At 71.9% G+C, this 54,842-nt stretch carries 51 protein-coding genes and 6 pseudogenes (1 of these 57 running past the window's edge); 24 read left to right on the top strand and 33 right to left on the bottom strand.

All coding sequences use genetic code 11. From position 1 onward, the window contains the following. Together ACZ38L_RS02230 and ACZ38L_RS02225 are read left to right on the top strand one after the other, a co-directional pair. A protein-coding gene (locus tag ACZ38L_RS02230; protein ID WP_465688376.1) for a hypothetical protein crosses the window boundary here: on the top strand, window positions 1-291 show its final stretch. It extends 765 nt beyond the left edge of the window; only the last 291 of its 1,056 coding nucleotides appear in the window; the start codon falls outside the window, past its left edge; it ends in the stop codon at window positions 289-291. A 37-nt stretch (window positions 292-328) separates the two neighbouring features. After that, a complete protein-coding gene (locus ACZ38L_RS02225; protein ID WP_465688374.1) occupies window positions 329-1,111 on the top strand; it encodes a hypothetical protein in 783 nt (260 codons plus the stop codon). On the opposite strand, the pseudogene ACZ38L_RS02220 reads toward ACZ38L_RS02225, so the two are convergent. The 5 genes and pseudogenes from ACZ38L_RS02220 to ACZ38L_RS02200 all read right to left on the bottom strand — a co-directional run. Further along, a pseudogene (locus ACZ38L_RS02220) lies at window positions 1,108-1,410 on the bottom strand (transposase); the annotation flags it as partial. The gene ACZ38L_RS02225 and the pseudogene ACZ38L_RS02220 sit on opposite strands and share 4 nt — an antisense overlap. A 36-nt stretch (window positions 1,411-1,446) precedes the next feature. After that, window positions 1,447-2,319, bottom strand: coding sequence for an LLM class F420-dependent oxidoreductase (locus ACZ38L_RS02215; protein ID WP_465688372.1), 873 nt, complete (start codon window positions 2,317-2,319; stop codon window positions 1,447-1,449). 85 nt (window positions 2,320-2,404) lie between these two features. Then, on the bottom strand, window positions 2,405-3,139 hold the full coding sequence (locus ACZ38L_RS02210) for a bestrophin-like domain (RefSeq protein WP_465688370.1): 735 nt from the start codon (window positions 3,137-3,139) through the stop codon (window positions 2,405-2,407). Then, window positions 3,136-3,405 carry a hypothetical protein gene (locus ACZ38L_RS02205; RefSeq protein ID WP_465688368.1) on the bottom strand — a complete coding sequence of 90 codons (270 nt, stop codon included), beginning with the start codon at window positions 3,403-3,405 and terminating at the stop codon, window positions 3,136-3,138. The genes ACZ38L_RS02210 and ACZ38L_RS02205 overlap by 4 nt, the downstream gene beginning before the upstream one ends. Before the next feature lie 330 nt (window positions 3,406-3,735). After that, a complete protein-coding gene (locus ACZ38L_RS02200; protein WP_465688367.1) occupies window positions 3,736-4,401 on the bottom strand; it encodes a TetR/AcrR family transcriptional regulator in 666 nt (221 codons plus the stop codon). 102 nt (window positions 4,402-4,503) lie between these two features. Between ACZ38L_RS02200 and ACZ38L_RS02195 the strand changes: the two are divergent. The 3 genes and pseudogenes from ACZ38L_RS02195 to ACZ38L_RS02185 form a co-directional block, all read left to right on the top strand. Beyond that, window positions 4,504-4,986 (top strand): annotated as a pseudogene (locus tag ACZ38L_RS02195) (AMP-binding protein); the annotation flags it as partial. A gap of 41 nt (window positions 4,987-5,027) precedes the next feature. After that, on the top strand, window positions 5,028-6,239 hold the full coding sequence (locus tag ACZ38L_RS02190; RefSeq protein ID WP_465688443.1) for a thioesterase domain-containing protein: 1,212 nt from the start codon (window positions 5,028-5,030) through the stop codon (window positions 6,237-6,239). Then, on the top strand, window positions 6,233-6,772 hold the full coding sequence (locus ACZ38L_RS02185) for an MFS transporter (RefSeq protein WP_465688366.1): 540 nt from the start codon (window positions 6,233-6,235) through the stop codon (window positions 6,770-6,772). Before ACZ38L_RS02190 ends, ACZ38L_RS02185 begins: the two co-directional genes overlap by 7 nt. Here the strand turns inward: ACZ38L_RS02185 and ACZ38L_RS02180 are convergent. Both ACZ38L_RS02180 and ACZ38L_RS02175 read right to left on the bottom strand, forming a co-directional pair. Next, window positions 6,705-6,920 (bottom strand): hypothetical protein, encoded by a 216-nt coding sequence (locus ACZ38L_RS02180; RefSeq protein WP_465688364.1) that lies wholly within the window; start codon window positions 6,918-6,920, stop codon window positions 6,705-6,707. The genes ACZ38L_RS02185 and ACZ38L_RS02180 overlap by 68 nt on opposite strands. 556 nt (window positions 6,921-7,476) lie before the next feature. After that, the gene (locus ACZ38L_RS02175) at window positions 7,477-8,976 is read right to left on the bottom strand and encodes an FAD-dependent monooxygenase (protein WP_465688362.1); all 1,500 of its coding nucleotides are present in this window, start codon (window positions 8,974-8,976) and stop codon (window positions 7,477-7,479) included. Between the two features lie 90 nt (window positions 8,977-9,066). Between ACZ38L_RS02175 and ACZ38L_RS02170 the strand changes: the two genes are divergently transcribed. Further along, entirely contained in the window at window positions 9,067-9,702 is a 636-nt protein-coding gene (locus ACZ38L_RS02170; protein WP_465688360.1) for a TetR/AcrR family transcriptional regulator, read from the top strand. A gap of 151 nt (window positions 9,703-9,853) precedes the next feature. Here the strand turns inward: ACZ38L_RS02170 and ACZ38L_RS02165 are convergent, their stop codons facing one another. Both ACZ38L_RS02165 and ACZ38L_RS02160 read right to left on the bottom strand, forming a co-directional pair. Further along, the gene (locus ACZ38L_RS02165; RefSeq protein ID WP_465688358.1) at window positions 9,854-10,705 is read right to left on the bottom strand and encodes an alpha/beta fold hydrolase; all 852 of its coding nucleotides are present in this window, start codon (window positions 10,703-10,705) and stop codon (window positions 9,854-9,856) included. A gap of 65 nt (window positions 10,706-10,770) precedes the next feature. Further along, window positions 10,771-11,478 (bottom strand): alpha/beta fold hydrolase, encoded by a 708-nt coding sequence (locus ACZ38L_RS02160; RefSeq protein WP_465688356.1) that lies wholly within the window; start codon window positions 11,476-11,478, stop codon window positions 10,771-10,773. 158 nt (window positions 11,479-11,636) lie between these two features. On the opposite strand from ACZ38L_RS02160, the gene ACZ38L_RS02155 reads away from it, so the two are divergent. Continuing rightward, entirely contained in the window at window positions 11,637-12,263 is a 627-nt protein-coding gene (locus ACZ38L_RS02155; RefSeq protein WP_465688354.1) for a CGNR zinc finger domain-containing protein, read from the top strand. A 261-nt stretch (window positions 12,264-12,524) separates the two neighbouring features. Here ACZ38L_RS02155 and ACZ38L_RS02150 read toward each other — a convergent pair whose 3' ends face one another. Next, complete coding sequence (locus ACZ38L_RS02150; protein ID WP_465688352.1) at window positions 12,525-13,310, bottom strand: SDR family NAD(P)-dependent oxidoreductase; 786 nt, start codon at window positions 13,308-13,310, stop codon at window positions 12,525-12,527. A 659-nt stretch (window positions 13,311-13,969) separates the two neighbouring features. Here ACZ38L_RS02150 and ACZ38L_RS02145 point away from each other — a divergent pair. Continuing rightward, the gene (locus ACZ38L_RS02145) at window positions 13,970-14,824 is read left to right on the top strand and encodes an alpha/beta fold hydrolase (RefSeq protein WP_465688350.1); all 855 of its coding nucleotides are present in this window, start codon (window positions 13,970-13,972) and stop codon (window positions 14,822-14,824) included. 212 nt (window positions 14,825-15,036) lie between these two features. Then, window positions 15,037-15,807 carry an SDR family oxidoreductase gene (locus ACZ38L_RS02140; RefSeq protein WP_465688348.1) on the top strand — a complete coding sequence of 257 codons (771 nt, stop codon included), beginning with the start codon at window positions 15,037-15,039 and terminating at the stop codon, window positions 15,805-15,807. Window positions 15,808-15,879: 72 nt separating this feature from the next. Here ACZ38L_RS02140 and ACZ38L_RS02135 read toward each other — a convergent pair whose 3' ends face one another. Beyond that, window positions 15,880-16,308 carry a serine hydrolase gene (locus ACZ38L_RS02135; RefSeq protein WP_465688346.1) on the bottom strand — a complete coding sequence of 143 codons (429 nt, stop codon included), beginning with the start codon at window positions 16,306-16,308 and terminating at the stop codon, window positions 15,880-15,882. A gap of 463 nt (window positions 16,309-16,771) precedes the next feature. Here ACZ38L_RS02135 and ACZ38L_RS02130 point away from each other — a divergent pair, with 463 nt between their 5' ends. Next, window positions 16,772-17,329 carry a DUF3291 domain-containing protein gene (locus ACZ38L_RS02130; protein ID WP_465688344.1) on the top strand — a complete coding sequence of 186 codons (558 nt, stop codon included), beginning with the start codon at window positions 16,772-16,774 and terminating at the stop codon, window positions 17,327-17,329. A 244-nt stretch (window positions 17,330-17,573) separates the two neighbouring features. Here ACZ38L_RS02130 and ACZ38L_RS02125 read toward each other — a convergent pair whose 3' ends face one another. After that, entirely contained in the window at window positions 17,574-18,575 is a 1,002-nt protein-coding gene (locus tag ACZ38L_RS02125) for a GlxA family transcriptional regulator (RefSeq protein ID WP_465688342.1), read from the bottom strand. 71 nt (window positions 18,576-18,646) lie between these two features. Here ACZ38L_RS02125 and ACZ38L_RS02120 point away from each other — a divergent pair, with 71 nt between their 5' ends. Together ACZ38L_RS02120 and ACZ38L_RS02115 are read left to right on the top strand one after the other, a co-directional pair. Next, on the top strand, window positions 18,647-19,321 hold the full coding sequence (locus ACZ38L_RS02120) for an HD domain-containing protein (RefSeq protein ID WP_465688340.1): 675 nt from the start codon (window positions 18,647-18,649) through the stop codon (window positions 19,319-19,321). Window positions 19,322-19,367: 46 nt separating this feature from the next. After that, the gene (locus ACZ38L_RS02115) at window positions 19,368-19,790 is read left to right on the top strand and encodes a Rid family hydrolase (RefSeq protein ID WP_344636724.1); all 423 of its coding nucleotides are present in this window, start codon (window positions 19,368-19,370) and stop codon (window positions 19,788-19,790) included. An 862-nt stretch (window positions 19,791-20,652) separates the two neighbouring features. Here ACZ38L_RS02115 and ACZ38L_RS02110 read toward each other — a convergent pair. Then, the gene (locus tag ACZ38L_RS02110) at window positions 20,653-21,378 is read right to left on the bottom strand and encodes a TetR/AcrR family transcriptional regulator (protein WP_465688338.1); all 726 of its coding nucleotides are present in this window, start codon (window positions 21,376-21,378) and stop codon (window positions 20,653-20,655) included. Window positions 21,379-21,473: 95 nt separating this feature from the next. On the opposite strand from ACZ38L_RS02110, the gene ACZ38L_RS02105 reads away from it, so the two are divergent. Then, window positions 21,474-22,598 carry an FAD-dependent oxidoreductase gene (locus ACZ38L_RS02105; RefSeq protein WP_465688336.1) on the top strand — a complete coding sequence of 375 codons (1,125 nt, stop codon included), beginning with the start codon at window positions 21,474-21,476 and terminating at the stop codon, window positions 22,596-22,598. Between the two features lie 31 nt (window positions 22,599-22,629). On the opposite strand, the pseudogene ACZ38L_RS02100 reads toward ACZ38L_RS02105, so the two are convergent. Next, window positions 22,630-22,972, bottom strand: a pseudogene (locus ACZ38L_RS02100) (transposase); the annotation flags it as partial. A gap of 535 nt (window positions 22,973-23,507) precedes the next feature. Here ACZ38L_RS02100 and ACZ38L_RS02095 point away from each other — a divergent pair. Further along, window positions 23,508-24,863, top strand: coding sequence for a GH1 family beta-glucosidase (locus ACZ38L_RS02095; protein WP_465688334.1), 1,356 nt, complete (start codon window positions 23,508-23,510; stop codon window positions 24,861-24,863). A 468-nt stretch (window positions 24,864-25,331) separates the two neighbouring features. On the opposite strand, the gene ACZ38L_RS02090 is transcribed toward ACZ38L_RS02095, so the two are convergent. Then, window positions 25,332-25,589 carry an FAD-binding protein gene (locus ACZ38L_RS02090; protein WP_465688332.1) on the bottom strand — a complete coding sequence of 86 codons (258 nt, stop codon included), beginning with the start codon at window positions 25,587-25,589 and terminating at the stop codon, window positions 25,332-25,334. A gap of 173 nt (window positions 25,590-25,762) precedes the next feature. Continuing rightward, window positions 25,763-25,918: pseudogene (locus ACZ38L_RS02085) on the bottom strand (nucleoside deaminase); the annotation flags it as partial. A gap of 111 nt (window positions 25,919-26,029) precedes the next feature. Here ACZ38L_RS02085 and ACZ38L_RS02080 point away from each other — a divergent pair. Further along, window positions 26,030-27,016 carry an antibiotic biosynthesis monooxygenase gene (locus ACZ38L_RS02080; RefSeq protein ID WP_465688330.1) on the top strand — a complete coding sequence of 329 codons (987 nt, stop codon included), beginning with the start codon at window positions 26,030-26,032 and terminating at the stop codon, window positions 27,014-27,016. A gap of 27 nt (window positions 27,017-27,043) precedes the next feature. Here the strand turns inward: ACZ38L_RS02080 and ACZ38L_RS02075 are convergent, their stop codons facing one another. Continuing rightward, a complete protein-coding gene (locus ACZ38L_RS02075) occupies window positions 27,044-28,267 on the bottom strand; it encodes a glycosyltransferase 87 family protein (RefSeq protein ID WP_465688328.1) in 1,224 nt (407 codons plus the stop codon). 194 nt (window positions 28,268-28,461) lie between these two features. On the opposite strand from ACZ38L_RS02075, the gene ACZ38L_RS02070 reads away from it, so the two are divergent. After that, window positions 28,462-29,079: a GNAT family N-acetyltransferase gene (locus tag ACZ38L_RS02070; RefSeq protein ID WP_465688326.1), complete on the top strand. Its 618-nt coding sequence runs from the start codon at window positions 28,462-28,464 to the stop codon at window positions 29,077-29,079. 42 nt (window positions 29,080-29,121) lie between these two features. Here the strand turns inward: ACZ38L_RS02070 and ACZ38L_RS02065 are convergent, their stop codons facing one another. The 11 genes and pseudogenes from ACZ38L_RS02065 to ACZ38L_RS02015 all read right to left on the bottom strand — a co-directional run bounded on the left by ACZ38L_RS02065 (window position 29,122) and on the right by ACZ38L_RS02015 (window position 44,851). Next, on the bottom strand, window positions 29,122-29,856 hold the full coding sequence (locus ACZ38L_RS02065; RefSeq protein WP_465688324.1) for a polyprenol monophosphomannose synthase: 735 nt from the start codon (window positions 29,854-29,856) through the stop codon (window positions 29,122-29,124). 181 nt (window positions 29,857-30,037) lie between these two features. Continuing rightward, window positions 30,038-30,585, bottom strand: a pseudogene (locus ACZ38L_RS02060) (response regulator); the annotation flags it as partial. Window positions 30,586-30,630: 45 nt separating this feature from the next. After that, window positions 30,631-31,080, bottom strand: coding sequence for a helix-turn-helix domain-containing protein (locus ACZ38L_RS02055; RefSeq protein ID WP_465688322.1), 450 nt, complete (start codon window positions 31,078-31,080; stop codon window positions 30,631-30,633). After that, window positions 31,077-39,293 carry a type I polyketide synthase gene (locus ACZ38L_RS02050; protein WP_465688320.1) on the bottom strand — a complete coding sequence of 2,739 codons (8,217 nt, stop codon included), beginning with the start codon at window positions 39,291-39,293 and terminating at the stop codon, window positions 31,077-31,079. Before ACZ38L_RS02050 ends, ACZ38L_RS02055 begins: the two co-directional genes overlap by 4 nt. Before the next feature lie 172 nt (window positions 39,294-39,465). Next, window positions 39,466-39,729, bottom strand: a complete 264-nt coding sequence (locus tag ACZ38L_RS02045; RefSeq protein WP_465688318.1) for a hypothetical protein — start codon at window positions 39,727-39,729, stop codon at window positions 39,466-39,468. A 161-nt stretch (window positions 39,730-39,890) separates the two neighbouring features. Further along, complete coding sequence (locus ACZ38L_RS02040; protein WP_465688316.1) at window positions 39,891-40,808, bottom strand: glutaminase; 918 nt, start codon at window positions 40,806-40,808, stop codon at window positions 39,891-39,893. A 151-nt stretch (window positions 40,809-40,959) separates the two neighbouring features. Continuing rightward, window positions 40,960-41,406 carry a cupin domain-containing protein gene (locus ACZ38L_RS02035; protein ID WP_465688314.1) on the bottom strand — a complete coding sequence of 149 codons (447 nt, stop codon included), beginning with the start codon at window positions 41,404-41,406 and terminating at the stop codon, window positions 40,960-40,962. Next, complete coding sequence (locus ACZ38L_RS02030) at window positions 41,396-42,526, bottom strand: MFS transporter (RefSeq protein ID WP_465688441.1); 1,131 nt, start codon at window positions 42,524-42,526, stop codon at window positions 41,396-41,398. Before ACZ38L_RS02030 ends, ACZ38L_RS02035 begins: the two co-directional genes overlap by 11 nt. Window positions 42,527-42,568: 42 nt before the next feature. Then, a complete protein-coding gene (locus ACZ38L_RS02025) occupies window positions 42,569-43,177 on the bottom strand; it encodes an ester cyclase (RefSeq protein ID WP_465688312.1) in 609 nt (202 codons plus the stop codon). A gap of 101 nt (window positions 43,178-43,278) precedes the next feature. Next, on the bottom strand, window positions 43,279-44,061 hold the full coding sequence (locus ACZ38L_RS02020) for an SDR family NAD(P)-dependent oxidoreductase (protein WP_465688310.1): 783 nt from the start codon (window positions 44,059-44,061) through the stop codon (window positions 43,279-43,281). A 49-nt stretch (window positions 44,062-44,110) separates the two neighbouring features. Continuing rightward, entirely contained in the window at window positions 44,111-44,851 is a 741-nt protein-coding gene (locus tag ACZ38L_RS02015; protein WP_465688308.1) for an SDR family oxidoreductase, read from the bottom strand. Between the two features lie 130 nt (window positions 44,852-44,981). Here ACZ38L_RS02015 and ACZ38L_RS02010 point away from each other — a divergent pair. Beyond that, window positions 44,982-45,068, top strand: a pseudogene (locus ACZ38L_RS02010) (LysR family transcriptional regulator); the annotation flags it as partial. Between the two features lie 95 nt (window positions 45,069-45,163). Further along, a complete protein-coding gene (locus ACZ38L_RS02005; protein ID WP_465688439.1) occupies window positions 45,164-45,847 on the top strand; it encodes a LysR substrate-binding domain-containing protein in 684 nt (227 codons plus the stop codon). Here the strand turns inward: ACZ38L_RS02005 and ACZ38L_RS02000 are convergent. Both ACZ38L_RS02000 and ACZ38L_RS01995 read right to left on the bottom strand, forming a co-directional pair. Next, window positions 45,842-47,098 (bottom strand): ATP-binding cassette domain-containing protein, encoded by a 1,257-nt coding sequence (locus ACZ38L_RS02000; protein WP_465688306.1) that lies wholly within the window; start codon window positions 47,096-47,098, stop codon window positions 45,842-45,844. The two genes, ACZ38L_RS02005 and ACZ38L_RS02000, sit on opposite strands and share 6 nt — an antisense overlap. A 190-nt stretch (window positions 47,099-47,288) precedes the next feature. Then, window positions 47,289-47,606, bottom strand: a complete 318-nt coding sequence (locus ACZ38L_RS01995) for a MazG-like family protein (RefSeq protein ID WP_465688304.1) — start codon at window positions 47,604-47,606, stop codon at window positions 47,289-47,291. A gap of 354 nt (window positions 47,607-47,960) precedes the next feature. Here ACZ38L_RS01995 and ACZ38L_RS01990 point away from each other — a divergent pair, with 354 nt between their 5' ends. Then, window positions 47,961-48,248 carry a CRISPR-associated endonuclease Cas2 gene (locus ACZ38L_RS01990; RefSeq protein ID WP_465688437.1) on the top strand — a complete coding sequence of 96 codons (288 nt, stop codon included), beginning with the start codon at window positions 47,961-47,963 and terminating at the stop codon, window positions 48,246-48,248. 152 nt (window positions 48,249-48,400) lie between these two features. Here the strand turns inward: ACZ38L_RS01990 and ACZ38L_RS01985 are convergent, their stop codons facing one another. Continuing rightward, window positions 48,401-49,435, bottom strand: coding sequence for a hypothetical protein (locus ACZ38L_RS01985; RefSeq protein ID WP_465688302.1), 1,035 nt, complete (start codon window positions 49,433-49,435; stop codon window positions 48,401-48,403). An 81-nt stretch (window positions 49,436-49,516) separates the two neighbouring features. On the opposite strand from ACZ38L_RS01985, the gene ACZ38L_RS01980 reads away from it, so the two are divergent. Beyond that, window positions 49,517-50,386, top strand: coding sequence for an amidohydrolase family protein (locus ACZ38L_RS01980; protein ID WP_465688300.1), 870 nt, complete (start codon window positions 49,517-49,519; stop codon window positions 50,384-50,386). 25 nt (window positions 50,387-50,411) lie between these two features. On the opposite strand, the gene ACZ38L_RS01975 is transcribed toward ACZ38L_RS01980, so the two are convergent. After that, window positions 50,412-50,726, bottom strand: coding sequence for an MTH1187 family thiamine-binding protein (locus tag ACZ38L_RS01975; protein ID WP_465688298.1), 315 nt, complete (start codon window positions 50,724-50,726; stop codon window positions 50,412-50,414). Window positions 50,727-50,841: 115 nt separating this feature from the next. Continuing rightward, window positions 50,842-51,471: a hypothetical protein gene (locus ACZ38L_RS01970; protein ID WP_465688296.1), complete on the bottom strand. Its 630-nt coding sequence runs from the start codon at window positions 51,469-51,471 to the stop codon at window positions 50,842-50,844. Window positions 51,472-51,669: 198 nt separating this feature from the next. Between ACZ38L_RS01970 and ACZ38L_RS01965 the strand changes: the two genes are divergently transcribed. From ACZ38L_RS01965 to ACZ38L_RS01950, 4 genes are all read left to right on the top strand, one after another. After that, window positions 51,670-52,176, top strand: coding sequence for an NUDIX domain-containing protein (locus ACZ38L_RS01965; RefSeq protein WP_465688294.1), 507 nt, complete (start codon window positions 51,670-51,672; stop codon window positions 52,174-52,176). A gap of 50 nt (window positions 52,177-52,226) precedes the next feature. Beyond that, window positions 52,227-53,012: a COG4705 family protein gene (locus ACZ38L_RS01960; RefSeq protein WP_465688292.1), complete on the top strand. Its 786-nt coding sequence runs from the start codon at window positions 52,227-52,229 to the stop codon at window positions 53,010-53,012. Between the two features lie 274 nt (window positions 53,013-53,286). After that, window positions 53,287-53,796 (top strand): universal stress protein, encoded by a 510-nt coding sequence (locus ACZ38L_RS01955; protein WP_396559717.1) that lies wholly within the window; start codon window positions 53,287-53,289, stop codon window positions 53,794-53,796. A 140-nt stretch (window positions 53,797-53,936) separates the two neighbouring features. Then, the gene (locus tag ACZ38L_RS01950; RefSeq protein ID WP_465688290.1) at window positions 53,937-54,689 is read left to right on the top strand and encodes a DUF4118 domain-containing protein; all 753 of its coding nucleotides are present in this window, start codon (window positions 53,937-53,939) and stop codon (window positions 54,687-54,689) included. The last annotated feature ends 153 nt before the right edge of the window (window positions 54,690-54,842 follow it).

The raw sequence follows: 54,842 nt of genomic DNA, 5'->3' as shown, positions 1-54,842 counted from the left end.
GACGAGCCCTCGCAGACCTGGCTGTACGGCGATCAGTGGTTGGCCGGCGACCTGGTCGGCGTGCCGGATCCGGCCGAGTGGGGCGGCGTGGAGCGGGAGGCCCGGCCCGAGGAGCCCACACTGCCCGAGGAGGAGGTGGCGCAGCTGGCCCGCGACCGGGAGACGGCGTTGCGGGCTGCCATCACGGACGTGCGGGTCGCAGGCATCGGGCCGGAGGTGGTCTCGGACGCCGAGATCGAGGCCCTCTTCGACCAGCGGGTACGCGCGGGCCTCGACGGCGAGGTGCAGTGATGCACGGGACACCGGTCACACAGCGGATTGAGGAGCGGTGCTGTACGGCAACACGGCAAGCAACTCGAGTACCAGCGACACCACCACGAACCTGGACGGAAACGACGGGACGCGGCAGCAGGAATCGCTGGCGTCGGCCCTGGCCCACATCCACCGGCAGGCGGATGCGCTGTCCACCAGCCTGGCCGGTGATCAGGAGAACGGCGGCAATCAGTCGGGGATCGGACCCTCCATCACGGCGTACACGCAGATAGCCGCGAGTTCGAGCCAGTCCACCACCAGCACCGGGCCGGTGGGGGTTTCCCCGAGCAGCGTGTCCGCGTCCGGGACGGGGCCGACTCACGTCACTGCCGTCTTCGAAGCAGTGGCGCCTGCCATGACCATTGGCGTCATCGTGAAGAACACCTTCCAAGGCCCCACCGTCGGCTGGGAGGTGAAGGAGTTCATCGACGTGGATGACGACACGGACTCGCGTATCTTCCAGTTGGATGAATCGCGGACCTCGGGATGGCTGTCAGCGGACCCTTCCCAGGGGGAACGCATTGACATGCATCTGCTCTCGACCTCGGCGATCAGGTTCGACCGGATGGAACGCGATGGAATCGAATACCGGTGCACATTCACGCAGATGTTCAAAAAGAGGCGCATTGGCGCTGCGGACTCTGAGCGTATCGGCAATTCTGGATTCACCATCAGTCACACCATCGTTCGGCGAGGCGATCACTGGGAATACCGCAGCCGCAAGCACGGCACCGATTTGGCGACTGTGACCGCGGGGAGTGGTGACGTGGACAGCGGCTGGAAGCGCGTTCCCGTCTAGTGTCCTGAATCAGGAATTTGCTTCAGATGTCCGGTGAGGCGTTCGAGGATCTCCTCTGTGGTCTTGGTCCATGCGTAGGGCTTGGGGTCGGTGTTCCATTCGGCGATCCAGTTCCGGATGTCGGCTTCGAGAGCCTGGACCGATCGGTGGACGCCTCGCCGTATCTGCTTGTTCGTCAGTTCGGCGAACCATCGCTCGACCAGGTTGAGCCAGGACGAGCCGGTCGGGGTGAAGTGCGGGTGGAGCCGGGGGTGAGCGACCAGCCAGGTCTTGATCGCCGGGGTCTTGTGGGTGGCGTGGTCAGACACTAGCGGTCAGCCGGCGGCTGCCCGGGCTCAGCCGATGGAGGCGAGCCGTGGGGCGATCCGTTCGGCGACCTGCTCGGTGAAGGCGACCGGATCACCGACCGGCGTGAACTGGAACTCGCTGATGCCGAGCCGGGCGAGCGCCTCGGCGTCGGCGAGGAAGCCGTCGACGTCGTCCAGGACGGTCCGGCCGGCCAGCATGGTCTTCTCGATGCCGTCGTAGTCCCGACCCACGTCGGCGCAGTGCGCGCGCAGCACGTCGAGCTTGTGCGCCGCCTCCTCGACGCTGCCGGCGAAGAGGTTGCAGGCGTCCGCGTACCGCGCGACCAGCAGCAGGGTCTTCTTCTCACCGCTGCCGCCGATCAAGATCGGCGGGTGCGGCCGGGTCAGCGGCGCGGGCACGCACAGGGTCTCGGCGAGCTGGTAGTGCCGCCCCTGGTAAGGGCCGTTGTCCTCGCTCCACATCTGCCGGCAGATCTGCAGCGCCTCCTCCAGGCGCTCGAACCGTTCGCCCATCGGGACCAGCGGCACGCCGAGCGCGAGCTGTTCCCGCTCGTACCAGGAGGCGCCGATGCCGAGCCGGGCCCGGCCGCCGGAGAGCACGTCCAGGGTGGCGACGATCTTCGCCAGCAGGCCGGGGTGGCGGTACATCACGCCGGTGACCAGCAGACCGAGTGCCATTCGCTCGGTCAGCGCGGCGACGTACCCGAGCGTGGTGTAGCCCTCCAGCATGGGTTCCTCGGCGGTGCTCCCGAACCGCTCCATCTGGAAGTAGTGGTCCATCAGGGTGAACGACGAGAACCCCGCCTGCTCGGCGGTCCGTGCGGTCCGGGCCAGTGTCGGTGCGATCAGCGCCGGATCGGCCGGGGTCGAGAAGTTCCAGTAGTGCAGGCCGAGCTTCATGTCCGTACCTCCAGCCGGAGCGGGCGGTTGGGGCCGCTCGCTCCAGGATAGGTGGGTTGGTCGGGGCCGCCCGCCGGCCGGCGGGTCAGGTCGGTTGCTGGGAGAGCTGGCTGAAGCGTTCCAGGCTCTGCTGGTAGGCGACCGGGGTGACGTGCATCGGGCCCGCGTACGGGTGGGTCATGTGCAGCACCAGGTAGACGCCGAAGCCGACCACCGCGCCGACCAGGCCGAGCGCGACGGCCTCCCGGTGGCGGAAGGTGAGGCCGGCGATCGGGGCGTAGAGCAGCACCAGCAGGCCGGTGCCGACCAGGGCGGGGTAGAGCGGCTCGGGCAGCGAGGCGCTGGCGTCGGCGAGCCGGACCTGGCGCTTGGTGTAGATGTCGTCGAGGTCGGACAGCATGGTGGTCCGCTGTGCCGAGTCCGGCAGCGCCTCGACGTGCGCGCGCACCGAGTCCAGGGCGGCCCAGGCGGTGGGGGAGGCGTCCCCGTGGGCCATCGCCTGGAAGTCGGGTCCGATCACGTCCGTCACGTAGCTTCGCAGCAGCGGGCGGGTGGTCGGATCGGCGTCCGTGTAGGCGGCGTTGAGGGCGCGGGCCTCGTCCCAGGTGTGGCCGCGGGCGGTGTTGAGGTTGGACCAGGAGCCCGCGATCAGGAAGGCCGCGACCAGGGTGAAGGAGGAGAGCGAGGCCGAGCCGAGGAAGCCCAACGCCCCGCCGGAGAAGGACCCTTCGCGGGACCGGGTGGTGCGCCCGAAGGCGGCCAGGATGCCGACGGCCACGGCGGCCCCGAGCAGTACGGCGATGACCAGACCGATGCTCAACGACGTCTCCCTGCAGAGTGGTTGATGAAGTGGGCGGCTGCCGCGAGGACAGCCGGGATGGTGATGGCGACCAGCGTGAAGACGCTCTGCGAGGCGTCCGGCGGGACGGTCAGGCTGTCGTCGGGCGGCCTGGTCGGGACGGCGGTGGTCGCGTGCAGCGTGCTGGGCGGCGGGGGCGGTGGCAGCGCCGGGGCGGAGTGCGGGCGCGGCGCGGCGGGGGTCGGCGCGGGCGGTGGTGGGGTCGGCGCGGGCGTGTGGTGTGGCACCGGCGGTGGTGGTGGCGGTGGTGGCGGCGGCGGCGGTGGTGGCGGTGGCGGTGGGGTGGGCACCGGGGGCGGTGGCGGTGGCGGGGGCGGCGGTGGTGGTGGCGGCGGGGGAGCAGGCGGTTGGGGCGGGGCGGGCGGCTCCGGAGGGATCGGCGGCGGTGGCGGATCCCAGGGCTGCCCTACGGCGGGACCTTGCATGTCGCGAAGGTAGCCAGCCGTCCCGCACCCGGTGGGCCTGATCTCGTGAAGTTGACCCTTCAAGGGGACCGCGGCCCGGCTCGCCGTACGTGTGGCGAACTCATGTTCCCGTCCGCGCGGCTCGCCGGGGCGTCAGGCCGCCAGGTAGCGGCGGAGCAGCAGCTTGCACTCGGCGATCAGCGCCGGATCGCCGTCCCGGTCGTGCTGGAAGGCGAGTTTGAGTATCGCGTCCGCGCACTCCAGGGCCACCCGCAGGGCGAGCGGCGAGGGCCCTCGGCCGTGCGCCGAGAGGTGATCGGAGGTGAGCCGGTGCAGATGCTCGGCCACCGTGCTGTTGTTGTCGAGGCTGAGATCGAGGAAGTGCTCGACGTCGGTCAGCGCCGGGGGTGTTGGGCCGGTGAGCCCGAAGTCCAGCGCGCCGAAGCCCGGCACCGCGCGCTTCATCGCGACGAACTCCTCCACCGCCAGGTCGACGAACCCGCCGATGTCGCGCGGCGCCTCCGCGTCCAGCCGGCGGGTCAGCCGGTCCAGGTACCGGTTCAGGTTGCGCCGGGCCAGGGCCGCCAGCAGGCTCTGCTTGCCGGTGAAGAACTGGTACAGCGTGCCGATCGGCACCTGGGCCCGGGCGGCGGTCTCCTTGGTGGTGAGTGCGGCGGCGCCCACCTCGTCGAGCAACTCGGCGCAGGCGTCCAGTACCCGCTCCAGGCGAAGCTGGCTGCGTTGTTGCACGGGCCGGCGACGCAGTTCGGTGTCCGCGCTGCCGCCCGCCGCCACTCGCCTGCCGCCGTCAGTTCCCAATCCGCCCACCTCGCCCGCTCGTTCGTGGTCCACCACTGTGCCGCATCCGGTGTTCGTCGCGCGAATCCTGTCATGAGCTAGGCTCATGTTCGAGCCGGCCAGATGCCGCCGCGACGGTGGACCCGACCTGATCGCCGATCCCGGCGGTTCGGCCGCGGTCGCGGGCCTGGGCGCCCGGGCAGCGGCAGTTCACGGCCAGCCGAACTGCCGCTCTCCTGCCTCGTGCACTGCCCTTGCCGGGTGGTCGGGCGCGGTTGGCTTGTGGGCATGGCCGAGTTGAAGAGTTCGCCGCTGAGTCCGGAACCGCTGTCGGAACCCGCACCGCGCTCGGGGCCCGTCCCCGGGGCGCCCGCCTGTCTGGAGCTGATCGCCGCCGTCGCCCGGCGCACCCCGTCGCGGCCGGCGATCCGGCTGGCGGGCCGAGCCATCGACTACGGCGAGTTGGAGCGTCGCAGTGAGGCGCTGGCCGGGCGGCTGGCGGAGCTGGTGCCCGGCCCCGGTGGGGTGATCGGGGTGCGGGCGGCGGACCGGGTGGAGTACGTCGTCGCGCTGCTGGCCGCGTTGAAGGCCGGCGTCGCCTTCCTGCCGCTCGACCCCGAGGCGCCGCGGGCACGGGTGGCGGCGATCTGGTCGACGACTGGTTCCTGCTGCCGGCGCCCGCACCGGCGGCCCGCACCAGGCTGTTCTGCCTGCCGCACGCGGGCGGCGACGCCACGGCCTTCGCCCCGCTGGCCCGCGAACTGGCGCCCGAGATCGAGGTCTGGGGGCTGCGGCTACCGGGCCGCGGCGCCCGGCTGCGCGAACCGCTGCCCACCGACTTCGACGAACTGGTCCGCCAGGTGGTCGCCGCGCTGCTGCCGCACACCCACCCCGGGATCACCTTCGGGCTCTACGACCAGAGCTTCGGCGCGCTGCTCGGCTACGAGGTGGCCAGGGCGCTGCCGCCGGGGCACCGGCCCCGGTTCTTCGTCCCGGCCTCCGCCCACGCCCCGCAGCGCTGGGCCGCGGAGCTGCCGGAGCAGGTCGACGCGGCCGCCCTGCTCTCCGCCACCGACGCCGACCGGATCATCGAGCAGAACGCCGAACTCAAGGCACTCACCCTGGCCGTCACCGGCGCGGACCTGGCGTTGTGCCGCGGCTACCGGCACCGGCCCGGCCAACTGCCGCCCGAGGTGCGGCTGCACGCGGTGGTGGGCGCCGACGATCCGCTGGTGGCCGGCCCGGACCTCCTGGACCACCTGGTGCTGGACGAGCGGGGGCGCGAGGCGGCCGAGGGCGAGCTGTGCGTGCGCGGCAACCAGCGCTTCGACGGCTACCTCGACCCGGCCGACAACCGCGGGTGCTTCCTGTTCCGGGGCGCCGACGGCGCCGACACCGCCGCGGCCGGCGACGGCGCCGGCGGACCGGCGGACCGGCCCGCCGCCGAGCTCTACCACCGCACCGGCGACCGGGTGCGCTGGGAGCACGGCACCCTGGTCCACCTCGGACGGCTCGACAACCAGGTGAAGATCCGCGGCTACCGGGTCGAGCTGGGCGAGATCGAGGCCGCGCTGCGCCGCCACCCCGGCGTGGCCGAGGCGGTGGTGCTGGCCGTGCCCGGGCCGGGTGGCCCCGACCTGGTGGCCTGCCACACCGGCGAGCCGCTGCCCCGCGCCGGGGTCAAGGCTTGGCTGCGGCAGCGGATTCCGGCCCACATGGTGCCGCGCCGCTTCGTCCACCTGCCCGCGCTGCCGCTGAACGCCAGCGGCAAGATCGACCGGCCCGCGCTGTCGCGCACCCTGAGCTCGGAGCCGGTCGCCGAGCGGCGCGACGCCAGTCGGCTCGGAGCGCGGTGCTGACCGCGCGTGCGGGGCGGGTCCGGGGCACCGCCGGTGCCGCCGGGCGCGGCGGCCTGGCGGCGAACCGCGGCTTCCGGCTGCTCTGGATCGGCGAGTCCGCCGGCAAGTTCGGTACCGCGATCACCGGGGTCGCGCTGCCGCTGCTGGCCACCGTCACGCTGCACGCCGGCACCTTCCAGCTCGGGCTGATCACCGCCGTCCAGTGGGTGCCCTGGCTGCTCGTCGGCCTGCCCGCCGGGGTCTGGGTCGACCGGTACAGCCCCAGGCGGCTGATGATCTGCTGCAACACCGCCTCGGTCGCCGCCCTGCTGAGCATCCCGCTCGCCGCCGCCGCCCAGCGGTTGACGATCACTCAGATCATGGTGGTGGCACTGGTGCTGGGCCTGGCGAACTTCTTCTTCAGCACCCCATGGTGGCCGTGGCACTTCCCGAACGGTTCCCACCGTGTTACCGCCCGAGCACCCGCTACCCCGCCGGCTCGCCGGCCGCCCCGCCGAGCCGGCAGGCCACGATCCGCGGACCGCGCGCGGTGAGTGCCACCTCGGTGGTGGCGGGGCCCTCCTGATGGCCCACCAGGTCGAGCAGTGCCCTCACCATCGAGCGCGCCGTCACGACCTGCGCCTCGTCGTGGTTCGCCGCGGGGCCGACCGCGATCACCCGGTGCATCCCGCTCCCGCTCATGGTCTCCACCCGCAACACGGGCCCCACCGGCTCCTCATGCACTCCGCACCAGGGGGGCGGGGGGACGTGTCACAGCAGCCTCCTGAGGCAGAGAACCGGTCAGCCTGACGGTCCCACCGCCCGGTCCCGATCCCCTCCCCGGCCGTTCCCGCCGGACCGGGCGGCGTCGCGGGGGCGGCCGACCGCGCGGTGGACCAGCCCGTCCGGGGCTCCTGTGCGGGCCCCGGCGCGGCATCGCACCGCGGGCATCGGCACGGAGGCAGGTGTGAAGGCGCAACCACCGTACTGCTACGGGCAGTTCACTGGTGAGCCGCCGATGTGAGCTGGAATCACATCAGCGGGGGAGAAGGCTGGACGTGCCGGATCGGCGCGGCCTGCCTGCGGTCTTCCGCCGGAGTGCTTCCACGGTTGCCCACCTGACCCCGGAACCGGGCAGGGCCGATTCCCGCGAGCGCCGCCACCTCGAACCGGATGTCGGGTGGGGGAGACCGCTCCGGTTCCCGGGCGGGCCCGGTGCGAGATCGCGTGGTCACGCACGCCGGAGTGCTGACCCGGATCAGCCGGCAGCCGGGCCGAACCAGTGGGTGAGCGTGTCGGTGAGGCCGGCATCGCCGGCCCAGCAGACGTATCCGTCCGGGCGTACGAGCACGGACTCGGCGTCGAACGCGTCGGTCTTCGCCCGCACCCGTACGACCCGGTCGCTCCAGGGTGCGGCGGCGGTGACCGGGGTGTCCCCGAGCTCGAGCAGCACGCCTCGTCCGGCGCGGGTCAGCTCGCTGAAGGGGACGCGCCGGTCGGCGACGAGCAGGTCGAGGTCGGGCATCCGCAGGCCGAGCAGCGGGTGGTCGGCGGCGCCGGGCATGGGGTAGCGCAGGTCGAGCCCGCACATCATGCCGGCCAGGTGCCGGTTGGCCTCGGGCAGGCCGAGCAGGTCGGTGAGCACGTCGCGCAGTTCGGACAGCCCGCCGTCGCGCTGCGGCCCCATGATCACGCCCTGCGCCCGGGTGAGCGTGAGCACCCGGGCGGCGACCGGGTGCCGCTCGGCGTGGTAGGTGTCCAGCAGGTGCTCGCCCGCCCCGTCCCGGACCACGGCGGCGAGCTTCCAGCCGAGGTTGAACGCGTCCTGGACACCGAGGTTGAGGCCCTGCCCGCCGGCCGGCAGGTGGATGTGGGCGGCGTCGCCGGCGAAGAGCACGCGGCCGTGCCGGTACTGCTCCAGCTGGCGGCTGGCGTTGCTGAACCGTGAGGCGTGGCGGACCTCGGTCACGTCGACGGCCGGGCCGTGGGTTGCGCGCAGTACCGTGCGGACCTCCTCGATCGTCACCGGTGCGTCACGGTCGGCCTGCGAGGTTTGGGGGCCGGAGAAGATGAGCTTGTGCAGCCCGTCGCCCAGGGGCGTGAGCAGGGTGAAGTGGCCCTGGGGCGAGGTGCGGATGTGGCCGCTGATGTGCTTGGCGGAGTCGTCGACGTCGCCGGTGAGCACGAGGTCGGCGCTGGCGCTGCGGGCGGTGCCCGCCTGGCCGGGGAACGCCGCGCCGGTGAGCTTGCGCACGTCGCTGTGCGCGCCGTCGCACGCGACGAGGTAGCGGCCCCGGAACGACCGGGCGCCGTCCGGGCTGGTCACGGTGGCCGTGACGCCGTCGGCGTCCTGGTGGAGAGCGACCAGACGGTGCTGGCGGAGTATCCGTCCGCCGAGCTCGGTGAGTCGGTCCTCGAGCAGTGCCTCGAGCCGGTCCTGGGGGAGGCGCAGGGGGTGCGGGTAGCGGGTCTCCCAGACCGAGTAGTCCAGGGGGACGGGCAGTCCCGCGAAGTGGCCGCCGGCCAGCTCGTGGCGGACGGACCGCTTGAGCGCCTCGTCGAGGAGGCCGCGCAGCTGGAGGATCTCGGCGGTCCGGGGCTGGATCGCCCCGGCGCGGGACTGGAGGTTGCGGCCGGGCAACTGGTCCAGCACGACCGCGGGCACACCTGCCAGGGCCAGCTCGGCGGCGAGGGTGAGTCCGGCGCCACCGGCTCCGATGACGACGACCTCGACGGTCTCGGTGATCTCGACGTCCATGATGCTCCTCTCGGGATATTTATCGACCCAGGGCCTAACTATACCAGGTGCAATTATCGACCGGGGGGCCATTTCTGTTACGGTGGCCGCATGGCTGAGCAACTTGGACTGCGGGAGCGGAAGAAGCAGCGCACCCGGCAGGCGATCGCCGACGTGGCGATCGAGCTGTTCGTGAACCGTGGCTTCGACGACGTGTCGGTCGTGGAGATCGCCGAGGCGGCCGAGGTCTCCAAGCGCACGCTGTTCGCCTACTTTCCGGCCAAGGAGGACCTGGTCCTGCACCGGTTCGCCGACCACGAGGACGAATCGGCCCGCGTGGTCCGTGCCCGCCCGGCCGGCACGGACCCGCTGACCGCCCTGCACGCCCACCAGCTCGACGCCCTCTCCCGGCGGGACCCGGTCACCGGACTCACCTCCGACCCGCGGACCGTGGCCTTCCTGCGACTGCTCAGCGAGACCGCGAGCCTGACCGAACGACTGACCCGCTACCAGAGGCGCAGCGCGGTGGCCCTCGCCGAGGCGCTGCGGGAGACCGGAGCCGACGAGCTCACCGCCCGGCTGGCCGCCGTCCAGATCGTCACCGTCCTGCGCGCGCTGGCGGACCGCAACAGCCGCCAGGTACAGGCCGGCCGGTCGGCCGACGAGGTGTACCCGGAAGCCGTCGCCGACACCGACCGCGCCTTCCGGCTGCTCGGCCAGGGCCTGACCCCGGCGCTTCCCTGCTGACCGGACGTCCGCCCACCCCGGTCGAGGGCCCGGTGCGCGCGGCTCGTCCCGGACGACGCCGCCCCCACCCTCGTGCCGCGATGATCTGGTTCAAGGACCTGGACCGGGCCACTCCTTGATCGCCGCCGGGTGAGCGACGTGACCCGGGGCCTCAGCCGAGGAACTCGTCGATGGCTGTCGCGATCTCCTCGGCGTGGGTCTCCAGGGCGAAGTGGCCGGTGTCGAGGAGGCGGACGACGGCGTCGGGGAGGTCGCGCTTGAAGGCCTCGGCGCCGGCCGGCAGGAAGAACGGGTCGTTGCGGCCCCATACGGCCAGGAACGGCGGCCGGTGCTGCCGGAAGTACTCCTGGAAGGCCGGGTAGAGCGCGACGTTGGTGTGGTAGTCGCCGAAGAGGTCCAGTTGGACCTCGTCGGCGCCGGGCCGTGCCAGGTACGCGTCGTCGAGCGTCATTCCGTCCGGGGAGACCGCGGTCGGGTCGGCCGTGCCGTGCGTGTACTGCCAGCGCGTGGTGTCGGGCGACAGCAGGCCGCGCAGTGCGTCGCGGTTGGCCTGCGACCGGTCCTGCCAGTAGGCGCGGATCGGGTTCCAGCCCTCGCTCAGGCCTTCCTCGTAGGCGTTGCCGTTCTGCGAGATGATCGCGGTGATCCGCTCCGGGTGCCTGGCCGCGATCCGGAAGCCGGTCGGCGCGCCGTAGTCGAAGACGTAGAGCGCGAAACGCTCCAGACCGAGCACCTCGGTGAAGCGGTCGATGACGTCCGCGATGTGCTCGAAGGTGTAGTCGAAGTCGTCGCGGGGCGGCATGTCGGACTGGCCGAAGCCGGGCAGGTCGGGGGCCACGAGGTGGAACCGCCCGGCCAGGTGGGGGATGAGGTCGCGGAACATGTGGCCCGAGCTCGGGAAGCCGTGCAGCAGTAGCAGCGTCGGGGCGTCGGCGGGGCCGGCCTCGCGGTAGAAGACGCTCAGGCAGTCGACGTCCGCCGAGCGGTAGGAGATCGTGGTCATGGTGTTTTCTCCTTTGACTTTGTAACTTGTTACAAATGTTTGATGAGGTTACTTCTCCGATGTGGTCACTCGGACCCCGAGGTCCTCGACACGCTGCGGGCGGCGTCCAGGACGATGTCCACGACGACGTCCGGAGCGGTGATCATCGGGCTGTGGTCGACCGGCCTCGACACCTGGCGGGCCGACATCCTCCCGGCCATGAACCGCTGGGTCTCGGGGGCGATCATGCGGTCCTCCTCGGCCACCAGGAACCAGCTCGGCCGGTCCTTCCACAGCGGCCGCCGGACCCCCACGGTGATGTTGGACAGGGCGATCGGCCGCTGGACGGCCGTGAGAACCGCCTGCTCCTCGACGGTGGCGCGCTGCGCGAACGCGGCTGCGAACGCCTCGTCCGGGAGCCAGATCAGGCCGTCGGGCCCGGGGTCGAGCGCGGGGGCCTTCGGGTGCGGCTCGGCGCGGCCGAAGACGTCGGCGACCGTCTCACCCTCGTCCGGGGCGAGCGCGGCGACGTACACGAGGGCTCGCACCTTCGGGTCGCGCGTCTCGGCGATCACGGCGCCGGCGTAGGCGTGGCCGACCAGTACGACCGGGCCTTCGACTCGATCGAGCGTCCGCTCCAGCGCGGCCACGTCCTGCGCCAGCGATGTCAGCGGCAGCTGTGCCGCGACCACGTTCACGCCGGCGTCCCGCAGGGGGCCGATCACCTTGCTCCAGCTCGAACCGTCCGCCCACGCACCGTGCACGAGCGCCACGGACACCTCGTTCAGGGACATCTCCCGCTCCTTTGGCTCGGATTGCCCCAGGGTCTGATGCCTAACCGTCCTGGCGACGTTTTGAAGGTTATGCAGCCGGTTTGTAACTTGTCAAGCGTCGCCAGAGTGGTTACTCTCGGGTTGAGAGTTGACAGTGACCGACGCAGGGAGCGTGTTCCGTGTCCGACCACCGGCCGCCGGCCGTCTTCATCGCCGACGCCCTCGGCCTGGACTTCCTCAACTCGGTCGCCACCCCGGCAAGCACCGAGGTCGACTGGATCGCTGACGGTGACGGCCTGTTGGCATGGCTGGACCAGGCCGGGCTGGTGTCGGCCGAGGTGCTCGAGAGGCTGCGAGCGGAGGCCATGCCCGGGGAGATGGACCACGTCGCCGCCCAGGCGAGAAGCCTTCGGGAATGGTTCCGGAGGTTCGTCGACGAGCGGAAGGGACGGCCCGTCCGGTCCGAGGACGCACGCGATCTGGAGCCGCTCAACCAGCTGCTGGCTCGCGACGAACAGTTCACGCGGGTCGTGGCCGGCGGGCCGGCGGGCTCGAACGGTCTGGAACTTCGCACGCGGCGCCGGTGGCGGACACCGGAGTCGCTGCTGCTGCCGATCGGGCAGGCGCTGGCGGAAGTCGTCAGCCGGGAGGACTTCACGAACGTCAAGGCCTGCCAGGGGTCTGCTTGCACGCTGTTGTTCGCGGACCACACCCGGGGCCGCGCCCGCCGGTGGTGCAGCATGGCGCTTTGCGGCAACCGCGCGAAGCAGGAAGCCCACCGGAACCGCGCCAGAGCGGCACACTGAAGCCCCGCCGCCGGGCGATGGGCAGGCAACGATCGAGATCCCCGAGTGGCACGTCCACCAGGTGCTCGGTATCGGCCCTTTCGGCATCGACGCCCGCAACGCGTGGAAGGTGGTGCGTGATCGTGTGTCAGAGGCCGCCGGCGTGCGGGGGCGGGGTTGGCGAGTGCGTGGCCGCCGAGCGTGCTCGGGAACCCGCCACACAGCCACGGGTCACCTGATGAACTCCGCCCATCGAGGCCGTGGCCAGGTCAACCAACCCCCTCAGAAGAAGCCACCGTCGAGGGGCAGGGTGCGGCCGGTCATGTAGGCGGCGTCGTCGGAGGCGAGGAAGGCGTAGCCGGCGGCGATCTCCTCGGGGTGCGCCAGACGGCCGAGCGCGCCGTGCACGGCGAGCCACTGCTCCAGGGGCATGGTGCTCCTCAGCCGGGGGTGCTGGTAGCGGGCGCCGACTTCGGCGGCCATGTCGGTCGCGGTCCCGCCGGGGGCGATGGCGTTGATGGTGACGCCGCGCTGGCCGAGTTCGGCGGACAGGTTGAGGACCATCGCCTCCACGGCTGCCTTCGATGCGGCGTACAGGGTGTGCTGGAACACCGCGTGGGAGGCGCTGGTGGAGGAGGTGAGCACGACTCTGCCACCCGCGCCCATGTGGGCGGCGGCGTACTGGGTGGCGAACAGCTGGCCGCGGGTGTTGACCGCGAAGACGTGGTCGAAGTCGGCCGGGGTGATGTTCTCCAGGGCGTCGAAGTGCTCGATGCCCGCGCAGGATGCCAGGACGTCGAGCTGTCCGAACTCGGCTACGGCCCGCTCGATCAGTGCCTTGGTCTGGCCGGGGTCGGCGACGTCGGCACGCAGTGCGAGGACGCGGCGGCCGTCGGCGGTGAGCGCGGAGACCAGGGTCTGCGCCGCTTCCTGGTTGCTCCGGTAGCCGATCACGACGGCGGCACCCTCCACAGCCAGCCGGGTGGCGACCGCGGCGCCGATGCCCCGGCTGCCGCCGGTCACCACGGCGACCTTGCCCTCGAAGCGTGAGCTGCGCACTGCTGTCATGAGGCGCCTGCCTTCCGTTGCCCGGACCTGCCGGTGGTCATGGGCCGGGTACGTCGCCGTCGGCCCATCCGGCCCGGCACTCGCGGTCCGTGCGGGTCCCTGAAGCCGGTCATGGGTTCACTCTCGCTTCGTCGGCCGCATGCCGCACCCCCAACCCCGTCGAGCCGGCCCGCTGCGCCCCGACCCGGCGTTGGAGTCGCCCGCCTTCGACGACGGTCTCGATCGGCGGCCGGGCCTTCCGCCGCCCCGTCGCTGAGCTGTTCAAGCCCTTCGCCCGCAGTGCGGAGCGTGTCCGGCACCGCTCCAAGTCCCCGCTGTGCCAGGCTGGCCGCTACCGGCCTCGGGCTCCGGCCAGTTGGACGGACCTGACAGTGGCGGAGAGCGAAGCTTCGGTCGACCAGGTACTCGGGTGCCTGCCCGCGTCATTCTGCTCGCCCGGTGCGGCATTTCACCGCTGAGCGGAGGGGCGCACACGCGTCGACCCCGCACCGTTGGTCACCGCTCCCCGAACCGTGGTGGAGACCGTCCTCGACGCCGTGCGCGAGGCGGCGACGGCCGCGTGGTCGGCTCGCGGCCGTCGCCGGCGACCCGGCGGAGTGCGCGGGGCGGTGACGGAAGGACAAACGCCCGTCTTGGGCCGACGCACAGGAGAAGACGCCTTGACCGCGACCACCTACCGCAGCACCGACGTGAAGGGCCTGAAGGTCTTCTACCGTGAGTCAGGGCCCGCCGACGCCCCGAAGTTGCTGTTGTTGCACGGCTTCCCCAGCGCCGGCCACATGTTCCGGGACCTCATCCCGCAACTGGCCGACCGCTTCCGCGTCATCGCCCCCGACCTGCTGGGCTTCGGACAGTCCGCGATGCCGAGCCGTGACGGCTTCACCTACACCTTCGAAGCCCTGACGGATGTCCTCGAGGGCTTCACCGACGCGGTGGGTCTCGATCGGTACGCGCTCTACGTGTTCGATTACGGCGCCCCGACCGGGTTCCGGCTTTCCGTCCGGCGGCCGGAACGGGTCACCGCCATCGTCACGCAGAACGGGAACGCCTACGAGGAAGGGCTCAGCGACGGCTGGAACCCGATCCGCGCGTACTGGAAGGAACCCACCCGGGCCAACCGCGAAGCGATCCGCACGCTGCTACGGCCCGAGACGACGGTGTGGCAGTACACCCACGGAGTACCCGACCGGACATCGGTCTCACCCGACGGTTACACCCTCGACAACCACTACCTGGCCCGTCCCGGAGCGGACGAGATCCAGCTGGACCTCTTGCTCGACTACGCGAGCAACGTGCGGCTCTACCCCACCTTCCAGGAGTACTTCCGTACCCATCGGCCACCGCTGCTGGCCGTCTGGGGCCGCAACGACCCGTTCTTCCTGCCGGCCGGGGCCGAGGCGTTCAGGCGCGACATCCCCGACGCGGACGTCCGGCTGCTGGACACCGGCCACTTCGCGCTGGAGACGCACGCGGGTGAGATCGCCGCAGCCATCCGAGGATTCCTCGGCGACTGACCCGGGCGTCCCGGACCGGGCAGCTGCTCGCCGGCACACGAACACGGCCACCGGTCCCCGACGCGCGGAGGCCACCCGCCGGTGCGCAGCCGGCACGACCTCTCCCACACCGTCCCGCGCCCGGCCCGCAGAGCGCCGACCGCGCCCGGCGACACCGGGACGGGGCCCCGTGCAACGCGACCTCGACACCCGCCAGGTGAGAAGGAACCAGCATGCCCCAGTCAGTGGCCATCGTCACCGGCGCCAGCCAAGGCATTGGCCGGTCCGCCGCGATCCGGCTGGCGCGCGACTTCGACTCGATCGCACTCGTCGCCCGCAACCGCGTCAACCTCGACGAGACGGCGACCGCCGTCAGCGCCGCGGGCGCCGACCCCCTCGTCATCGCCGTGGACCTCTCCGACCCCGCCGCGGCCCGCACCGTCGTCGACACGACCCTGACCCGATTCGACCGTGTCGACGCCCTGCTGAACATCGCGGGCGCCGTCCCGCAGGTCGACGTGTTCGACATGACCGACGAGCAGTGGGATCACGGGCTCGCACTCAAGCTCCACGGTGCCCGCCGCCTCACGGTCGCCGCCTGGCCGGCCCGGAAGGAAGCGAAGGGATCCGTCGTCCTGATCTCGGGCAACTCGGCGCTCTTCCCCAAGGCCCCCTACGCCGCGGTGGGAACGATCAACGCCGCGATCGTCGCGCTGGCCAAGGCGTTCTCCGACCGCGGCATCACCGATGGCGTCCAGGTCAACGGCGTCCTGCGGGGACTGGTGATGACCGGCCGTCGCCGCTCGTACCTCGAACACTGGGCGCCCCTGCACGACATGACCGTGGAGGAGGCCACCGCGAAATTCCCCCAGGAGGCGGGCAGCGCACGCTACGGTGAGCCGGACGAGATCGCCGAACTCATGGCCTTCCTCGTCTCGCCGGGGGCCCGTTGGCTGACCGGCTCGGCGCTCCGCATGGACGGCGGCGAGGTCAAGTCCGCCTGAGGCCACGGCCCGCCCCAGCGGCGGCCCCCCGAGGAGCGCCGTGACCTGCGGGTGGCGAGAGCCCCGCCGCGATCACAGGTTGCGCGCCGATGCCGAGCCGCCCCGCGGGTCCAGCATGGTGAACATCTCGCGCTGCTGGGTGGGCGGCAGCAGCCGGCCTTCCAGCAGCGCGCGGAAGAAGGTGCCGGGGTCGGCGTTGGTGGGGATCATGTCACCGGAGCCGAAGCCCAGGGAGGGGTTCTGCTCGGTCACGTCGTAGAAGGGAGTGGTGTCGCCCGGCACCGTCAGCTTGGAGTAGAGGCGGCCGTGCGGGCCGTGGATGCGTGTGTCGTCACCGGTCGGTTCGTAGGTGCTCCTCAGGTGCAACGGTTTGGTGATCCGCTCGGCGATCTCCTGCGCCAGGCCGTGGCCGGTGGCCTGCTCCACGATCATCCCGGCGAGCACGTAGGTGGTGTCGGAGTACTCCCAGCCGGAGGGCCGAAACCTGCTCGACGCCGTCACCCGGCTCTTTGACGGCCGAGGCGCCTGGATCCCCACCCCAGCTGTCCTTTGACAGCGAACCCAGCCGCTGCGTCATCCAACCCAGTCGACGCTGCTGGCGCCGCCCCGGCACACCAGCTTGAGCGGAGCTGCCGGTGCTGCTCTTCCGGAGCGGCCGGGCCGATGCGGACCTCCATGACGGCGGGCAGCGCTATACCGTGCCAGCTCCCGCGAAGACCCCTGCAGGAGGCCACTTGGACAGGGAAAACGCAACTTGGACAGGGCCCGCAGGGGTGGCTATCTTCACCTGGCGGTCGCACGGTCGCTCGGGGTTCCTTTCGGCTGAGTCACCCGCGACGGGATGAGTTGGTCACGCCCATAGCTCCTCACCCCCCACGCGTAAGCCACCGAACCGAGTCCACGCCCAGGCAGCCAGACCGTCAAGGACTTTCCACATGAGACACCCTCAACCAGGGAGAGACGCATGCCCCATCTTGCTCTGTACACATTCGGCGTCCTGAAGTCACCTCTCGCCGATCCCGCACGTCTCACGCGGGAGTTCCACGACAGCGGTGAGGCCGTCTACCGGAAGATCGGCCAGCACCCCGGATACCTCGCTCGTGCTGAGGCGACAGACGGCGCCCGGGGCACACACTTCGACTTGGACTGGGGTGCATGGGGCGAGTTCGCCGTACCGACCTGGTACGGCAAGGGCCGTACGGTGGAAACCACCGCCCTGGCCGCGACCCTCTCACTCTGGACCGACCTCCGCCCCGCCTTCGACGCCATCTACACCGGTCTGCACCGTGAGGCACTCAACAGGCGTTACGACTGGTTTGAGAGGACAGCACACCCGAGTTACGTCTTCTGGTGGGTCTCCGACGGCGTGATACCTACCTGGCAGGACGGGGTTTCCAGGCTGGAGCACCTCCACGACCACGGCTCCGCACCGCACGCCTTCACCTTCCACCACTCGTTCGCCCCGGACGGAACTCCGACCAGGATCAAAGGCATCGGGCCGAAGAGCGACCAGGTTCGCTGACAAGGAAGCCTGAACGACTGGGGTCGCTGCCAGAACGCCGCGATTGAATGACGGCGAACACCAGCCTGACCACCAAACCAGTCACAGCGGATCAAGCCCAGGTCGAGCGGTCCTTCGCCTGGCTCCACCAGTTCAAGCGCCAGCGCGTCCGCTACGAGGTACGCGCCGACCTCCACCGAGGCTTGCTTCAACTCGCCTGCGGCATCATCCGCTTGAGACGACTCGGAGCCCCATCCCGAAACGATCAGTAGGGCTGTCCGAGGTAGTGATGAGGCGTCCGGGCTATGGCGACGGGTCCGGCTTCTGTGTGGTCCGAACACCAGAAGGTGCGTCGGTAGGCAGTGGGAGTGGTGTCGAGTGCGCGGCGGAAGTGCAGGCGCAGGTTGGCGGCTGTGCCCAGTCCGCAGTCGCGTGCCACCCGGTCCACCGGGTGGTTCGTGGTTTCCAGTAGTTCCCGTGCCCGGCTGATTCGGGCGTTGAGCAGCCACCGCAGCGGGGTCGTGCCGGTCTCCTCGGCGAACCGGCGGATGAAGGTGCGCTGCGACAGGCCGGCGTGGCGGGCGAGCACCGGCAGGGTGAGTGGTTCCTCGAGTCGTTGCAGGGCCCATCCCCGGGTGGTGGAGAGCGAGGCCTCGCCAGTTACTGCGACCGGAGCGGGTACGTACTGCGCCTGCCCGCCGTCTCGGTGCGGGGCGGCGACCAAGCCGCGGGCGATCTGGTTGGCCACCACCGCCCCGAGGTCGCGGCGCATGATGTGCAGGCAGAGGTCGATGCCGCAGCACACCCCGGCCGAGGTGAGCACGTCACCCTCGTCGACGTACAAGACGTCGCGGTCGACCGTGATGGCGGGGAAATCTCGTTCGAGCTCCTCGATGTGCTTCCAGTGGGTCGTGGCGTGCAGGCCGTCCAGCACGCCCGCCGCGGCCAGCGCGAAGGCTCCCGTGCAGATCGACACCACGCGCCGACCGCGGTCGCGGGCCTCGGCCAGCGCGTCGAGTACGGCGTTCGGAAGCTGGAGGATCGGCTCGAACCCCGGAACGATCACCGTGTCGGCGACGCGTACCTGCTCCAATTCCCCACCGGCGATCAGTGCGAAGCCCGCGCTGGTGGTCACCTTCGCGTCGAGCGCGCACACGGTCATCTCGTAGGGGGTCTCCGGTCGGGCGGTGAAGATCTGCGTCGGGATCGCCAGATCGAGCGGGGTGACCCCGTCCAGCGCCAGGACCGCGACTCGGTGCACTGTCATGGCAGGATCCTATCGAAGTCGGGTAATTTTGCCTCTCGCCAGGTCAGGGCGGCCGCGGCCAAGCTGAAGTCATGAACGGATCTACCCGCGAGGCGACCGCGGACCTGATCACGCTGCCCGGCACACCACTTGCCGACGCCGTCGTGAATCTCGTCCGGACGGTGCAAACGCCCTCCGTGTTCAACCACAGCGTCCGCAGCTACCTGTTCGCCAGGTTGGCGGCCGCCCGCCTCGGCCTGGCCGTCGGTGGTGACTACGACGACAGCCTGCTGTTCGCCGCCTGCGTGATGCACGACCTCGGCGTCGCGTCGGACGGCCCGCACTCTCAGCGTTTCGAGGTCGAGGGCGCCGACCGGGCCGCCGAGTTCCTCGTCGAGCGCGGAGCTTCCGCGGCCGACGCCGATGAGGTCTGGCAGGCCATCGCCCTGCACACCTCCCCGGGCATCGCGGAACGGCGCGGCACGTTGTGCGTGCTCGTCCGCGAAGGCGTCGCGCTCGACTTCGGCGGCCCGCTGGGCACCGATCACGTCGAAGCCGTCACCGACGAGCAGGCCGACGCGGTGCATGCCGCCTACCCGAGACTCGAGATGATCCGCTCACTCACCGACGCGATCGTCGGGCAAGCCGCGAAGAACTCGAAGAACGCACCCCGCTACACGATTCCCGGTGAGTTCCTCCGAGAACGTGAGACCTTCGGCCGGACCCGACTGGAGCACGCCTGTCGTTCGTCCCGCTGGGGCAGCTGACGTCACGGATCCCACGACCAGTCAACAGAGAGAGGGAAGCACTGCCATGACCATCCACACCGTCGAGATCCCCGAGGACTCCGAAGTCTTCGGAGAGACCAGCGGCGCCTTCGCCCGCTTCGGCTATTCCGCCGCGGTCCGTGCGCACGGTCTGCTCTTCATCGCCGGAACCATCGGCCGCCGTGCCGACGGGACCATCGCGGACACCATCGAAGAGCAGACCGAGATCGCCATCCGGCGCATCGAGGAGATCCTCCGGTTGGAGAACCTCGACCTGTCCGCCCTCGTGGACGTGACCAGCTACCACGTGGACATCCACCGGCACATGCCCGGCTTCCTCGAAGCCAAGCAGCGCCTCATCAAAGCCCCTTTCCCGACCTGGTCGCTGATTGGTGTCAGCGCCCTCGCCAGTCCGGGGCTGCTCGTCGAAATTCGCGCCACTGCCGCCTATTCCGACGCATCTCGGTAGACCGCCGCTCCTGGGCCGCCCCCCGGCCCAGGAGCGCCCCCACCACCGACCTGAGGTCCCATCCCAGCCTTGCCGTCTTCGGAGCAGGCGGTCCACGCCCGGGACCGACGAAGGGCTCCCGAGTGGCCCCGGAGGGGGTCAGGAACAGGCTCTCACCTTGTCGTTTGTCCAGTCCGTCGGGACTTGGTGCCGACCTTGCGGTGGCGAACGCGCCCCTGCCGATCCCGTCACACGACACACTCGTCCCCAACGGCCTTCGCTCCGATCATCCACCCCTAACCCGAGTGCATGATCAAGCGGAGGCCGCCCCCGTGTCCGGCGAACCCTCATGTGAGTGATCAGGTTCGAGGCGCTGTTCGAGGCCGTTGGATACTGACCTCGGGGCTTGAAGGTGACGGCGGTGGCAGATCTTGGGAACCGCTGCGCCGGTCACTGCGACGGTCCGCCGGTAGAACGCGCCGATCCATCACCCCCGAAGCGCCGAAGTCACTACACGGCAAGGCGATGTGCCAAAACGATCGCTATCTTGCGCGCCGAACCGGCGTGCATCTGTGCGGCACGGGTAGGAGCTCGAGACCCGCCATGAGTTGATCCTGTGTTGAGTTTGGGCTGCTCGGAGCCGCTGCCTGGCTGGTGATCGTCTTCCTGGTACGGCCCGCGCGATCCAAGCGGGTGATCTTGCTGGTTCGGGTGGGCGGCGCTGATGACGCGTCACGACGTGACGGGGTGACCACGTGCCAGCCGTCGCGGACGAGTTCGGCGACGACACCCGAGAGCCTGCCGGTTCCACTGACGACCAGCGTGCGCCTCATGATGCGACTTGTGATCGTCTCGGCGCCATGTGGCCACCGCACGCCGCAGGTCAACCGGATGCGGGCCGCAGATTGTTCATGAACAGGCCGAGGGCGAACTCGAAGCGGTCGTGTCCGGTGCCCGAGATCAGCTCGGCGGCATGGCGTCGGGTCTGCGGGAATTTCTCGGCAGGCAGTGCGGTGAAGCGGTCCAACAACTCCTCGCGGCTGAGCACCCATTCCTGATCCTGGTGCTGGCGCCGTTGCTGGACCAGCGACTGCTCCAGTGCGTAGGCGCCGACGTAGAGGGACAGCGCGTCGCGGGCCCATCCGGCCGTCCTCGGTTCGATGCCGCCCGCGAGCAGGATCGCCAGGATTCCTTCGCCGACCCGTAGCGTTGCCAGGTTGGTCGGCACCATGGCCAGCGCGGCGCGCGAGACTCCGGGGTATTTCAGGTACAGGTCGCGGATCTGCGTGTACACCCCGAGCAGCTGCTCGCGCCAGGCGGCCGGGTCCGGTTCGGGGAGCACGACCTCGGTGTAGAGCCTGCCGATCAGCAGATCGTCGATGTCGTCCTTGTTGACGATGTGCGCGTACAGCGACGACGGACCGGTGCCGAGCACGGCGGCGACCCGGCGGATGGTCAGCGCCTCGTACCCCTCGGTGGCGACGACTTCCAGGGCGGCGTCGGTGATCCGTTCGACGGTGATCGGCTTCTTGCGTGGTGCCGACGCGGCGACCTCCGCCGCGGGTTGGGCGTGGCGAGCTGCGCGGCGTTGGCGGGGATCGGCGGACATGTCGACCACTATACCTTGACACGATCTAAGTTCGTTGAGTAGAACTTAGATCGTCAGAACGAACTAAGTTCGTATCGAAGTTCCGGAGGTGTGTGATGCGAGTTTCCGTGGTCGGAGCCGGTCTGGGAGGCCTGGCCCTCGCGCAGGGTCTGCGCGGCGCGGGGATCGAGGCCGAGGTGTTCGAGCGCGACCCGGGGATCGTGGCCCGGTTCCAGGGCTACCGGCTCGTGCTGGACCCGGACGGATTCCAGGCGGTGCGCGACTGCCTGCCCGCGCGCTGGCACCGGCTGCTGGACGAGGTCGTCATGGACGCCGCCGTCGAGCAGTTGATCCTGGACCCGCAGTTGAACGAGATCGGCAGGCTCGGCGGGGGTCGGAGCGGCATCGTGGTCGACCGGCAGGTGCTGCGACACCTGCTGCTGACCGGCCTGGCCGTGCACACCGATGCCGCGCTGACCGGCTACGACGCGCTGGCCGACGGCAAGGTCCAAGCCCGTTTCGCCCGCCGCGACCCGGCCACCGCCGACCTGCTCGTCGGCGCGGACGGCGTCACCTCCGCGGTCCGCGGGGTGCTCTCGCCGCAGACCACCCCGCTCGACACCGGCGTCCGGTTCGTCATCGGCCGCACCCCGCTGACCGACGAGTTCGCCAGCCTGTCCAAGGCCTACGGCTCGAAGATCACGGGCGACGGCGTCAGCCTGCTGCTCGGCGCGATGCGCTTCCGTACCCCGCCGAAGCAGGCCGCCGAGCAACTGGCCCCCGAAGTCACGCTGCCCGACATCGGCGACTACGTGCGCTGGGCCATGATCCTGCCGCCGAACGGCTCGCTGGGGGACCTGACCGCGCAGGACGCCGTGCTGTCCAGGATGGAAGGTTGGCACCCGGAGCTGCGCGCGCTGATCGAGCAGGCCGACCCGGACAACAGCACGCTGCTGTCCATCCGAGTGGTCAAGCCCGGTGAGCGCTGGGCGTCCGGCCCGGTCACGCTGCTCGGCGACGCGATCCACGCCACCTCCCCGACCGGCGGCAACGGCGCGAACACCGCGCTGCGCGACGCCGACCTGCTGCGCCGCTGCCTGATCGAGGCCAACGAAGGCCGTCAGGATCTGCTCAGCGCGGTCGACGACTACGAGCGGCAGATGTTCGAGTACGGTGCCGAGGCCGTGCGCAGCAGTCTCGAGAAGCTGCCCGCCTTCGCCCCCGAAGCGAAACTGTCCTGAGGCCGAAGTTCACCTTGTGCGATCGACCGGACTCGTCGCTGGTGGTGGCATCGGGCCGCAGCCAGTGGGAGACGTCCACGGCCAGGACCAGCCGGCCGTCCGCAGCCCGCGGCAGCGACACCCCGGCCAAGGCGCCGTAGCCGGCCGATCTCGATGAGGCCCCGGTCCAGGCCGCCGTACAGGGCGCTGTGCCCGCGCCGGTGCTCGGGCGCCAACGGCAACCCGACCGGCGTCTTCGCCGGCCCCTCCGAGCACAACAGCGCGTCCGTGAGCTCGAACAGCCCATCGCCCCGCCCGATCAGGCAGTCGTAGAACTCGCCCCGAAAGCTGCACAGTTCAGCGAACACGCCCCCACTGGTCCTGTCGCACGACACACTCGTCCCCAACGGCCTTCGCTCCGATCATCCACCCCTAACCCGAGTGCGTGATCAAGTGGAGGCCGTCCCCGTGTCCGGCGAACCCTCATGTGAGGGACCGTGTTCGAGACGCCTTTCGAGGCCACTGGATAAACGTATCTTGAACTGAAGGGCGTTCCTTCCGGCCGGTGCGCAAGATGGTCGCTCCTGCGGCAGCTGGGTGAAGCCGGTCCACACGTAGCCAACTCCGCATGGTCGAGGTGCGGCACCGGGACGCCACGGGTGCGCAGCAAACCGACGGTCGTTGGCATCGTCGCGGCGACGGGACTCTGCGGGCACAGACTCGTTCCCCCCAAGACCTTCATGGGCCCCCTCGATGCGTGTTGCCGCGTGAGAGTCTGCCCTGCCGGTGATCTCCGAGGCGATGGTGCATTGCTGCCGGCGCGGCGTTCAGACGTACCAACAGCTGAAAACCACCCTTCTGCTGCTGGCAGTTCAGTGGCAGGGTTATCCAACATGAGCTGAGCTCGCATTAGAGGAGAGGGGCTTGACCATGCCGACTCGATTCGACCTGCCGGCGGGCTTCCGCTGGGGTGCTTCCACGGCCGCTTACCAGATCGAGGGCGCGGCCGACGAGGACGGGCGCGGGCCCTCCGTCTGGGACGTGTTCGCCGCCCGCCCGGGTGCCGTCCGTGACGGCCACACCGGCCGGATCGCTTGCGACCACTACCACCGCTACGCCGAGGACATCGCCCTGATGCGCGAACTCGGCCTCGACGGCTACCGGTTCTCGATCGCCTGGCCCCGGATTCAGCCCACCGGCACAGGCCCGGCGAACCCGGCGGGACTGGCCTTCTACGACCGGCTGGTGGACGCCCTGCTCGCAGCCGGCATCACGCCGATGCCCACGCTCTTCCACTGGGACCTGCCGCAGGCCCTCGAGGACGGTGGCGGCTGGCTGGCCCGCGACACCGCGCACCGCTTCGTCGAGTACGCGGAGCTCGTCGTGGACCGGCTCGGTGACCGGGTTCCGGCCTGGATCACGCTCAACGAGCCCTTCGTGCACATGGTGTTCGGCTACGCTCTGGGTACCCATGCCCCTGGTCGAACCCTGATGCTCGACGCCCTGCCCGTCGCGCACCACCAGCTCCTCGGCCACGGCCTGGCGGCCGCCGCACTGCGCGAGCGCGGCCACCAGGTGCTGATCGCCAACAACCTCACCCCGGTGTGGCCGGCGAGCGAGGACCCGGCGGACCTGGCCGCCGCCGCGGCGTACGACGCGCTGCACAACCGGGTGTTCACCGATCCGCTGCTGCTCGGGCGCTACCCCGACCTGTCGGCCTTCGGCGTCGGCGAGGACCTCGGCGGCAGCGTCCGTGCCGGTGACCTGGAGCTGATCGCCGCCCCGGGACTGGACGGTCTCGGTCTCAACTACTACAACCCGACCCGGATCGCCGCCCCGACCGAACCCGGACTGCCGTTCACCGAGGCCGAGATCGAGGGCGTGCCGCGAACCGCCTTCGGCTGGCCGGTGGTTCCGGACGGACTGCGCGAACTGCTCCTCGGCCTGCGGGACCGTTACGGTGACGCGCTGCCGCCGATCACCATCACCGAGAACGGCTGCTCGGTGGACGACGAGCCCGGGCCCGACGGCACCGTCCACGACCAGCCGCGCATCGACTTCATGACCGGCCATCTCGACGCCGTGGCCGCCGCGACCGCCCAAGGCATCGACGTTCGTGGGTACTTCGCCTGGTCCCTGATCGACAACTTCGAATGGGCCGAGGGTTACCACCAGCGCTTCGGCCTGGTCCACGTGGACTTCGAGACCCGCCGGCGCACGCCGAAGACGTCGTACGCCTGGTACCGCGACCTGATCGCCGCCCACCGGGCAGGGCACGAAGGGTAGTTGCGGCGATCCGGTGCCGTCGGAGGCGGGGTGGGGGCGGCGCCGAGCCGGTCGCCGACCCGGGGGCGGGTCAGGCCCGAGACCCGGGCGATGCCGCCGGCTCTCGCGGGCCCGTCGGCGCCTCCGGACGCGCCTACGACGTGCACCGCCGTGGGGCGCTCGGCCCGTTCGCTCGTGGTGCCGTCCGGCTCCAGGCGGTGTACGGCGACGGGCCGGCGCTCGTGCAGCTCGCCGTCGAACAGCCGCACGTAGGCGCACGCCCGTCCGTCGGCGGTGCGGTCGACGGCGAAGACCGAGCCGCGCAGGTCGCCGTCGGCCGCCCGGGGGCGGTGGGAAGGAAGCGTTCGATCCCGTCGGGGAGATCGCTCACGCCCTCCCCGGAGATCGCCGAGCCGAAGTACACCGGGCCCAGCAGGTCGTGCCGCCCAGAACAGACCGGGATGCTCGTCCTCGGTGCACCTGACCACGTCAACCCCCGGCCGTCACGGCCGTGATCTCCCGCACGCTCGCGCAGCCCGGTCCCCACAGGCGGGAGTTCCAGCCGAGGCCGCCGCTGAGGAGGTACCCGCCGAGGGCTACGGTGGCGCAGTGCCCCGCCGGAAAGGCGAGGTCGTGCCGGGCGAGCTCCGCCGCGAACGCACTGCCGATGGCACCGGGCTGCACGGTCGCCGTCGCCGAGTCGGTGTCGATCTCCCACTGACGGAGTCCGGAGAGGTCGAGGAGCATCCCCCGTCCCGCAGCGGTGAGCCGCACCAGCTGTGTCCGCCCGACCGAACGGCGACCCGCAGACCGCGGGATCGGGCCAGCCCGAGGGCTTTTGGAACGTCCTGCTCGCAGGCGGCGCGGACGATCACGTCGGGGTACCGTTCCGGCCTGAGCCCGTTCCAGAGCTCGGCGTGCGCGGTGGGGTCACCGGTGAGGAGCACGCGGTTCTGTCCGCTGGCGACGATCTCTCCGTCGCGGCTGATCACAGCACCCAACGGGCCGCCCCAGCCCATCTCCACGGACTCCATGGCCAGCCGTACCGCTTCGGTCAGGAAATCCTCGTGTGCCATGCCGGAAACCTCCGCCCAGCAGTCGGCGAGGGACTCTGTCCTAAGGGCTATTTTGTAGGGCTACTTTGTCCCAATTTTCTGTTAAGTGCCTTTTGATCTATGCTACTTCGCATGAGCGAGCGTGCAAGCCGGCGCCCGGGTCGCGACCCCGGCGGTGGAGATGGCGGCGCGACAGTCGTGACGTCCCAGAGGATCCGGTCCGGCCGCGAGGGCGACTACCAGCGCTGGCAGGAGAGGACGAACCGGACCGTGCGGGGTTTCGACGGGTTCGAGAGCACGGAGTCGTATCCACCGGGCCCTGGCGAGGAGAACGAATGGGTGGTGGTCTTCCGCTTCTCGCACATCGACCAGTTGACCGCCTGGCTGAAGTCGAGTGCACGTCGGAGACTCCTCGACGAGGGGGCCGAGCTGTTCGAGGAAACCCCGAGACAGGAGGTGCTCAGCGGCGGGAAGGCAACTCGGGACGCGGTCACGGCGGTCATCTCCCATGATGTCAGATCCGGGCGCGAGAAAGATTTCGTGCGCTGGCAGAAAAAGATCACGGGGGCCCAGGAGGCTTTTCCCGGTTTCATGGGGTCCGAGCTATTCAGTCCCGTGAGGGGGATTCAGGAGCACTGGGTCGTGGTGTCCCGTTTCGACACGCGCGAACACTTGGAGGAATGGCTCGGGTCAGAGGTCCGCGAGAATCTCCTGGAGGAGGGGCGTCAGTATTTCTCCGCCTACGAGGTGCGGAAGGTCGGATCGGCGTTCAGTGGTTGGTTCCATTTCGGCGAGAAGGCGTCGGAAGGCGCTCCGCCCAATTGGAAACAGGCCATGACGGTGCTGCTCGCCCTCTATCCCACGGTCATGGTCCTGAACCTGACGGTGGGCCGGGTACTCGACTCCCAGGGGGTCGCCGGGTACCTGGCGCTGTTCATCAGCAACATGTTGAGCGTCAGCATTCTGACGTGGCTCCTGATGCCCCTGGTGAACAGAGTCCTCGGCTCCTGGCTCGAGCCGAAGCGGAACGGGTCCCTTCGCGGCCAGCTGGGGGGTGTCGCGGTCGTGGTGATCGGTTACCTGCTGCTCATCGCCGTCTTCGGTCTCACCACCGGTTGACCTTCCCCGCCGCCGCCCCCCCCTGAGCTACCGCTCGGCGGCACGGCGGTCGGCCAGGCAGCGCGCCACGCAGGCGGCGAGGAAGGCCAGCGCGGCGGCCGTGTAGAGCCCACTGGTCACGGCGGTGGGGAGCACGGTGAGGCCGGGTGCCCACCAGACCGCGAAGGACGAGAACGTCAGCCACATCGTCGCGGCCGCGCCCCACCACGGCCACGAGCCGCGCCGCCGGGCCTCCGCGGCGACCAGCAGGGTCAGCGGCACGCACCAGACCCAGTGGTGCGACCAGGAGACCGGGCTGACCAGCAGCGTGGTGGTGGCGCAGCAGAGCAGCGGCCAGGCGCGGTCCGGCCGGTCCCGGTGGCCCGTGGCTAGCAGGGCGGCGGTGCCGAGCCCGAGCAGCGCGAGCACCAGGGCGGTGGCGAGCCAGGGCAGTCCGGGGTCGGTGGTGCCGAGCAGCCGGGCGACCAGGCCGCGGACGGACTGGTTCGCGTCGTGCGCGGCGTCACCCGGGCGAGAGGGCTGGAAGACCGTCGTGGTCCAGAAGCGGAGCGAGTCGCGCGGCATGAGCAGGCCCGGGACGGCGACGGTGGCCACGAAGGCGGCCGTGGCCCCGGCGGCCGAGCGGAGCCAGGGGTCCGGGGCGCGCCGCTCCTCGGGCGTACCGCGCCGCCGCCGGGCGAGGGCACCGGCCGCGGTCAGGAACAGGACGAACAGCAGCGGGGTGAGCTTGACGCCGGCGGCCAGCCCGGTGCCGACACCGGCCCAGCGCCGGCCGGTGCACAGCGTGAGGTCCCCGAGCACCGCCACCGCCAGCAGCAGGTTGACCTGCCCGTTGCCCACCGTGCTCCAGACCGGCTCGCACCACACCGCGAAGGCCGCCACGAACAGCGTCACCGCGGTGCGCGGCGGCCGGTCCGGACGGTCGACCAGTCGGAGCGAGAGGTGGACGAACACGATGACCAGCAGCAGGTTGGCCACGGTGGCGGCGAGCCGCGCCATCGGCATGCTGAGCAGGGTCAGCGGGGTGAACAGCAGGCCGGCGAAGGGTGGGTAGGTCATGGGCAGGTCCAGACCGGTGACGCGCATCGCGTAGAGGTCCCGCCCGGCCCGGACGGTCGAGCCCGCCGCGCGGTAGACCGCGAGGTCGATGAAGGACACCGCGGCCGCCCGCTGGGCGAGGCCGAAGACGGTGAACGACACCAGGCAGAGCGCGGCGCAAGCCGCCGCACGCCTGGTGGGCTGGATGAACACGGGGCAGGCCTCACCACGGGGTCGGGCAGCTGACGGACCATTGGATGACCAACTGGATACCGCAGACCCGGTGGCCGACCCGACACCCGGCTCCGGACGCGGCGTGTCGGACCGCCTCCCTTTCGGGCGGCCGACGCCGCCCGAAAGGGAGGCCCGGTTGCCAGGCGGGCGGGTCGTTGCCCACAATCGGCCGCATGGCCGAGCACGCGCACCCGGACTTCGCGACCAAGCCCGTCCTCAGCGGAGAGCGGGTCCTGCTACGCCCGTTCGAACCGGCCGGCGACCTCGACGCGCTGCGCGAGATGCTGCGCGATCCGGAGGTGGCCCGCATGGCCGACGGCGCGCCCGAGGAGGCCCCGTCGCCGCCCTGGGACGAGGCCGCCGAGCTCCGGTTCCGACAGTGGTACGACACCCGCAACGGGCAGACCGACCGGTTGGACCTGGCCGTGGTCGACCGGGCGACCGGCTGTTGTGTGGGCGAGGTGGTGCTCAACGCGTGGCAGCCCGACCATCGCAGCTGCAACATCCGGATCGCGCTCGGTCCGGCCGGCCGCAACCGCGGCCTCGGCACCGAGGCGATGCGCCTGATGGCGGGCCACGCCTTCGAGCAACTCGGGCTGCACCGGCTCTCGTTGGACGTCTTCGCGTTCAACCCCCGAGCCCGCCGTGCCTACGAGAACGTCGGGTTCGTGGTCGAGGGGGTGCACCGCGACGCCCTGCGCGACGGTGACCGCTGGGTGGACGAGATCCTGATGTCCGTCCTGGCTCCCGAGTGGGAGCGGCACCGCGGCCACCCGCGGCTGGTCCGCTGACGGTCCAACAGCGCGGGCGGCCAAGGTGGTTGCGCTACCGAGTCAGTTCATCCGGCCGAAGAGAAGCTTCCACGGCGCGAGCGCGGACTCGACCTGCACGGCCATGCTCATCTTCGACGCGCCCTTGACCCGCTCCTCGAAGCGGATCGGCACCTCCATGATCCGCATGCCGCGCTTGACCGTGCGGTAGTTCATCTCGACCTGGAAGGAGTAGCCGTTGCTGTGGATCGACTGCAGGTCGATCGCGCGCAGGGTCTCCGCCCGCCACGCCTTGAACCCGGCGGTGGCATCCTTCACCCGCAGCCGCAGCAGCGTGTTGACGTAGAAGTTCGCCCAGGCCGACAGGGCCTTGCGGTGCCACGGCCACTCCGCGGCGGTCGAGCCGCCCGCGACGTAGCGGGAACCGAGCACCACGGCGGCGTCCTTGGTGCGCAGTGTGTCGAGCATGGCCGGGAGCGCCGAGGCCGGGTGCGAGAGGTCGGCGTCCATCTGGATCACCACGTCCGCGCCGTCGGCCAGCGCCCGGCTCATCCCGGCGATGTATGCGCGCCCCAGGCCGTCCTTCTCGGTGCGGTGCAACACGCTGACGGAGTCGGGCGATTCGGCCGCGAGCTTGTCCGCGAGCTCGCCCGTGCCGTCGGGTGAGCTGTCGTCCACCACCAACAGGTGCAGGTTCGGCAGTCGCAGGTCCTTGAGCAGCCCGGCCAGCACGGGCAGGTTCTCCCGCTCGTTGTACGTGGGAACGACGACAACGACCTTGGGGGAAGCCTCTGACATGAATCAAATCCCTCGCGTGATCTCCGGCCCGTGGCACGCGGCCGATGCCCGTGCGTGCGCTACCGGACAGTTGTTCTGGTGCGGTTGGGTGAGTGTAGCTCACTACCAGTAACTCAAGATTCAACGCCGATGGCCTGATTGCCAGATGAACGGGGGGATGAGAAGTCCATGAGGACTGCCGCTACGAGGTGTCCGGGCGGCGCGGGCGGTAGCAGAGCTCGGGGCGGCCCACCTGGCCGTACCGCGGCTCCCGGACGGCCTGCCCGGTGTCGACCAGGTGCTCGAGGTAGCGGCGCGCGGTGGTCCGTGAGACACCCGGCGCCGCGCCCGCCGCGGCGGCGGAGAGGCTGCCGTCCGCCGCCCGCAGCACCGCCGCGACGGTGTCCGGGGTCGGCGCGCCCAGGCCCTTGGGCAGGGTGCTGCGCTCGGCGGTCCGCAGCACCGCGAAGGCCTGGTCGACCTCGTCCTGCCCGGTCGCCTCGCCCGCGCGGCCGACCGTCGCGCGGTAGCGCGCGTAAGGTCCAGCCGTTCGTGCGGCACCGCCGGGCCGAACGGCTTCAGCAGGTGCTGCACCACACCGGCCGACACCGCCTGCCGGACCGTCGCCGGCTCGCGCGCCGAGGTGACCGCGATGATGTCGGTGCCGTGGCCGGCGCTCCGCAGCGTCCGGCAGAGCTGGAGCCCGTGCCTGTCCGGCAGGTGCGGGTCGAGCAGGGTGAGGTCGACGGGCGCGCTGGATGCTGAGCTGGTCCTGATCCGGCCGACAGGGCTGGCTCAGCGCGAGGCATTGCGGGCGTAGTCGGTGGGCGTCTGTCCGCAATGTCGCTTGAAGGCGCGGGTGAAGTGGCTGCTGTCGGCGAACTGCCAGTGCGCGGCGAGTTCGGAGCTGCTCGACCGCCCGTACGTGGTGGTGAGGGCGAGCCGGGCCTCTTCCAGCCGTCGGCGGCGGATGTAGGCGGTCACTGACTCCTGCGTTCTCGTGAAGGCCCGGTGCAGGGTGCGCACGGAGACGTTGAGCTGATGTGCCAGCATCGCCGGGGACAGCCCCGGATCGGTGAGCAGGCTGTCGACGACGTCCTCGGCGGCCTGGGTGAGCGCGGGAGCGAGGCGGGGTTCCACGTCGTCGAAACGGCGTACGGCCACGGCCATGACCAGTTCGGTCAGCGTGCTGTGGGCGGCCCGCAGACCGGCGGGGCCGAGGCCGCTCCTGGTTGCGTGGATCATGTTGGCGTGGGCGACCAACGGCCGTACCTGGCGTCCGCGTGGCCGAGGGAGTCGATCCAGGCGCGGATCGCGGCCGCCGTGGTGGCGGCGTGCTCCCGCACCAGGGAGAGGTGGTCGCCGGGCACGTCGACGCGCTGGTGCGGCAGCGGCCAGGACGTACGCCAGGCGCTGCCGTCCGCGCGCGCCGCCATCAAGGGGGTCGGCCGCGCGGCCCCGACGAACAGGGTCGGGGTGTCCACGGGCTCCGGCCGCCAGTCCATGAAGAGCCCGGTGTAGGCGCCCATGGCCGCGACGGCGGCGTCCTCGTCGCCGGTCGACCCGTCCAAGCCCACCCGCGCTTCCGGCGGGGCGGCCAGGGCGGTCAGCCAGTCCGTGGAGTGGTTGCCCTGGTGGACGAGATACGTGTCGATCAGCACCTGTCCCAGGGGAGCGGATCCCATGAGTTCGAGCCGGCGGGTCACGGCGTGCGCGACGGAGCCCCCGGCGGAGGCGCCGACCAGGACGACGGGCCGGTTGCCGACGTGCCGCAGCACTGTCTCGGCGTGGAGACGGGCGAGCGTCTCCCGGTCGGCCGGGACGGCGCACCCCGCGCCGATGCCCGGGTGCGGGAACTCCAGGATGTCCAACTCGCCGTCGAAGCAGGCGTGCAGAGCCGCGAACCCGCCGCCCGGGAGCGCGGGGAGCGGACGGTGGTCGGGGAAGAAGGCCACGACGGGGGCGCCGGCGCGGCCTTGGGCCCGGCGCAGCGGCGGCACGGCGTGCTGCGCGGCGTCGTCGGAGCCGAACGTCGCGGCGGCCGAGGACGCCGCGACCACCAGGTGCATGGCGGCCACCGCGTGGCCCTTCTCGCAGAGCGTGCGATACAGCGACGCGAGCGTCTGCGCGCGACGGCCGGTGGGCGGTGCGGCCCGGGGATCGGGCCGCTCCGGTGCTGTACCGGCGGGCAGATCGTCCAGCAGGTCGAGCACGTGGCGGGCGAGGTCCTCGAACACCGGGTGCTCGAACACCACGGCCGCAGGCAGTCGCAGGCGCAGGGCCATGCTCAGCCGGTTGCGGATCTGCACCGCCGTCAGGGAGTCGAAGCCGAGCTCGGTCAGGGTCCTGCCGGTGGGCAGGGCCTGCGCGCCGGAGTAGCCGAGCACCGCGGCCACATCGCCGCGCAGCAGGTCCGTGAGCGCGGCCCTGCGCTCCTCGGCGGGCAGTCCGGCCAGCAGTGCGCGCCACGCTCCGGGCGCCGAGGCCTCCCGAGTGCTCTGGGGCGCGTCCGTCGCACCGCTCCGCGCCTCGGCGGCGGGCCGGCCGGAGCGCACCAAGTCGCGTAGCGGCGGCGGTAGTTGTCCTGCGGTGCTGCGCAGAGCGGCCCGGTCCAGCAGGACCGGTGCGAGTACGGGAGCTCCCGTCCGAAGCGCCGCGTCGAACAGGGCAAGTCCTTGCGCGGGAGTGAACGCCCGGACCACCTCGGCGGACCTCGCGTGCCCCGCGGCCTCGGTCAACTGCGCACCCATGCCCGCATCGTGGCCCCACCGGCCCCACACCAGCGAGACGGCGGGCAGGCCGGCCGCGGCCCGGTGCTGCGCGAGCGCGTCCAGGAACGAGTTCGCCGCGGCGTAGTTGCCCTGGCCCGCCCGGCCCAGCACGCCCGAAATCGAGGAGAACAGGACGAAGGCCGACAGGTCCCGGTCGCGGGTCAACTCGTGCAGGTGCCAGGCCGCGTCCGCCTTCGGCCGCAGGACCGCCGCCAGCCGCTCGGGGGACAACGCGGCCAGCGCTCCGTCGTCGAGGACCCCGGCGGCGTGCACGACGGCGGTCAGCGGGGGATCGCACTGCTCGATCAGCTCGGCGAGCCGGGCCCGGTCGGCCGCGTCGCACGCGACGATCCTGACCTGCGCGCCCCGCTCCGCCAGCGTCGCGCGCAGGGCGTCGGCACCCGGTGCGTGCGGGCCGCGCCGCCCGATCAGCAGCAGGTGGCGGACCCCGTGCGCGTCGACCAGGTGCCCGGCCAGGTCCGCACCCAGCGCTCCGGTCCCGCCGGTGATCAGCACCGTGCCGCCCGGGTCGAAGGCGCCGGAGCGGCGGGCCGGGGTGGTCCCGGTCGGCGATGGCTCGGGCTGGGGGAGTGCCAGCGGAACGTCGACCAGCCGCGGCACCGTCGCCCGCCCGGCGCGCAGGGAGAGTTGGGGCTCGCCGCAGGCGGCCGCCGCGGGCAGCAGGCGCAGGGAGGCGGGGTCCGCGTCCACGTCGATCAGGACCACGCGCCCCGGCAGCTCCGACTGCGCGGTGCGCACCAGCCCCCAGACCGCGGCACCCGCCAGGTCCGGCGCGGGAGCGGTGGCGTCCCGCGTCACCACCACGAGCCGCGAGCCCGCGGTAGCCGGATCGTCCTGCCAGTCCTGTAGGACCTTGAGTACCCGTGTGGTCAGCAGGTGGACGTCGGCCAGCGGGCCGCGATCCGTTCCCGAACCGACGGCGGTGACCGTCAGGTGGCCGGGCAGGGCCGTGCCGTCCGCGCTGTCCGCACGCGAGGACGGGCTGGCGAGGGGGAGGAGGGTGGCGAGGTTCAGCTCGTCCGGCCCGAGGAGCGTCCAGCCCTCCAACTGCTGCGCACGGCTGGGCAGCGCGATGGGGAGCCAGTCGGGGCGCAGCAGGGCGTGCTGGGCGATGTCCTGCCCGGGATGGCGGGGCCCGGCCGGAAGCTCCCTGGTGGACAGGGAGCTGACGCGGGCCACCAGGCGGCCCGCCGGGTCGGCGAGCGTGATCGAGAGCGCGCCGTGCTCGGAGCCGGGGCCGGCCCCGCCGACCGGCGCGATCCGTACCCGCACCGTCGACGCCGCGGCGGTGTGCAGGCACACGCCGCGCCACTGGAACGGCACCCGGGCGCCGACCGCGCCCGCGTCCGAGCCTCCACCCGGGCCGTGCGCGGCGAGCAGCGAGGCGTGCGCGGCGGCGTCCAGGAGCGCGGGGTGGATGCCGTACCGGTCCGCCTCGGCCGTCCACGGCTCGGGCAGCCGGACCTCCGCGAACACCTCCGAGTCCCGCCGCCACAGCGCGCGCACGCCGCGGAACACCGGCCCGTAGTCCAGACCGCGCTCCGCCGCGGCTTCGTAGGCGCCGGTGGGATCGATCGCCGTGGCGCCGGGCGGCGGCCACTGCGTCAGGCCGTGCTCGTCCGGTGCCGGTCCGGGCCCGGGCGTGCGGGCGAGCACGCCGGTGGCGTGCCGCGTCCAGGCGGCCGCGGTGGGCTCCACCGGTCGCGCGTGGATCTCGACGGGCCGTCGGCCGGAGTCGTCCGCCGCCCCCAGCACGGCCTGGACCCGTACCCCCGCGGCGGGCAGCGCGAGCGGTCGCAGGATCACGAGTTCCTCCAGCGTGCCGCAGCCGGCCGCGTCGCCCGCGCGCACGGCCATCTCGACGAACGCCGTCCCCGGCACGAGCGGCGCCCCGCCGACGACGTGGTCGGCGAGCCACGACTGGGCGCTCGCCGAGAGCAGACCGGAGAGCACCGTGCGCCCGGTGCCAGGCACCTCGAACGGCGGGCCCAGCAGCGGATGCTCCCCGGCGGCCGGTCCGGTCCCGGCCGGGCGCGGCGCGTCCAGCCAGTACCTCCGGCGCTGGAAGGCGTAGGTCGGCAGCTCCACGCGCCGCAGCCCGCATTCGGCGAACACCGCGGGCCAGTCGACGCCGGCGCCGCGCACGTGGAGCCGGGCCACGGCCGACAGCAGCGTCTCCGGCTCGCGCTCGCCGGCACGGGCCGCGGAGGCGAACACCGGGCCGCCGCCGTCCTGGAACATTGGGCCGCTGTCCTGCGAGGCCGAGCAGTCTTCCGCGTACGCGGTGAGCACGGGCTGCGGGCCCAGTTCCAGGAAGCCCCCGACTCCGTTGGCGCCCAGCCACTCCACGGCCTCGGCGAACCGTACGGGCAGCCGCGCGTGCCGCACCCAGTGGTCCGCGGAGCCGAGTTCCTCGGGCGCGGCCCGACGCCCCGTCACGGTGGAGACCACCGGAATCCGCGGCGGCCGGAACTCCAGCGTCTCGGCCACGCGGCGGAATTCGTCGAGCACCGGGTCCACGAGCGGCGAGTGGAAGCCGTGGCCGACCTTGAGCCGCGTGCTGCGGCGGCCACGGGCCTCGAACCGCGCCGCTACGGCGAGGACCGCGTCCCGCGCGCCGGAGATCACCACCGCGCGCGGTCCGTTGACCGCGGCGATCGCCACCCGGTCGGCCACGTCGGCGAGTTCGGGCAGGACCTCGTGCTCCGCCGCGTCGAGGGCCACCATCGCCCCGCCTTCGGGCAGCGCCCGCATCAGCCGCCCGCGCGCCGCGACCAGGCGTGCGGCGTCGGCGAGGTCCAGCATGCCGGCGACGTGCGCGGCCGCCAACTCTCCCACGGAGTGCCCCGCCAGGAAGTCGGCCCGCACGCCCCAGGACTCCACCAGCCGGAACAGCGCCACCTCGTAGGCGAACAGGGCGGCCTGGGTGAAGTCCGTGCGGTCGAGCAGGGCGTCCGGTGAGCCCGGCTCGGCGCGGATCACCGTGCCCAGCGGCCGGTCGAGTTCGCCGTCCAGCGCGTGGCAGACCTCCTCGAAGGCCGCGGCGAACGCGGGGAACGCCGTCCGGAGTTCCTCGCCCATCCGCGCGCGCTGTGCGCCCTGCCCGGTGAACAGGAAGGCGAGGCGGGTGCGCGGGTCGGCCAGGCACGTCACCGCCCCGGCGCCGGAGGTGCCGTCGGCGATCGCCCGAAGTCCGGCCAGCATGCGCTCGCGGTCCGCGGCCGGCACCATCGCCCGGTGCGTGAGCGCCGCCCTCGACACCGCCAGTGAGAAGCCCACATCCGCCGACGACAGGCCCGGCCGGGCTGCGACGTGGTCCGCCAGCCGCCGGGCCTGGGCGCGCAGGGCCGACTCGTCGGCCCCGCAGACCAGCCACGGCACCGCCGCCGGCCCCTGCGGCGGAGGGGGTGCCTGCCGCGGGGCGCGGTCGGCGGCGGCCGGTTCCTCGATGATCACGTGCGCGTTGGTGCCGCTGATCCCGAAGGCCGACACGCCGGCGCGGCGCGGCCGGCCGGCGGGCGCGGGCCACGGCCGGGCGGCGGTCAGCAGCCCGACCCGGCCCGAGGACCAGTCGACGTGCGGCGTGGGGGCTGCCACGTGCAGGGTCCTGGGCAACTCACCGTGCCGCATGGCCTGGACCATCTTGATGATCCCGGCGACCCCCGCGGCGGCCTGGGTGTGTCCGAGGTTGGACTTGACGCTGCCCAGCCACAGCGGGGGATCCTCCGGTCCCCGGCCCCGGCCGTAGCCGGCGAGCAGCGCCCGCGCCTCGACGGGATCACCGAGCGCGGTGCCCGTCCCGTGCGCCTCCACGGCGTCCACCTCGTGCGTGCGCAGCCCGGCGTCGGCCAGCGCCAGCTTGATCAGGCGCCGCTGGGCATGGCCGTTGGGCGCGGTCAGGCCGTTGGACGCGCCGTCGGAGTTGACGGCGCTGCCGCGCACCACGGCCAGCACCGGGTGTCCGTTCCGGCGCGCGTCGGACAGCTTCTCCAGCAGCAGCACCCCGGCGCCCTCGGCCCAGGCGGTGCCGTCCGCCGTGGACGAGAACGACTTGCAGCGGCCGTCGGGCGCAAGGGCGCGCTGGCGGCTGAACGCGACCAGCGGCTTGGGGGTCGCCATCACCGTGACGCCGCCGGCCAGCGCCAGCGAGCACTCGCCCGAGCGCAGCGCCTGGGCCGCCTGGTGCACCGCGACCAGCGAGGACGAGCACGCCGTGTCGACGGTGATCGCGGGCCCGCGCAGGCCGAACACGTAGGAGAGCCGGCCGGAGGCCACGCTGCCGGCCGACCCCAGAGCGAGGTGGGCCTCCAGTTCGTGCTCGGTGAAGCGGGAGGCGTAGTCGGCGTACATCACTCCGAGGAAGACGCCCGTGTCGCTGTCACGGACCGATGCCGGGTCGATGCCGGCCCGTTCCCACGCCTCCCAGGAGACCTCCAGCAGCAGCCGCTGCTGCGGGTCCATGGCGAGCGCCTCGCGCGGCGAGATACCGAACAGGCCCGCGTCGAACTCCGCGGCGCTGTGCAGGAATCCGCCGCTGCGCGTGTAGCAGGAGCCGATCCGGTCCGGGTCGGGGTCGTGGAGGGCGGCGAGGTCCCAGCCCCGGTCGGTCGGCAGGTCCGAGATCGCGTCCGCGCCCTGCGACACCAACTCCCAGAGCCCTTCGGGGGAGTCCACGTTCCCGGGGTAGCGGCAGGCCATGGCGACGATCACCACCGGGTCCCGGCCGTGCGGCTCCTCCGACCCGACGGTCCGCGGTGCGGTCGTGGTCGCGGCGGCGACTGCGTCTGCGGGTGCGGCGGCGAACAGTCCGGTGCGCAGGTAGCGGGCGACGGCGGCCGGGGTGGGGTGGTCGAAGACCAGTGTCGTCGGCAGGCTCAGCCCGGTCGCCGCCGCGAGCCGGTCGATCAGCTCGATGGCGCCGAGCGAGGTGAGCCCGAGGTCCGCGAACGAGTTGTCCGCGAACGAGCCGTCCGCGTCGGGCTCAGCCTGCGGCGCACGTCCGCTGAGACGGGCCGTCTCCACGCACACCGTCTCGCACAGCGCGCGTTCCCGCTCCTCACGGGGCAGTGGCAGCAGCCCGCGGTACAGGGGCCCGCCGGCCGGTGTCGGTGCCGCAACCGGGTTGCTGGGCACCGCATGGCGGATGATCTTGCCGGACGGCGTGCGCGGGACGGCCGCGATCTCGCGGACCTCGACGGGGACCTTGTGGTCCGCCAGTAGCGAGCGGCAGGCGTCCAGCACCAGCCGCGGGTCGACGCCGTCCGGGCCGGGCACCACGAAGGCGACCGGGACCTCACCGAGGACGGCGTGCGGCTGGCCGAGGACCACGGCGTCCCGCACGCCGGGACAGCCCCGCAGGACGTGCTCGACCTCCGTGGGATGGATGTTCTCGCCGCCCCGGATGATCAGTTCGCTGACCCGGCCGGTGAGGACGAGGTGACCGTGCTCGGTGCGGCGTCCGAGGTCCCCGGTCCGGTACCAGCCCTCGCGCAGCGCGGCGGCCGTCGCCTCCGGCTGGTTGTGGTAGCCCGTCATGAGACCCGGACCGCTGACCCAGATCTCGCCCTCGCCGCCCGTGAGGACGTCGACACCGCTGTCCGGGTCGACCACGCGGACCTCGACGCCGGGCACCGGCGGCCCGCAGGACCCGTCGGTCCGGGGGCCGGTCGGGCGGGTCACCGCGATCGCGCCGCAGGTCTCGGTACTGCCGTAGGCGTCGAGCAGCGGCGCGCCGAGCGTCTCCTCCACAGCCCCGCGCAGCGCGGGCGGACACGGCGCGCCCGCTGTGACGCAGAGCCTCAGTCCGGGCCGCGACCGGAGAAGCGGGGCGCCCTCGGCCGCGGACATCAACCGGTGGTACGTCGTGGGGACACCGGCCAGGACGGTGAACGGCCCGCCGAGGGCGTCGCTCGGGGTGCGCAGTGCGCGCCACAGGTCGCCCGGCGTCAGGAGCTCGCCGGCGATCGCGGTGCTCACGCCGATGGCCGTAGCGCCCAGGATCGCGAGGGAGTGTCCGAAGCTGTGGAACAGCGGCAGCGGCCACAGCAGCCGGTCCTCGGGAGAGAGTCCGAAGATCGGCGCGTAGCAGGCCGCCACCGACCACAGCGCGCCGCGCTGCGTGGAGAGCACGCCCTTGGGGTGGTGGGTGGTCCCGGAGGTGTAGAGCAGCCAGGCCCGATCGTCGAGCCCCAGGTCGTCGGGCGCCGCGGGCCCGTCGGTCGCGGCCGCGGTCTCGAAGAGGACGGTGCCGCCTGGGGCGTCCGAGGGGATCGGGCCCGTCCCGGTGAGCACGGTGTGCAGGCCGCGGTGTGCGGGGCCGAGGCGGTAGAGCCGCGCGAGATGCGCAGGGTCGGTGATGATGGCCGAAGCACCGCTGTCCCCCAGGAAGTAGTCGAGTTCGGCGTCGGAGGAGCGGGGATTGAGCAGAACGCCGACCGCCCCTGCCCGCAGCACGGCGAGGCAGCCCTCGACCATCTCCACGCAGTTGCCCAGACAGAGCGCGACCCGATCACCGCGCCGAACCCCCGCCCGCGCGAGCGACCCGCCCAGCCGCCCGGTCCGCCGCTCCAACTCGCCGTAGCTGACGCCGCGTGAGAAGTCGTGGAACGCCACCCGATCCGCCGACCGCTCGGCGTGCCTCTTCAGTAACTCCGGCAGTGGCCGCATCAGATCGTCATACCGCACTTCTCCACTCACGCCCGAGCTCCGACCTCTCGCCATCGGCGATCCGCTCCCCGTCGATCTCCTCCGTACCCAGTAGCACGGAGGCACAGACCGAGTCGTGCGGACTCGCCACCGCGACATCGCCGCGCTGCCGGGTGATCACCCAACGGGCTTGTCAGATCGATGTGGTGAGTGCCTCCGCGAGCGATCCGCGGGCCCCGACGCGGGTGGGGACGGTGGTCAGCAGCCCGATCACGAGGGGCGTCGCGAGCACGACGAGCGCGAGCCAGGGCGCCGAGGGCATGGTCGTGGTCGCGCCGTGGGGCGTGAAGGCGTAGTGGATGCCGACCCCGCCGGGAATGCCGAGTGCTGCGCGACGTGGGATGTCTCGAACGGGAGCTGCTCGGCGACCGCCCCTGGCCCAGCCGAGCCGCAGCACGGACCGCGATCGTCTTGTGGATCGAAGCCTGGTGCAACATGCGCAGGCTGCACAGCAGCCTCGGCTACCGCAGGCCCGCCGACTACGAGACCGTCCTGGCGGTCTGACCACCACACCAACGGCGTCCGTCGAAACGGAGCAGGCTCACTGGAGCCGGTCAGTTAGAACACGGACCAGCCGGTGAGGGTGGTGAAGGTGTCGAGGGCGGTGATGCCGGCCACGGAGTTGCCGTGGCGGTCCAGGGCCGGGCCCCAGGCGCAGAGACCGCAGCGGCCGGGGACGACGGCGATGATGCCTCCGCCCACGCCGCTCTTGGCGGGCAGGCCCACGCGGTGGGCGAATTCGCCGGCCGCGTCGTAGGTGCCCCCGACCAGCATGACGGCGTTGATGCGCTTGGCCTCGCTGCGGGTGAGCAGGCGGCTGGCGTCGGCCCGGACTCCGTGCCGGGCCAGCAGGCAGGTGGCCAGGGCGAGATCCTGGCAGGTCATGGCGATGGAGCACTGCCTGACGTAGTGGTGCAGGACGGTGCGCACCGGGTTGGCGAGCTTGCCGTGGTCCGCCAGCAGGTGGGCGAGGGCGGCGTTGCGGTGCCCGTGGCGCCGTTCGGAGGCGGCGACGCGGGGGTCGAAGTCGAGGGCGGGGTTGCCGCTCTCCGCTCGGAGGAAGTCCCGCAGGGCTCCGCTGGCGTCGCCGGTCAGGGTCTGCAGGCGGTCGGTGACGACCAGGGCACCCGCGTTGACGAAGGGGTTGCGCGGGATGCCACGCTCGCGCTCCAGCTGGGCGAGGGAGTTGAACGGAGAACCGGAGGGCTCCTTGCCGACGCGCTGCCACAGGGCGTCGCCGTCCGCGGCCAGGACCAGCGCGAGAGTGAAGACCTTGGAGAGGGACTGGATGGAGAACGGCACCTGCCAGTCCCCAATGCCGCGGACCGGCTCGGAGGTGCCGGCGTGGGCGATCGCGAATCCGAAGGCGATCGGGTCGATTCGGGCCAGTGCCGGGATGTAGGAGGCGACCGTGCCGGCGGCAGATGCCTGGCGGGCGGCTTGGGACACCTTGTCGAGCACGTCCTGGTCGTCCATGAGTCCCCCACGATCCGACGCCATTGTCAGGGCAGGGTCAAGAATGCGCGCGGTTGCGAAAGAAGGGGAAGACGTGTGCACCCGCGAGCCAAGTACTGTAACCGCATCTGCCGTCAGGGGTAGCCGTTCGCGAGGTGGGGGTCGGCGCCGGTCAGTGCTCCGGCTCTGGCTGGAGGTCCAGGGGTGGGTTGGCGCCGTTCTTGAACTCCACAGTGGTGAACTCGAGGGTCGTGGTGCCGATGTTCTCCAAGTCGTGCAAGAGGTGGCGACCGGGGCCGAAGGTGTAGTGGCGGGTTTCGCCCGGGGTGTAGTCCACGATGCGGGTGGTGCCGTCGCAGGTGTGCTGAAGGCTGCGGCCCGCGGTGTGGGCTGTCCAGAAGTAGTCCAGGACGTGGCGGTGGGCGGCCACCCGCTCGCCGGGGGCGAGGCGGATGCTCCACACCCGCACCCGCGCGGTCTCGCTGAGCAGCCGCCTGCCGACCCGGCCGTTGTACGCGTTCTGCTTGAACTCCTCGCGCAGTGCCGGCGTCCAGCCCTGGAAGCCGTCGGCGATCAGGGTCCCGGCGAGCGGGAGGTCGGACATGTCGTCAGTGTTCATCGGGAAGTGGCTGCCTTCCGGGTGAGGAGGAACGGTTCTGCCGGTGCGAGAGAAGCGCCGGTATGACGGCCGCGAGGACGGCGATGGCGGCCGCCGGTGGGGTGGCGCGCAGCCGGCCCGCGTCCGCCATGACTCCGCCGAGGGCGGAGCCGGCGGCGATGCCGATGGTGAACGCGGCGATGTTGAGCGTGGCCGCGAGGGTGCCGGTCGTCCCGGCGATGGCGACCACCCGGGCCTGCAGCGCGGGGACCAGGGCGAAGGCGCTGACGCCCCAGCCGATCAGCAACGCGACGGTCAGCGCCTGGTTGTGACCCGCCACTCGCACCAGGGCCAGCACGGCGGCGAGCAACACGAGAGTGACGGGCGGCGCGGCGCCGGCGTGGCGATCACCGGCCCTGCCGCCGAGCACACCGCCGACGGCGGATGCCGCGCCGAACAGGAGAAGCAGGAGCGTCACCGTCCCCTGGCGGAATCCGCTCACCGTCTCCAGGTAGGGAGTGATGAAGGTGTAGGGCACGAAGATCACTCCCCAGCCGAGGACGGTGGTGGCCAGCGCGAGCGCAAGAGCGGCCGGGGCCGGACGCGATGCTGCCGCGGTCCCGTCGGCCGCGGGGGCGGGCTGCTGCCGGGGCAGCAGCCGGTACAGGGCGAGGGCGGCCGCGGCGGCGAGCAGGGCGACCGTGGCGAACGGTGCCCGCCAGGACAGGTGCTGACCGAGCAGGGTGCCGCCGGGGACGCCGATCACGGTGGCCACGCTCAGGCCGGTGAACATCAGGGCGATCGCCCGGCCACGCCGGTCCTGCGGGACGACGGCTGCCGCGACCACGGAGCCGGTGCCGAAGAACGCCCCGTGTGCGGAGGCGGTCACCAGCCGGGCGATCAGCAGCACCGTGAAGTCCGGTGCCGCCGCCATCACCAGGTGTCCGGCGCTGAAGAGCGTCATCAGGCCGATCAGGGTGGTGCGCGGCGGCAGCCGCCGGGCCGCGAGGGCGAGCAGGGGCCCGCCGATCGCGACCCCGGCGGCGTAGCCGGTCACCAGGTAGCCGGCCGTCGGTACGGAGACCGAGAGCGCGTGGGCCAGCGTGGGCAGCAGGCCGACGACGAACTCGGTGGTGCCGATGGCGAAGGCCGCCAGGGGCGACGGCGTACAGGAGGAGGGGCATCAGCCGTTGACGCCCAGCTGGCTCATCAGGGTCTGGTTGTCCTCGATGTGCCAGTCCTCGATGATCTTGTCGGTGCCGACGTGCTGGATGTCGATGGCGTTGAAGTCGACGTTCTGCCCCTTGCCTTGGACGCCGTTGAAGGTGCCGGTGAAGTGACCGTGGAAGACCATCCGGGCGGTGATCTTGTCGCCGGTGACCAGTACGTCGGACAGCTCGCAGGTCAGGTCCGGCACGGCGGTGCGGAAGTTCTTCGAGGCGAAGACCGGCCCGGCGGGGCCCTGCGGGCGGCCGGCGGGCAGCGTGTTGTCCTTGAACTGCGGGCTGATGGCGGCGTCCAGGTACTTCTGCTGCCCGGTGTTCCAGAAGGTGTACAGCTGCTGGGCCAGGTGGACCTCCTGGGCCGCTCGCTTCTCGCCGATCGAGCGGTCGACGGTGAGCGCCTCGGGCTGGACCAGGTCGGGCGAGCGGTCGACCAGGCGCTGCGGCCAGGCCTGCGAGGACGAGTGGTGGCCGTTGTCGTGGGCGTAGGCGGCAGCGGCGGTGCCGCCCGCGAGGCTCGCCGCCGCCGCGGCGACAGCGGCGGTACGGATGAGGGTGCGCGAACGCATGGGAGTTGCTCCTTGAATCGGCCGGTCACGCTTCCGGTTTCGGGCGTGCCGGGGTGGCCGGCCGGTCCCTTCGACCGGCCGGAGGAATTGATGACGAGACATCAGATCTGGCGCAGTGCGCCGCCGTCGACGGCCCACTCGGCGCCGGTGATCTGGCCCGCGAGTGGGGAGAGCAGGTAGGCGATGACCCGGGCGACGTCGCCCGGCTCGCCGAGCCGGGCGCTGGGCAGTCGCCGCACCTCGCGCACGAAGTGGTCGATCGCCGCTTCCGGTGCGAGGTTGAACTGGGCGCCGAGTTGCTCGGCGAACCCGCCCGGGGCGTCCCACAGCCTGGTGCGGGTCGGACCGGGGGCGACCACGTTGGAGCGCACCCCGCGCGGGCCGAACTCCACCGCGAGGGTCTTGTTCAGCGACAGCAGGGCCGTCTTGGCGGCGGCGTAGTCCACCAGGGGCACGTCGGGCAGCCGGGCGGCCTCGCTGGTCACGTGGACCAGTGCGCCACCGTGCTCCAGCAGGGCCGGCAGCGCGGCGCGCGTCATCCGGACGACCGAGTGGAAGTTGAGGTCGAACGTCGCCTGCCACTGCTCGTCGGTCACCTCCAGGAAACCGGTGCGCGAGGTCAGGCCGCCGACGTTGTTGACCAGGCCGTCCAGGCGCCCGTGCCGGGCCAGCACCTCGGCCATGACCCGCTCGGGCGTCCGCGGATCGGTCATGTCGGCCGCGACGGCGCTCACGCGAGCTCCGAGTTCCTCGATGCCCTCGGTGCTGCGGGCCGTGCCGACCACGGATGCACCCTCAGCGGCGAGGGTGCGGACGGTGGCCGCGCCGATGCCGGCGGAGGCCCCGGTGACCAGGAAGACCTTGCCGTCCAGGTGGAGATCCATCAGCTGCTCCTTCGTATCGGTCGAGTCGGATGATCAGGCGGGCTGTAGGTCAGGCGAGGCGGCCGCCGCCGTCGACGTGCAGCACGGTGCCGGTCACGTAGGGGTTGTCGATGGCGTAGAACACCGCCTTGACCAGATCCTCGGGGCTGCCCACCCGGCGGGCCGGATTGCGCTCGGCCACACCACGCAGGAACGCCTCCTTGTCGGTGCCCAGACCGTCCCAGGAGCCGGTGTCCACGATGCCGGGGGAGACGGCGTTCACCCGGACCGGGGCGATCTCCACCGCCAGCGCCTGGACCAGGAAGGCCAGCGCACCGTTGGTGGTGGCCATCACCGTCCGCGCGGGCGCCGGCCGCCAGGCCGCCACGCCCGAGAAGAAGGTGAACGAGCCGCGCTCGGACACCTGCCCGGCGAGGTGCTTGGCCAGCAGCAGCGGACCGATCACCTTGGCCGAGAACGCCCGCTGCACATCGGCCAGTTCGAGGTCCTTCAGCGGACCGTTGGCCGGCATCGCGGCGGTGGAGACCAGGTGGTCGAACCCGCCCACCAGGGCGGCGAAGTCGGCGATCGACCGCTCGTCGGCGAGGTCGAGCGCCACCACCTCGGACGGCCCGGACAGCTCACCGGCCGTCCACTCCAACTTGCGCGGATCCGGGCCCGCCAGCACGAGCGCGGCACCGGCCGCCGAGGCGGCCTTGGCGAGCGCGCGCCCGGTGCGCGAACCCGCGCCCACCACGACCAGCCGCTGCCCCTGGAGAGGCGTGCCATTGGACACCGTGTCATCCGACATCGGGAGAACTCCTTCGAGTCATCGGGGATCGGCCGTCCGCTGTTCCCCGCGGCGGCCACACCACGACCCTCCCTCAACCTCCAGTAATGAGTCCAAGGCTTGTTTTCTACCTCGGCGATAAAATCCGCTCATGGCAACAACGACGCTCCGCCAGCTCGAATGCCTGGTCGCCGTGGTCGACACCGGCTCCTTCACCCGCGCGGCCGAGCAACTGCACGTCACCCAGCCCGCGCTCTCCCGCCAGATGAGGGCCCTGGAGAGCGCGATCGGGGCCCCTGCTCGAACGCCTGCCGCTCGGTGCGGCTCACCTCGATGGGCCGGGCGGTGCTGCTACACGCCCGTGCCGCACTCGCCGAGGCCGCACGCCTGCACACGGTGGCCCGGCGCACAGCCGGCCTGGAGGAGGGTGAGCTGGAGGTCGCCGCCATCTACTCGATCAGCCTCGGCATCCTGCCGCCGGCCCTGCGGAACTGGCGCCGCCGCCACCCCGGCGTACGGATCCGGCTACGCGAGTACCCGCACGCCGACCGGCTCCAGGCCGCCATGGCCGCCGGCCACGCCGACCTCGCCATCGGCCCCGCAGGTCAGGCTCTACCGGGCCCGGCACCGGCACGTCACCCTGGCCATGGCTGCGCTGGCCTACCTGACCGCCCTCCGTGCCCAGGCAGCGGCAAAAGGGGGCACCGCAGACGACGAACACGAGCTCATAGCGCTCAGCGTCCCGGAGATCCGCCCGTTGACGGGGCACCTCGTCAAGCCTCGCCACCAGACCAACGAGCACCATCTGCGCTGGTCATGCTTCCGGTGACGCAGTCAGGCCCGAGCCCGTCGCTCCCACTGCAAACGCCGAAGCCAGATCCCCCAGATGGGGTCGGTGGCGTGGCTGTCCCCGTTCCGCAGACACGGAGGAGCCGGTGCGGGGGCAGCCGCCGTCGGCGATGGTGGTTGTCCCGCCGGTTGCGGCCCTCCGGTACCCGTGAGGATCGGCGGTCATGACTTCTCTTCCCGTCCTGGTTGAGTGCCATTACGTGCAGGGTCCACGGCTCGGTGAGCGGTGAGTCCTGTGGGAACGTCGGATTCCGGACTCGGTGAGCACCGGCTCTGAGAGTGGATCGTGAGCACAACCAGGCTGCTGGGAACAAGGGTTGGAGCTAGGCTCCCGTGAATCCGGAGCCGGTTGGAGCCAGTGCTCCTGGTCACGTGGATGTGCTGGGGTTGGGCTCGCGGTCGCTCGTCGCTGCTCGCGGGTTCGCGGTCCCTGCGGCTGGCTGTGCTGTCGAGTATTGGCGGGCCTGGAGGAGGTAGGACGTTCGGTAGCGGCCGTTCGGTTGGGCCATCAGTTCGGCGTGGGTGCCCTGTTCGGTGAGCTGGCCGTCGTGGAGGACATGGATCAGGTCGGCGTCGGCGGTGGGCGGCGAGGCGGTGGGTGATGAGTACGACCGTGAGCCCCTGGGCTGCCAGTTCACGGATGCGCGCGAATGCGTCGATCTCCGATTGGGCGTCGAGGGCGGAGGTCGGTTCATCGGCGATGACGAGGTAGGGCGGCCGGCCGGAGGCGCTGCTGGTGGTCGCCCGGTGGAAGGTGCGGCCTGTGCCGATGCGTTGCCACTGGCCGCCGGACGCTTGCACGCCGCCTTGGAAGCCGCGCGCGGCCAGAGTGTCCCACCCTCGGTCCTGCTGTTCGACCAGAGGATGGAGGTCGGCGTAGTCGGCGGCCTTCTTGAGCTGGTCGGGGGCATCGCCGTACTCGGGCCGGCCGATCAGGACGTTGGCGCGCGGCGTGAAGGGCCACTGCTGGAAGCCCTGTTCGAGCATGGCGACGGAGGCGAAGAGCTGATCCCGGTCGGCGGTGGCGGCATCGACGCCGTCCCACAGGATTCGCCCTTCGTCGGGCAGGTGCAGGCCGCACAGGAGTTTGGTCAGGGTCGACTTCCCGGAGCCGTTGTCGCCGACCAGGGCCACGACCTTGCCGCGGGGGATCTCCAGCGTCACCTTGCTCAGCGCGGGTGAGGTGCGCCCCGGGTAGGTGAAGGAGACGTTCTCCACCCTGAGGATCTCTGGGCGTTCGGGCAGATCGGTGCCGCCGACGGGGATGGCCCGCCGTTCGGCCTCCTCCTGGAGACGGTCCAGGTCCCGCACGTAGAGGGCTTCTTCGTAGAGGGCGTTGAAGCTGCTCACCAGGGAGGTGATGTTGGCGGCTCCGGTGCGGACTCCGACGATGGCGGCCCCGGCGACGGCGAGGGCCATCTGCCCGTTGTAGACGAGCAATCCGAGGAGGGCGAAGGCCGCGGGGCGGTGCCGGACAGAGTGGAGGACAGCATCGAGACGACCACCCCTCGTCGACCACGGGTGCCCCGGTGGAGAGCGCGGCCAGGCGGACGTCGATGTCTGGGGGAAGTGCGGCGTCGAGGAGGCGGGCGTGTCGACCGGCCACGGATCAGACCCCCGCATCGCTGCGGGCGGCGACGCCGCGCACGTGCTCCTCGAAGAACCGGCGCGGGTCGCCGCCCATCCGGGCGAGCATCACCAGCGCGGTCAGGGCCACGTCGCAGACCTCCCTGCGCACGTCGTCCCAGTCGTGCGAGAAGCCCTTGCGGGGGTTGGCACCGAGCGCCCCGATGACCGCCTCGGCGACCTCGCCGGCCTCCTCCTGGAGCTTGAGAGCCTGCACGGTCCAGCGCTGCTCATCGGCACGGTCGAAGTGTGAATCCAGCTTACTTGCAAGGGAGTTCGTGATCTCCCAGATCTCGTTCATGGGTGAGGATCCTTCCGGTGTTCGAACTCCCTTTTCAAGCAGGGCGGTTCCGGGCGAGTCGCGGCGCGCCCGGGACGTACGGGACGCTTTCGATTTCGCGGTTGTCCACTGGTCCGGTGGGGCGGCTGGGGTGGTCAGCTGGGCGGGGGCGGTGTCGAAGACGGCGCTTCGGGCAGCGAGTGCCGGTGCGCCCTGGGCGGCGTAGGGGATGCCGAGGCGGCTCCAGCGGAAGATCACGTGGTGGGTGATCACGTCACGCAGGCCCCGTGTGAGCTGGCCTTCGGACCACAGGAGGAAGAGTGCTCCCGGGTCGCGTCTCCGGTGTCCGGACGGTTTTCGGCCGCGCGTGCCCAGATGTCGCCCCGCTCGTACCAGCCGAGACTGGCGGCGCGCATCAGGGCTGAGCAGAGCAGCACGGACAGCTCCCGGCGGCGATCGGGGAAGCCCTCAAGCTGGTACGCCTCTGTCTGGAAGACACCCGGTACAAGCCGTTCCGGCCGTGGTGGTGACCGATGTTCGTCATCCTGGTCCACGACACCGCCGCCGAAACGCAACCCGAAAGTCCTGAGGACCTGCCGCAAGTACCTCCACTGGACCCAGCGCAGTGTCTTCCACGGCGAACTCACCGCCGCCCAATCGTGACCTGCACCGATGCAGTACCGGACGGTTGCCGTGCCACAGCGGGCTGGAGCAACGGCCGGGTACAGCGTGAACTTGGGCTTTGCCCCGGGGCGTCATCAACTCCCCATGCTGGCCGCCGCGCCGCGCGGTCGTCATCACGGCGAACTGGACCGCTACGTCAGGAAGCCGACGTGCACGTGGTCGTGATGGGTGGCGTCGGTGAAGAACTGGTCGGGCGTGGTGCCGCCGGAGAGTTGACGCGGTCCACCGACGTTGTACGAGCCGGCCGCGGCCGCGGCCCGCATGAAGGTGTCCACCAGGGCGGCGGGAGTGGCCGGGTCCACCACGGCCCGCCCGTCGATCTGCCAGACGTCGAAGGCCCGGCCCAGCGGGTGGTCGCTCGGCCGGTCGGTGCCGAACACGTCCAGCGGGTGGCCGGAGCGGACCACGCTGACCGTGACGGTGTGGCTCTGGGCCAGCGTCAGCATCGCCCGCGCCACGCTGTCGTGGACCAGACCGGAGCGCAGGTCGGCGAGCGAGGCGGGGGAGAGCTGGAGCCGCGGCTCGGCGAGCGCCCTGGAGACCGTCCCGGAGAGCGTGGCGGAGGGCGGGCCGGGCCGCGCGGGGTGCAGTGCGGTGACCCTCCAGCGCGGGGTGGCCGCGCCGAGCCGGACGTCCACGGTGGTGCCGCCGGCGGCGACCGGCCCGCCACCGGTGGCCGTCCACTGGTCGCAGACCACCAGGACACTGGCCGAGTCGGACAGGATGCCGCCGTACTGCGCGTCGATCACCTGTAGCGCGGCCCGGTCGGCGGCCGGCAGCAGCGGGCCGGCCTGGTCGGCGAGGCCCGGATCGAAGCCCAGCGCGGCGACCCGGGCCCGCGCGGCGGCCGGGCCGGCCCCGCCGGCGGGCCAGGAGCCGAGGGCCTCGACGAGCTGGACGGCGCGCAGCTTGACGTCCGGCTGGATCTCGCCCGGCCCGGGCAGCCAGGGCCGGGTGGCGGGGAGGGCGGGGGAGGAGGGTCCGGCAGCCGTCGAGGGGCGCTCGCTCGCTCGAGGCGTCGGGCCGGCCGTCCGTGAACCGCCGCACCCCGCGGCGCACACCGCCGCGCCGACCGCCGCGGTCAGCAGCGCACGCCGGCCGCACACCCCGCAGGTCCGGCCGACCCCGCCCGCCGTACCCGGTTCCGGTGAACGCTCGATCGCCATGGCCCACTATGGTCACGGCCTCGGCCGCCCCGCGACCGGTGGGTACAGTGGGCCAGGCGACGGAGGCAGGGGAGGCGGCGGATGGGCGTGGAGCAGGTCAGGGCGTTCTGGCGGGAACTGGGCCTCCCCGGGCTGATCGACGTGCACACCCACTTCATGCCGGAGAACGTGCTGGCCAAGGTCTGGGCCTACTTCGACTCCGCCGGTCCGCTGGTCGGCCGGGAGTGGGCCATCACCTACCGCGAGGGTGAGGCCGAACGCCTGGCGCTGCTGCGGGAGTTCGGGGTCCGCGCGTTCACCGCGATGATCTACCCGCACAAACCGGGGATGGCCGACTGGCTCAACGACTGGGCGGCGGCCTTCGCCGACCGTACGCCGGACTGCCTGCGGACGGCGACCTTCTTCCCCGAGCCCGGCGCCGACCGTTACGTGGCGCGAGCCGTCGCGTCCGGGGCCCGGGTCTTCAAGGCCCATCTGCAGGTGGGCGGGTACGACCCGACGGACCCGCTGCTGGACGACGTCTGGGGGCTGCTCGCCGAGGCCGGCACACCGGTGGTCACGCACTGCGGCTCGGGCCCCGCGCCCGGCGAACACACCGGTCCCGGCCCGATCGGCGCGGTGCTGGCCCGGCACCCGCGGCTGCGGCTGGTGGTGGCCCACCTGGGGGCCCCGGAGTACGCGGAGTTCCTCACCCTGGCCGAGGCCCACCCCGAGGTGCACCTCGACACCACCATGGCCTTCACCGACTTCACCGAGTCGGCGGCGCCGTTCCCCCGCGAGCTGCTGCCCCGGCTGGCCGCCCTCCAGGAGCGGGTCCTGCTCGGCAGCGACTACCCGAACATCCCCTACCCGTACCGCCACGCCCTGGAGTCGCTGGCCCGCCTGGACCTCGGCGACCCCTGGCTCCGCGCGGTCTGCCACGACAACGCGGCCCGGTTGTTCGGCCTCTGACCGCGCCGCACGACCGCGTCCCCGCTCAGTCGACCGTCACGTGCTGCTCGGGCGCCAGATGCCGTTCCAGCGAGGCCAGCTTGGTGTGCAGGCCGTCGGTCACCCCGGCCCGGTCGTCGATCTTGATGACGGTGCTCACCCGGTTCGCGAACGGTTTGACCGCCTCGACGGCCTGCTTGATCACCGCCATCACCTCGTCCCACTCGCCCTCGACGGAGGTGAACATCGCGTCGGTCCGGTTCGGCAGCCCGCTGGCGCGGACCACCCTCACCGCCGCGGCGACGGCCTCGCCGACGTCCTCGCCGATCCCGAGCGGGGTGACACTGAAGGCGGCGATCATGGCTGCTCCCGGTTCGGTGGCGATGGGACGGCGGTGGCGGTGACACGGACGTGCGGCGTGGTCGGGCCGCCTGACACCGGATCATAACGGCGTACGACCGGCGGGCCCGCTCGCCTCACCCGCCGTACACGCCTCGGCAGATCCGGGCCTGCTCGGAGTCCGGGGCCCAGTGCCCGTACCGCTCGCCGGCGCCGCACAGGCCGAGGGGCGGCGAGACCCGGCTGTCCGGTGTTCCCGGGCCGGCCGGCCGGGGACCGGGCACGGCGGGGCCGGCCGGCGGTGGGGGCACGGCGGGGCGGCCGCCGGACCGCGGTGGTGCCGCGGGGCCGTGCGGAGGGCGCGGCCGGGCGTGTGCCGGGTCGGTCGGCTCCGGCGCCTCGGCCGCCGCGTGCCCGGTGGGTTGTTGCGCCGGGCCCCGCCCCGGCTCCACCGGTGGCGGCCCGGCCGGCGGGCTCGTCACCGGGGCCGGCGCTGACGGGTCGGCCCCGGACGGCTCCAGGGACCCGCGGTGCAGGTCCTCGCGCAGCGGCTGATCCCCGCTGACCGGGCCGGCCAGCCCGGTGGTGGCCGAGACCGGCGCGTCCCCGTCCTCGATGCGCGCCGTCCGATGCTGCGCCTGGCACCCGGTCAGCAGGGCCGCGAGCGCCAGCACGGCCAACGCCGTGGTCAGTGCCGCCCCGGCGCCGGGTGGCGGCAGCACCTGTGCGGGCCCACCCGCCTGTTCCCCGCGGAGAGGTTCGTCCATGGCCGGTCCAACGAGAGCGACCCCCGCGCGGTGTCGGTGGATCACGCCGCCGCCCTTCCGGTGCCGGGGCGACCCACCGGTTGCCGGTCACCCCGTGTGGTGAACCCGGCCCGCCGCGGCCCGCCGCCCGCGGCGCGCTCTGACAGAGTGGTTACCAAGCCCCGCGGCCGCCCCCCGCCCCCACCGGACGGAGAAACCATGACGACCACCTGGCTCCCGGAGGACGAGTGGCTGTCCGGCCTGGTCCGGGCCTACGCCGGCGCGAGCGTGCTGCTGACCGATCCGGCCGGCCGGGTGCTGCTGTTGCGGCCGAGTTACCGGGACCAGTGGCAGTACCCGGGCGGGGGGATCGACCCGGGCGAGGGCCCGGCCGAGTGCGCCGTGCGCGAGGTGGCGGAGGAGACCGGCCTGCTGCTCGGTGCGGAGCTGCGGCTGCTGGTCGTCGAGTGGCGCGACCCGCTGCCCGACCAGGAGCCCCACGCCCACCCGGCGGTGCACTTCATGTTCGACGGCGGTACCGTCCCCGCCACCACCCCGCTCCGGCTGCAGCCGGAGGAGATCGCCGAGGCCCGCTTCTTCCCGCCGCCGGAGGCCGCCGCCCTGCTGCACGAGCACGCCGCTGACCGCCTCCGGCACGGCCTGCGGTCCCGCCGGGCGGGCGGTGCCGGCACCGCCCTGCTCCGCACCCCGGGCTACCTCGGCTGACGAGGGCCCTTAAGTGTTGCTTCAGTATCCGTGTGCCAGCATTTCGCCCCATGACCACAGCGCAACTCCAGCACGGCGGGTCGCGGGCCCCCGCGCGGCACGTGATGAGCAAGGTGCCAGAGGTGACGGCCTATTTCTGGATCACCAAGGTCCTGACCACCGGGATGGGGGAGACCACCTCCGACTTCCTGGCCCACTTGATGAACCCGATGATCGCGGTCGCGATCGGCGGGGGCGGCCTGGTGGCCGCGCTGGCGTTGCAGTTCGCCGTCCGCCGCTACATCGCCTGGGTCTACTGGACGGCCGTGGTGATGGTCAGCGTCTTCGGCACGATGGCCGCCGACACCCTGCACGTCGGGCTGGGCATCCCGTACGCGGTCTCCGCCCCCTTCTTCCTGGTCGCCCTGGCCGTGGTCCTCGGTGCCTGGTTCGCGAGCGAGAAGACCCTCTCGATCCACGGCATCCACACCCGTCGGCGCGAGCTGTTCTACTGGGCGACGGTGCTGACCACCTTCGCGCTCGGCACCGCGACCGGTGACCTGACCGCGACCACCCTGAACCTCGGCTACCTCGGCTCGGGCGTGCTGTTCGCCGTGGTGATCGCGCTGCCGGCGATCGCCCACCGGTTCGGGCTCAACGCGGTCTTCGCCTTCTGGTTCGCCTACGTCGTCACCCGCCCGTTGGGCGCCTCCTTCGCCGACTGGATGGCGGTGGCGACCAGCCGCGGCGGTCTCGGCCTCGGGCTCGGCCCGACCACCCTCAGCTGGACGGTGGCGATCCTCGGCTTCGTCGGCTACCTGGCGGTCAGCCGCAAGGACGTCGGGAACCCGAGCTAGCCGCTCCGCCCCACCCGACCGGGACCCGATCGCGCGTTGACACCGCGGCCGGGTCCCGGTCGCGTTCCGTCCGCCAGGCGGTGGCCCGCATCAGGGACTCGTCAAGACGCGCCGGACGGGCGTTACGGGGGCGTCAAGGACGACCGGGTGTGACACTCGACTAGGATCCAATGGATCCAAGGGCAAGCGCCGTCGAACCTTTCGAAACATTCAGCTTGCCGGATCCCTGTCAAGGAATTGCAGGGACCTATCGAGCAGAGAGAAGCGAAGGATCATGTCGGACGTCGCCCGGGTCATCGTCGGAGTCAGCGGCTCGCTGAACAGCCTGACCGCCCTGCACCGTGCGGTGGACGAGGCCCGGGCCCGCCGGGCGGTGCTCGTCCCGGTGCTGGCCTGGACGCCGGTCGGCGGCGAGGCCAACTACCGCGTCCACCCCTGCCCGCACCTGCTGCGGGCCTGGGAGCAGGCCGCCGTCGAGCGGCTGGAGCGGGCGTTCGACGACGCGTTCGGTGGCTTCCCCACCGGGGTCGAGCTCGACCCGCTGGTGATCCGTGGCGAGACCGGGCCGGCGCTGGTTCAGTTCGCCGACCGGCCGGACGACCTGCTGGTCGTCAGCACCGGTCGCCAGGGCGGTCTGCGTCGGCTGCTGCACGGCTCGGTGAGTCGCTACTGCCTCGCCCACGCGACCTGCCCGGTCGTCGCCGTCCCGCCGTCCGCCCTGCTGCGTGACCGGCGGCGCGGCGACCGCACCATCAGCGTCCGGGAGTTGACGCACGCCGCCTGAGCGGATCCGACCACTGCTGACCGCCGCGGATCACCACCGATCAGGTTTGACGCGGCCATCGCAAGAGGTGCGTTAAGGGCGCCCGCTACCGCTTGCGCCCGGTACGGCGGCTGCGTAGACCGGTGGTCAGGAGGTGTGTCATGCGCCAGAACCTCACCAGCGGCCGGGCCGCACTGGTGTCCTCACTGCTGCTCCCGCCCGCGGTCTGCGCGGTGCTGCTGCCCGCCCGCGGCAGCTTGGCCAACACGGACGTCGCGTTGGGCCTGGTGGTGGTCATCGTCGCCGTGGCCTCCCTCGGTCACCGCGTCCCCGGGGCGCTGGCGGCGGTGTCCGCCGCCGTCTGGTTCGACTTCTTCTTCACCCGACCGTACACGACCTTCGACATCAGCAAGTCCGCCGACCTCACAACCGCCGTGCTGCTGCTCCTGGTTGGCCTGGCGGTCTCCCAACTCGCGACGCACGCCCGCCGGATGCGCGTGATCGCGATCACCGACGCCGGCTACCTGGCTCAGATCCACGACACGGCCGTGCTCTCCCGCTCCGCCAACTCCCCTCTGGCGGTGGCGGATCACGTCCGTGAGCAGCTGATCGAGGTGCTCCAGCTGCGCGGCTGCCGCTTCGAGTACGGCACGCTGATGGGCCACCCGCCGCGTCTGGAGCACGACGGATCCGTGCTGATCGGAGAGAACGTCTGGGACGTGGACCGGCTCGGCATGCCCGCCCAGGAGGTGGAGCTGCGGCTGGTGAGCAGTGACCGCTACTACGGCCGGTTCATGCTCGACCCGATCCCCGGCGCCCGCCCCTCCCGTCAGGCCCGGCTGGTCGCGGCCACCCTGGCCGACCAGGCCGGTGCCGCGCTGGACCCGATGTGGCGGGTCGACAAGGCGGCCTGACCGGCGCGCCCCGAGCCGGTGGCGGTGACGAGCGGGGCCCGGGGGGGGGGGGGGGGGGCCCAGAAGCGCCAGCTCGGTGGGTGGGGGAGTTTCTTTCCCCACCCCAAACAGGGGGGAGCAGCCAACTCTCGTGCGAGAGAAGGGAGGGCCGGG

Source organism: Kitasatospora sp. NPDC024654 (assembly GCF_055559155.1).
This window is presented reverse-complemented; position numbering and strand designations above follow the sequence as displayed.

Excerpts from the sequence above, each read along its gene's own strand:
- ACZ38L_RS02215 (WP_465688372.1), bottom strand. The coding sequence starts at position 2,319 with ATGAAGCTCGGCCTGCACTACTGGAACTTCTCGACCCCGGCCGATCCG.
- ACZ38L_RS02180 (WP_465688364.1), bottom strand. The coding sequence starts at position 6,920 with ATGAGCGGGAGCGGGATGCACCGGGTGATCGCGGTCGGCCCCGCGGCG.
- ACZ38L_RS02175 (WP_465688362.1), bottom strand. The coding sequence starts at position 8,976 with ATGGACGTCGAGATCACCGAGACCGTCGAGGTCGTCGTCATCGGAGCC.
- ACZ38L_RS02170 (WP_465688360.1), top strand. The coding sequence starts at position 9,067 with ATGGCTGAGCAACTTGGACTGCGGGAGCGGAAGAAGCAGCGCACCCGG.
- ACZ38L_RS02165 (WP_465688358.1), bottom strand. The coding sequence starts at position 10,705 with ATGACCACGATCTCCTACCGCTCGGCGGACGTCGACTGCCTGAGCGTC.
- ACZ38L_RS02160 (WP_465688356.1), bottom strand. The coding sequence starts at position 11,478 with ATGTCCCTGAACGAGGTGTCCGTGGCGCTCGTGCACGGTGCGTGGGCG.
- ACZ38L_RS02150 (WP_465688352.1), bottom strand. The coding sequence starts at position 13,310 with ATGACAGCAGTGCGCAGCTCACGCTTCGAGGGCAAGGTCGCCGTGGTG.
- ACZ38L_RS02140 (WP_465688348.1), top strand. The coding sequence starts at position 15,037 with ATGCCCCAGTCAGTGGCCATCGTCACCGGCGCCAGCCAAGGCATTGGC.
- ACZ38L_RS02130 (WP_465688344.1), top strand. The coding sequence starts at position 16,772 with ATGCCCCATCTTGCTCTGTACACATTCGGCGTCCTGAAGTCACCTCTC.
- ACZ38L_RS02125 (WP_465688342.1), bottom strand. The coding sequence starts at position 18,575 with ATGACAGTGCACCGAGTCGCGGTCCTGGCGCTGGACGGGGTCACCCCG.
- ACZ38L_RS02120 (WP_465688340.1), top strand. The coding sequence starts at position 18,647 with ATGAACGGATCTACCCGCGAGGCGACCGCGGACCTGATCACGCTGCCC.
- ACZ38L_RS02115 (WP_344636724.1), top strand. The coding sequence starts at position 19,368 with ATGACCATCCACACCGTCGAGATCCCCGAGGACTCCGAAGTCTTCGGA.
- ACZ38L_RS02110 (WP_465688338.1), bottom strand. The coding sequence starts at position 21,378 with ATGTCCGCCGATCCCCGCCAACGCCGCGCAGCTCGCCACGCCCAACCC.
- ACZ38L_RS02105 (WP_465688336.1), top strand. The coding sequence starts at position 21,474 with ATGCGAGTTTCCGTGGTCGGAGCCGGTCTGGGAGGCCTGGCCCTCGCG.
- ACZ38L_RS02095 (WP_465688334.1), top strand. The coding sequence starts at position 23,508 with ATGCCGACTCGATTCGACCTGCCGGCGGGCTTCCGCTGGGGTGCTTCC.
- ACZ38L_RS02090 (WP_465688332.1), bottom strand. The coding sequence starts at position 25,589 with ATGCTCCTCGACCTCTCCGGACTCCGTCAGTGGGAGATCGACACCGAC.
- ACZ38L_RS02080 (WP_465688330.1), top strand. The coding sequence starts at position 26,030 with ATGAGCGAGCGTGCAAGCCGGCGCCCGGGTCGCGACCCCGGCGGTGGA.
- ACZ38L_RS02070 (WP_465688326.1), top strand. The coding sequence starts at position 28,462 with ATGGCCGAGCACGCGCACCCGGACTTCGCGACCAAGCCCGTCCTCAGC.
- ACZ38L_RS02065 (WP_465688324.1), bottom strand. The coding sequence starts at position 29,856 with ATGTCAGAGGCTTCCCCCAAGGTCGTTGTCGTCGTTCCCACGTACAAC.
- ACZ38L_RS02055 (WP_465688322.1), bottom strand. The coding sequence starts at position 31,080 with ATGATCCACGCAACCAGGAGCGGCCTCGGCCCCGCCGGTCTGCGGGCC.
- ACZ38L_RS02050 (WP_465688320.1), bottom strand. The coding sequence starts at position 39,293 with ATGCGGCCACTGCCGGAGTTACTGAAGAGGCACGCCGAGCGGTCGGCG.
- ACZ38L_RS02040 (WP_465688316.1), bottom strand. The coding sequence starts at position 40,808 with ATGGACGACCAGGACGTGCTCGACAAGGTGTCCCAAGCCGCCCGCCAG.
- ACZ38L_RS02035 (WP_465688314.1), bottom strand. The coding sequence starts at position 41,406 with ATGAACACTGACGACATGTCCGACCTCCCGCTCGCCGGGACCCTGATC.
- ACZ38L_RS02025 (WP_465688312.1), bottom strand. The coding sequence starts at position 43,177 with ATGCGTTCGCGCACCCTCATCCGTACCGCCGCTGTCGCCGCGGCGGCG.
- ACZ38L_RS02020 (WP_465688310.1), bottom strand. The coding sequence starts at position 44,061 with ATGGATCTCCACCTGGACGGCAAGGTCTTCCTGGTCACCGGGGCCTCC.
- ACZ38L_RS02015 (WP_465688308.1), bottom strand. The coding sequence starts at position 44,851 with ATGTCGGATGACACGGTGTCCAATGGCACGCCTCTCCAGGGGCAGCGG.
- ACZ38L_RS02005 (WP_465688439.1), top strand. The coding sequence starts at position 45,164 with ATGGGCCGGGCGGTGCTGCTACACGCCCGTGCCGCACTCGCCGAGGCC.
- ACZ38L_RS02000 (WP_465688306.1), bottom strand. The coding sequence starts at position 47,098 with ATGGCCCTCGCCGTCGCCGGGGCCGCCATCGTCGGAGTCCGCACCGGA.
- ACZ38L_RS01995 (WP_465688304.1), bottom strand. The coding sequence starts at position 47,606 with ATGAACGAGATCTGGGAGATCACGAACTCCCTTGCAAGTAAGCTGGAT.
- ACZ38L_RS01990 (WP_465688437.1), top strand. The coding sequence starts at position 47,961 with ATGTCGCCCCGCTCGTACCAGCCGAGACTGGCGGCGCGCATCAGGGCT.
- ACZ38L_RS01985 (WP_465688302.1), bottom strand. The coding sequence starts at position 49,435 with ATGGCGATCGAGCGTTCACCGGAACCGGGTACGGCGGGCGGGGTCGGC.
- ACZ38L_RS01980 (WP_465688300.1), top strand. The coding sequence starts at position 49,517 with ATGGGCGTGGAGCAGGTCAGGGCGTTCTGGCGGGAACTGGGCCTCCCC.
- ACZ38L_RS01975 (WP_465688298.1), bottom strand. The coding sequence starts at position 50,726 with ATGATCGCCGCCTTCAGTGTCACCCCGCTCGGGATCGGCGAGGACGTC.
- ACZ38L_RS01970 (WP_465688296.1), bottom strand. The coding sequence starts at position 51,471 with ATGGACGAACCTCTCCGCGGGGAACAGGCGGGTGGGCCCGCACAGGTG.
- ACZ38L_RS01965 (WP_465688294.1), top strand. The coding sequence starts at position 51,670 with ATGACGACCACCTGGCTCCCGGAGGACGAGTGGCTGTCCGGCCTGGTC.
- ACZ38L_RS01960 (WP_465688292.1), top strand. The coding sequence starts at position 52,227 with ATGACCACAGCGCAACTCCAGCACGGCGGGTCGCGGGCCCCCGCGCGG.
- ACZ38L_RS01955 (WP_396559717.1), top strand. The coding sequence starts at position 53,287 with ATGTCGGACGTCGCCCGGGTCATCGTCGGAGTCAGCGGCTCGCTGAAC.
- ACZ38L_RS01950 (WP_465688290.1), top strand. The coding sequence starts at position 53,937 with ATGCGCCAGAACCTCACCAGCGGCCGGGCCGCACTGGTGTCCTCACTG.